Source organism: Pseudomonas sp. 37 R 15, assembly GCF_900004865.1.
Classification (GTDB): domain Bacteria; phylum Pseudomonadota; class Gammaproteobacteria; order Pseudomonadales; family Pseudomonadaceae; genus Aquipseudomonas; species Aquipseudomonas fluorescens_AM.
In genome coordinates this window covers 1-56742 of sequence record NZ_CVTV01000010.1, presented here as the reverse complement: position 1 = coordinate 56742, position 56742 = coordinate 1, and the positions used below count along the sequence as shown (strand labels likewise).

Below are 56742 nucleotides of genomic sequence, written 5' to 3'. Positions count from 1 at the left end.
GTGACGACCGCGGCTTGCTGACGGACTTCTGGGGGCCGGGCATGCCCGAGGAAGGCAACGCCAAGGACATCGTCGCAGGGCTTGAACCCACCGCCGAGCGCGACGAGGTGCTGGTCAAGCATCGCTACAGCGCCTTTGCCAAATCGCCTCTTCTCAAGAGTTTGCAGGAGGGCCGGCGCGACCAACTGATTATCTGTGGTGTGTATGCCCACATCGGTTGCCTGGTCACGGCGACCGAAGCATTCATGTGCGACATCCAGCCCTTCGTGGTGGCGGATGCCATGGGCGACTTCTCTCTGGACTTGCATGAAATGGCGATACGCCATATGGCCAGTTGCTCCAGCAAAATCATGTCCTGCGACGACATGCTGGCAGAACTGGGGAAGGCACGATGACCCAGGGCAAGCTGATCTACGACAAAGCGGATTTTTATGCCGAGATTGCCGCGATACTGCGCATCCCCACGGAGGAGCTTGCCGAACTCGAGTCGCCTCAAGAGGCTGGAGTCGACTCGGTTCGCCTGCTGACGCTCAGTGAGAAATGGCGCAAGCGCGGCATTGACGTGAGCTTCATGGAGCTTGCCGAACGGCCCGGGTTTACCGCCTGGTGGGAACTGCTCAGCGCGCGGATGCCTGTGACGGAGTGCGAGCAGCCATGAACCGTTTCGAACATCAGTCGATTGTCGTTACCGGCGCGGCCCAGGGTATCGGTGCCGCCATCACCCGCCTGCTGCTCCAGGAAGGCGCCGATGTGTTTGCCCTGGACAACAACGCCCAGGCATTGGCAGCGCTGGCAGACGAACAACGCTCACCCAGGCTGCATCCGAAGGTGGTCGATATCACCCGGCCCCACGAAGTGGAAGTGGCCATTGCCGCCATTGACAACCAGTACCCGCTGACCGGGCTGGTCAACAATGCCGGTGTGCTGGTCGCCAAGAGCATTGCCACTACGTCAGCCGAAGAATGGCAAACGACCTTTGAGGTGAATGTCCACGGTACCTTCTTCGTCTCCAGGGCCGTGGCCAGTCGTATGGCCGAACGGGGTCAAGGCGCAATCGTTACGGTTGCCTCCAATGCCGGCAGCACGCCGCGCATCAACATGGGCGCTTACTGTTCGTCCAAGGCCGCGGCAGCCATGCTCACCCGGTGCATAGGCCTGGAGTTCGCCGCTCAGGGAATTCGTTGCAATGTCGTATCGCCCGGCTCGACCCGCACCTCCATGCTGGCAACCATTGCCGGTGAAGGACCGCAGACCGAGCAGCGCATCATAGCGGGCGATCCCGGGCAATATCGACTCGGGATTCCGCTGCAAAAAATCGCCGAGCCGCAGGATATTGCTGCGGTAGTGGCCTTTCTGCTGTCTGGCGATGCGAACCACATAACCCTGCAAAACCTGGTCGTTGACGGTGGGGCCACCTTTGAGTGAGTCGCCTATCGCCATTGATGTCGAGTACTGCCTGGAGGCTTGAAGTGTTGAATCTCGATTCGGTATACGCGTCGCAATCCTGGCGACCGGGAAGCTGGCGCGATAAAGAGCGCCGGCACATGCCTAACTATCAAGGCAAGCAGCTGCCCGCCGTGCTCAAGCAACTGTCACGGCTGCCCGGGCTGGTCAGTGAAGACGACATTGTCCGGCTGCGACGGGCACTCGTGCACGCAGCGCAAGGGCACACGTTCGTGCAGCTGATGGGCCAACGTGAACAAAGCCTGAACGATGTTACTCACGCCACGTTCGATCAACGCTTCAAGACGGTTGAATCGTTGAGCCGCTACCTCGCATTGATGCTGGGCCTGCCAGTACTGGCAATCGGCTCGGTCGCCGGCAGTTATGCGCACACCCAACCTGACGCCACAGAACTCGTCGACGGCATCACGCTGGATCGCTACTTTGGCGACATGGTCAACTGCCAGGCGCCAACGCCGTGGGCCAGGCGCCCGGACGCCAACCGCCTGCTGTGGGCTTACGAGGCCACTGAAGCGGCAATGCAGCGGTTGCGCGCCAAGGCATCGGCGATCCATACCAGCCATGAGTGCGCGCATCTGGACTATGAAGAAGCCCTGGTACGTCGCACCCGTCACTCGGGTTTCTATGCCTCCAGTGCATCGTTACTGTGGATCGAGGCGTGCAACCTGTTCAGCGACAGTTGCTACGTGGAATTTGCCCGTGGCCTGGACAACCCTATCGCCCTTCGCCTCGGGGGGCCATTGGATACGCACACGCTGGTCAACATCGTGGAGCGCCTCAACCCTGAGCGTCAAACGGGCAAAATCCTCCTGATTGCCAATACCGCAGATGGCACCCAAGCAGTGGGCGAAGCGATCCGCGCCCTGCAGACACAACGATCACCCGTAATCTGGTTATGTGACCCACTCAATAGGCACACCGCGCACCCAGCGACCTGCAGCCTGACCCAAAGCGTCGCCCAGCAATGGGATCAGACCCTGAATCTGCACAGGACCCTCGACAGCCGGTTGAGTGGCATCGCCCTGGAAGTTCGCAGCCACGCCTCGAGTCTTGCGGCCCCTGAGCGCCATGAAGACGCAGTGCCCTTCTTCGATTTTCAAAAAACCTTGCAGCTATGCAGTCATCTGGCCCATGCCTATCGGGAGTCTCGATGAATACCCCTAAACAGTCGAGCTACGCCAACCCTTATCCAAACCTGAACGCACACGAACTGGGCGCCGCGTTGTTACCGGTATTGGAGCGGCTTTTTCCGAAGCTGGCCGGTGAGTTCATGGGCTTGTTCAGCCAGCATACCGACGGCGTGCGAACGTCGATGGTCGGCCTGGGCAGTGAGTTTCGCGTAGTGGTCACCCATGATGGGGCGCACCTGAACCTGCAGTTGCAGCACGAGGAGGCGGTGTGTCTGGCGCAGACGCTGGCACTGGACGCTTCGCGATTGTTCCATGAACAGTTGTTTGATGCGGTGGCCCGCTTTGTGGAGCAGCTATGCCCATGGTTGATGCAAAAGCATGGCTTGCCCGCTTCTGCGACTTTCCTCGGAGGCTGGCGTTGCGCAACCCATCCCGAACACTTGAGTGAACCACTGGTCTTCACCCTGCCCCGGCTATTCTGCCGGATCAGCGACGAGCAGCTGACGTTCAGCTGTCTGCACGACGATATCTGGTACGCCATCGACGAGCGCCTCATCGCCTCTGCGGCAGACTTCACGCCAACGGCCAACCCGCGCATCACCCAACGCGAAGACATTCCTGCGTGTGCCGACTACGTCAACGATCTGGTCGGTTTGTTGAACGAGCTTGCCTGCACCGATGCAGACAAAGTGGTCATTGGCCGTGAAGTCAAACTGACCCTCGAACGGCCAATTTCACCCGCACTGCTGCTGCGCCTGGTGGCACCGCGCCCCAACCCGCATTACGAATTCGTCTTCCGATGGGCCGACCAGGTGGCCTGGGTCGGTATTTCACCCGAGACGCTGCTGCGCAAGGACAACGACCTGCTGGTTGTCGAGCCTTTGGCGGGAACCCGCAAAGGCTCGAGCGAGGGTGAAAAAAACGCCCGCTATCGGCACGAACTCACCAGCGACCTGAAGGAACTCGAGGAGCATGAAACCGCAGCCGGGCTCTTTCTTGAACAGCTGGCCACGGTCTGCGAGAACGGCTCATTGGACTTGCGCGAGTCGCGCAGCGTAATCGACCTGGGTTATGTGCAACACCTCAAGAGCTTGATCAGTGGCACGGTAAAAGCAGGGCTGAACGTATTCGATGCCTTGGCGGCGGTCTATCCACCCGCCACGATCTGGGGGAAACCCTTGGCCGTCTGCGGCGAACGTATTCGTCGCTATGAACAAATCGACCGCGGCTTTTTTACCGGTGGGCTTGGTTACTTCACCCTGGGAGATGATGCCAACTTCGCGCTGGCCATTCGCACGGTCAAGCTCACCGAATCGCACATTCATGTCTACGCCGGCAGCGGCATCGTCAAAGCCAGTGACCCCTACCGGGAATGGTTGGAAACCACTAACAAAATGAAACCCTATCTCGCCAATGAATATGTATGGAACATATCGTGATATGGTTGCACACCGCAGTTCCAGACGCTCAGGCAGCATACACAGGATGTGTTGCTTATAAGCTCATGTGCCTATACACGATGCATTCACCCGTTAGAAACTATTAATATTCGAGCACCCTTACATATGGTCACTATCGCTCTACCGGACGGCAGTCGCAGAGATTTTCCAGAAGCTTTGACTGTGCAACAGCTGGCTCAATCCATTGGCGCAGGCCTCGCTGCCGCGACGATTGGCGGCAAGGTCGACGGCACGCTGGTCGATGCCAGCTACCTCCTGGAAACAGACGCTACCGTAGAGATTGTCACGACCAAAAGCCCGCAAGCGCTGGAGCTGATACGCCATTCGACGGCCCACTTGATGGCACAGGCGGTTCAGCGCCTGTACCCCGGCACGCAAGTAACGATAGGCCCCGTTATTGATAATGGCTTCTATTACGACTTCGTGGCACCTCGTCCTTTCACAATGGACGATCTTCCGCTCATCGAAGCCGAAATGACCAGGATCGTCAAAGAACAACTACCGGTTACCCGTACGCAATTACCACGGGATGAAGCACTGGCGTTTTTTGAACAACTGGGCGAAAGCTACAAGACGCAAATCATCGACGCCATACCCGCCGGGGAAACGCTCTCACTTTATACCCAGGGCGAGTTCACCGACCTGTGCCGTGGGCCGCATGTGCCCAACACAGCGAAGCTTGGCGCCTTCAAACTGATGAAAGTGGCTGGCGCCTACTGGCGCGGCGACTCCAACAACATCATGCTCAGCCGTATCTACGGCACTGCCTGGGGCAACGAAAAAGAGCTCAAGGCCTACTTGAATCAACTTCAAGAAGCTGAAAAGCGTGATCACCGCAAACTGGCAAAACAGTTCGACTTGTTTCACCAACAAGAAGAAGCGCCAGGCATGGTCTTTTGGCACCCCAAGGGCTGGTCGTTGTGGCAGACGGTCGAACAGTACATGCGCCGGGTTTACCGCGATGGCGGCTACCGTGAAGTCAAGTCGCCGCAAGTACTCGACAGCACCCTGTGGAAGAAATCAGGGCACTGGGACAACTACAAAGAAAACATGTTTGTCACTGAGTCCGAAAACCGCCAGTACGCACTCAAACCGATGAACTGCCCCGGCCACATCCAAATCTTCAAGCATGGCCTGCGCAGCCACCGTGAACTGCCGATCCGTTACGGCGAGTTCGGCGGCTGCCACCGCAACGAGCCTTCGGGCGCTTTGCACGGCATTATGCGGGTGCGCGCATTTACCCAGGATGACGGGCACATTTTCTGCACCGAAGAGCAAATCGCGGCCGAGATCAAGGCGTTCCATTACCAGGCAGTCAAGGTTTATGCCGACTTCGGCTTCACTGACATTGCGGTAAAAATCGCACTGCGTCCTGAGCCAGGCAAACGCCTGGGCAGCGACGAAGTGTGGGACAAGGCCGAAAACCTGTTGCGTGAAGCCCTGTCCGAGTGTGATGTGGAGTGGGAAGAACTGCCGGGCGAAGGCGCGTTCTACAGCCCCAAGATCGAGTACCACCTGCGTGACGCCATCGGGCGTGAATGGCAGGTAGGCACGATGCAGGTCGACTATCACATGCCGGATCGCCTGGGCGCCGAATACGTCGATGAGCATTCGCAACGACGCAAGCCGGTCATGCTGCACCGCGCAATCGTGGGCTCTCTGGAGCGGTTCCTTGGCATTCTCATCGAACACCATGCCGGTCAGTTCCCGCTCTGGCTTGCGCCGGTGCAGGCCATCGTCGTGACGGTCACTGATGCACAGAACGATTATGCCGACCAGACACGCAATGACCTGGTCCAGCTTGGGTTCAGGGTGGAAGCTGATCTGCGCAATGAGAAAATCGGCTACAAGATTCGTGAAAGCACTCTTCAACGCGTGCCTTACTTGCTCGTGGTCGGTGAGCGCGAAAAAGAAAACGGTACTGTCACCGTGCGCTCGCGCGCAGGCGAAGACTTGGGGAGCATGACGATGGAAGCGCTGCACGCCTTCCTGTTGAACGAGCAATCAGCAGGCGGCTGATTATCGGTTCGCAACAAAAAAAGGCCATTCTCGCGAATGGCCTTTTGCGTTTTAACCGTTCACCCGACAGTGCCGGCACGGTGGGCGCCCCGGCACCTGTTGCTCATCCGTTGAAGAGCGCCTGCACGTTCTTCATCGCATCGTCGGCAAAACCCTGCAGGAACGCCTCGAATGCCGGCACGTCCTCCTTGCTGCCAGTGTGCGGCTGACCAATGATGGTCCAGGTCGCCTGGCTCTGGTTGTCACCGTCAGGCACAACCTGCATCACCGCCCAGAGGTTGCCGATGTTCAGCGAGGTGTAGAGCAGTGACCAGGTCATGGCCATCGCTTGATCGTCATGGGTATTGAGTTGCTCAATCACCACATTGCCGTCCTTGAACAGTTTCTTGCGCACCGAACGCACGCCCTCGCCCGTCATTTCGATATGCGCCAGCGCAGGGATAAACGTTGCGAAACCGGCGAAATCCCCAACGACATTCCACACGCTGCGCGCATCGCTCTTCACCGTGACACTCGCGACGACAGGATTGCCCACTGGATTGCGGACCAAAGTATCGGGTTCAAACTGTTGCACAAGAAAGTTCCTCTGCTGTTCAGATAAGTCGATTTGCTTAAGATAGACGTACCCCTTTGCAGTGCGCTGTTCCTGACCGGTTAATCGCCACCCATGGTCCGAGACGTGAATCGCGATAAACCGTGCAAGGAAGGCCACCGGCATCCGGTCGAAATCGAGCGCCCGTTCGGGTACCTGCTTAAGTTGCAGCGAATCCTTGAGCATTGACATAAGACGGTTCTGATGCAGCCGGCACACATCGGCACGCGTATTGAGCGCAATGTTCCCCAGCGTTCTGCCGTTCAGGAATGTGTATGGGCTAACCAGCGAGATGAACCGATCACGGCGCAATGCGTGTCGATTTGGCGATGCGGAATGACAGGCAAAAAAAAACCCGGAAATCCTCACTTGCGTGGGCCTTCCGGATTTTCTAAACCGCCAAAAATGGTGGGTCGTGTGGGATTCGAACCTACGACCAATTGGTTAAAAGCCAACTGCTCTACCAACTGAGCTAACGACCCGCTGTGTGGTGGCGCGTATAATACTGATTTCTAAGGATTATTCAACACCTTATTTGAAAAAATCAGAAATAACGCATTGAAGCTAAAAATGGCGCGGTTTGAAGGCCTTCCACAGCCTTCTCATCAGCCGCATCAGCGACCTGGTTCGTCGTTCCACAGGTATTTGTGCAACTGCAATTGCAGACGCACCGGCAGGTTATCCGCCACTACCCAGTCCGCAAGCTCGCGCGCGTTGAGGTCGTGATGACTCGGGGAGAACAGCACCTCCCCTGCTCGACGTTCAAGCCCATACTGGATCAGCTTGGAAGTCGCCCAGTCATAATCATTACGAGAGCAGATGACGAACTTGACCTGATCGTTAGCCGTCAGCAAGTCCATGTTCTCGTAGCGATTGCGGTGGGCTTCCTTGGAGTCAGGGGTCTTCAGATCGACCACTCGGCTGACACGCGGATCTACCGCAGAGATATCCAAGGCGCCGCTGGTTTCCAGCGACACCTCGTAGCCTGCGTCACACAGCTGTTTAAGCAAGGGGATGGCATTGGGTTGCGCCAATGGCTCGCCGCCCGTCACACAGACGTAGCGCGGCCGGTAACCGGCAACCTGCTCTAGGATGTCATCCAGGGTGCGTAGGGTGCCGCCGCTGAAGGCATAGGCGCTGTCACAGTATTGACAACGCAAGGGGCAGCCAGTGAGTCGTACGAATACGGTAGGCAGGCCGGCAGTGCGCGTTTCACCCTGCAACGAGTAAAAAACTTCGGTAATACGTAATGTGTCTTGCATAGTCGCCACGGGCGTAACAGCTAAACAGGCTGTCCGCCTCCGTCAGGCACTTCAAGGGATCGCGCCAACGCGTCAACCCCAGGAAGCGTGTGTCATAAAAGGGCGTGGATTCTAACGAAAAAACCCGCGCCAGGCGCGGGTTTCTTCTAAACGGGCTGCATTGCCTACAAGCGTTGCAGATCCCGCTGGGCCAGCTGCGCGGCGGAGGAGCCCGGATACTGGGCAACCACCTGCTGCAGAATGCCTTTGACCTTGTCGGTATGACCCAGGCGGCGTTCTACGTCAGCCAGTTTATACAGCGAGTCCGGCACCTTGGAATGCTTGGGGTACAGCTGGCTGACCTTGGCAAACGCCTGGCCCGCCCCCTGCAAATCACCTTTTGTCAGGTTGACCTCACCCAACCAGTACTGGGCATTGCCCGCGTACTGACTATTGGGGTACTTGCGCAGGAACGCGGTAAAGGCCTGGCTGGCCTTATCGAAGTCCTTGGCCTTGATCAGGTCGAAGGCTGCATCGTAATACAGTTTTTCCTTCGCCGGATCGCCCGGTTCGCTGCTCGCGGCAGGGGCAGCCGCTGCGGCCCCCGCTACTGCGCCACCAGCAGCAGCACCACCGGCAGCGGCACTGGGCGCGCCACCGGCAGAAGAATTATCAGGAGTAGCGGCAGGTGCAACACCGGCTCCAATACGTCGATCAAGATCCTGGTAACGTTCCAGGCCTTCTTGCTTGAGTTGATTCACTTGATTCTGCAGAACTTCAATGGCGCCTTGTTGCTGGGCCAATTGATCCTGCATGCGTTGCAGCTGGTTGAACAGCTCGCCCTGTGCCGAGGGCGCGGCCGTAGCCGCCCCCCCAGCATAGGCGCCGTTCGTGCCATAACCCGCTGGCGGATAACTGCTGCCGCTATTGTTATAGCCAGAGTTGCTATCCGTTACAGGAACCGCAGCCCACACCGCAAGCGGTGCGAGGCTGAGAGCCAATACAGTCAGAGCACGACGGCACGTTCGCATGACGAATTACTTACGCAGTTCGACGCGACGGTTCTGAGCCCACGACTGCTCGTCGTTGCCAGTTGCAACTGGACGCTCTTTACCGTAGGAAACCAGTTCCAGTTGGCCTGGAGCAACACCTTGCAGTACCAGGTAGCGCTGAACGGCTTTCGCACGACGCTCGCCCAGAGCCATGTTGTACTCACGAGTACCACGGGCGTCAGTGTTACCTTCCAGAACAACGCGAGCGCCGTTAGCTTTCAGGTCCTTGGCGTGAACGTCCAGAGCGCGCATGGCTTCTGGCTTCAGGTCCGAACTGTCGTATTCGAAGTAGAAAGTGGTGATCGCGCGCAGAGCAGCTTCTTCGCTCAGGGAGCCGTCGACTGCACCAGTGTTAGCGCCGTAACCAGCGTTTGGATCAACAGCTGCGCCTTCACCGGCATTGTCGCCGCCTTTAGAGGAGCAACCAACGGCTACGGACAGAGCCAGAGCCAGAGCAGCAAACTTACCAAACTTCAGCATTTCCATCGTGAAACTCCTAATGAACCCCAGTGTGTTAAGTACTTCTTTTTGTAGCGCCGCGTCAGTTCAGGTAAGGGGACCAGGATGGTTCTCTGACTTCGCCTTGTGCGGTAGGAAGCGGGAGCCTTACGCGTCCGTTGATGGACACGAGCATCAAGACTCCCCGGCCCTGCTGGCGGGTGGCGTAGATTACCATGGTGCCGTTGGGCGCAACAGTGGCTGACTCATCAAGGTTGGTATCTGTAAGGATTTTCACGGTTCCGCGCTGCAAATCCTGGGCCGCAACCCGGAAATTAGTGAAACCATCCTGACGGTGAATCATTACCAACGTCTTTTCATCGGCCGAAAGCTTGGGATTGGCGTTGTAGTTACCAATAAATGTCACACGTTCCGCGCCGCCACCGTTCACATTTGCCTTGTAGACCTGAGGCTTGCCGCCACGGTCAGAGGTGAAATAGATGGTCGAACCATCTTTACCCCAGAACGGTTCGGTGTTGATACCTGGGCCGCTGGTCACACGCGAGAGCTGACGCGAGGCCATGTTCATCACGTAGATATCCGGGTTGCCGTCCTTGGACAGCACGAATGCCAGGCGCGAACCATCCGGCGACCAGGCCGGTGCACCGTTGAGGCCTTCGAAGTTGGTGATCTGCTCACGACGGCCGGTATCGATGTGCTGGACGAAGATACGTGGACGCTTCTGTTCGAACGATACGTAGGCAATACGCTTGCCGTCCGGCGCGAAGCGCGGCGACAGGATCGGCTCACGCGACTGCAACAAGGTCACTGCACGCGCACCGTCGTAGTCCGAACGCTGCAGGGTGTAGCGAGTGTTGTCTACAGAGAAACGCTCAGCCGTCACATACAACAGGCGCGTCGAGAACGCCCCTTTGATACCGGTGAGTTTTTCAAACGACTGGTCCGAAATGTAGTGGGCCATGTCACGCAGTTGTTCAGCGGTGCCGGAGACGTTGCCGGTCAGGACCTGCTGCTCGGTGGCCACGTTGAACAAGGTGTAGGTGATTTGCAGGCGACCGCCGGCCGGCGTGATGTTGCCGACCATCAGGTACTGCGCGCCCACCGCTTTCCAGTCACGGAACACGACTTCGCTGGCCTGGTTGGGCTGGCTGATCATGTTGCCCTTTGGAATCGGTGCGTAGTAGCCGGAATTGCGCAGGTCGTCGCTGACGATCTGGGCCATGTCATCCGGCAGCACGCTGCCGCCCTGCCAGCCGAACGGTACTACCGCGATCGGGGTGGCCCGATCGCTGCCGCTGGTAACCAGGATGTTCTTTTCATCCGCCGCCGCTATCCCTGCCATACAGCAAATAACGACAAGCATTCCTCGAAGAAGGTTTCTCACAAGGCTAGATCCTCAGGTGTGAATGTCATCTTGAATGAACGATAGGGAGCGAAGTCGCTTGGTTTCATTCCCTGCATCTCGGTCAACCGGCCAATATTCTTGACTGCGGCAACCGCCGAACTGTCGAACGAACCGTCACCACTGGACTTGGCCACGCTGACCGAAGTCACCGTACCGTCCGGCAACATGCCGATCTGCAGCACTACTGTCATGCCTTTACGTGCCGAAGGTGGACGTGTCCAGCCTTCCGCTGCCCGCGCCCGGATCAGGTCGTCAAAACTGCCCGCGACTTCATCGCCACGTTCATCGGCCAAGGCTTGCTGACGCTGCGGCGTGTCGGAAAGCAAATCTGCCAGGGCCTGGGCCTTTTTCTCTTCGGCGGATTTACGGGCTGCTTCCTGGGCCTTTTTCTTGGAGGCGTCGGCGGCAGCTTTCTTCTTCGCGTCGTCGGCGACTTTCTTCTTCGCCTCGTCTGCTTCAGCTTTTTTCTTGGCGTCTTCGGCGGCTTTCTTCTTCGCGTCTTCGACGATCTTTTTCTTGGCTTCCTCAGCGGCCTTTTTCTTGGCCTCTTCTTCGGCAGCTTTCTTGGCTTCTTCTTCGGACTTCTTCTTGGCTATATCAGCCAATTGTTTCTCTTCGGCCTTTTTGGCTTCGGCGGCTTTCTCGGCTTTCTTGGCTTCATCAGCCTTTTTCGCTTCGTCGGCTTTCTTGGCTTCGTCAGCCTTTTTCGATTCCTCGGCCTTTTGAGCCGCCTCTTCTTTCTTTTGTTCCGCAGCAGCCTTCACCGCTTCCTGCTCGACCTTCTTCTGTTCCATCTGCTCGACTTCGGTCTGGCGCGCAGCCGACTTCTGGGCCTCACCCGCAATCTTCTGATTGGTCTGGGTGGTGGCCTGACTTTTCGATTTCAGCTGATACAGGGTCGCCTGCACGATCGGCTTGGCTGGCGGCAGGTCCGGGGTCATGGCAAAGCTGACGAACAGCATGCCGAACACCAGCACGTGCAGGGCAATTGCCCACACGCCAGGCCAGAAGTAGCTTTCCGAGGCGGACGGCTCTCGCTGTTGCTGCATCAGGGTGCCTCGGTAATCAAGCCAACGTTACCCACGCCGGCCTTCTGCAGCCCGCCCATGGCGCCCATGACGGAACCGTAGTCGACCGACTTGTCACCGCGGATGAACACCTGGGTGTGCTTGCCGCCTTCGTTGCCGGAGCGAATGATCTTGGTCACGGCATCCGTCATCGCCGGCAAGGTCAAGGCCTTGTCCTGCTGCTTCTGCGTGTCGACTTCGCTGCCAAGGTTCCAGTAGTAGGTCTTGTCAGCCTTGATCGAAATGGTCAGGACCTGAGTGTTGTTGTCCTGCGGCAAGGCTTCACTGGAAACCTTGGGCAGATCAACCTTCACGCCCTGGTTGAGCATCGGCGCGGTCACCATGAAGATGACCAGCAGCACCAGCATCACGTCGATGTAGGGCACTACGTTCATCTCGGCGACCGGCTTGCGCTTTTTGCGAGCTCGAGCGATTAAAGCCATTGGGAATTACCTGCTTATTCTTCGCTGGTGTGCACTTTACGGTGCAGGATCGCCTGGAATTCATCGGCGAAGGTGTAGTAACGGCCGATCAAGGTTTCGCTGGTGGCGGCAAAACGGTTGTAGGCGATTACTGCGGGGATAGCGGCGAACAGGCCGATCGCGGTAGCGATCAGGGCTTCGGCAATGCCCGGGGCCACGGTGGCCAGGGTCGCCTGCTGGGCCTGGGCCAGACCGCGGAAGGAGTTCATGATGCCCCATACGGTACCGAACAGGCCGATGTACGGACTGACGGAGCCGACGGTCGCCAGGAACGGCAGGCTTTGCTCCAGCTTCTCTTCTTCGCGGGAGATGGCCACGCGCATGGCGCGGGCCACGCCTTCCATCACGGCTTCCGGATCAACGCCCGGCTGCTGGCGCAGGCGCGAGAACTCCTTGAAGCCGGCGCGGAAGATTTGCTCGACGCCCGAATCCGGGTCCGGATTGCTGCCGGCCTGGCGATACAGCTTGGACAGGTCGATACCCGACCAGAAGCGCTCCTCGAAGCTCTCCAGGGCGCGTCGACCGGCACGCAGCAAGTTGCTGCGCTGAAAAATCATGACCCAAGAGGTAACCGATGCGGCCACCAGGGTCAGCATGACCAGTTGCACCACGACACTGGCATTACTGACCAGGCTCCACATCGAGGAATGGTCGACGACGGTAGGTTCCACGCTAAATCTCCTGCTTTGATTGTTTACCCGCGCCGCTCACGGCAGCAAAGGCCGCACGTAGAGTTTCGGGAATGGCCCGAGGCTTCAAACTGTTGGTGCGTACACACGCCACCAGGAACTGCCCCTCACAGAGCAGCGTTGCATCCGTAGCCCGCCTGACCTGCTGCTTGAATCGCAGGCTGGCACGGTTCAATTCGACGACTTCAGCGCTGACCAGCAACTCATCGTCCAGTCGCGCCGGTGCGTGGTAACGCGCCTCGCTGGAATGCACGACGAATAACAGGTCCTCCCCTGCCAGCGTGGATTGGGCAAAGCCCAGCTCCCTGAGCCGCTCGGTTCGAGCCCGTTCCATGAATTTCAGGTAATTGACGTAATAAACGATGCCGCCGGCATCAGTGTCCTCGTAATAAACGCGACAGCGATGTGCGAACGACTGATCCCCGTTTTGCGCGCGCATACTCTAGTGCTTACTCCTCAGGTTGCCAATCCGGCTGGACAACTGTTTTTTCATTCCTGAAACTTTCTTCAGTGACTCAAATGACGACACCAGACACTGGGACAGCACAAAGCTCGGATAAATCACCCCACATGGCAAATACCCTGTAGGAGCGAGCTTGCTCGCGAAGGACCTGAGGCCGCCGCGTATAACCAGACACACTGCGTTATCGTTGGCGTTTTTCGCGAGCAAGCTCGCTCCTACAAATTTTTTAATCGTCCACTGCATCGAGAAATTCGTCTACCACAGGCATGTCTCCCAATCGTGACGGGATGTTTAGCCCAAAGTGCAGATAGGCATGCCGCGTCACCACCCTGCCCCGCGGCGTGCGCATGATGTAGCCCTGCTGGATCAGGTAGGGCTCCAGCACATCCTCGATGGTGTGACGCTCTTCACTGATGGCGGCAGCGAGGCTGTCCACGCCCACCGGGCCGCCGTCGAACTTCTCGATCATGGTCAGGAGCAGACGCCGGTCCTGATGATCGAAGCCATGTTCGTCCACATCCAGCAGATTCAAGGCCAGGTCCGCGACCGCCTTGGTGATATGCCCCTTGGCGCGCACCTCGGCAAAATCGCGCACACGGCGCAGCAAGCGGTTGGCGATCCGTGGTGTACCGCGGGCGCGCCGGGCGATTTCGAACGCGCCTTCCGGGTCCAGCGGCAGGCCAAGGATGCTCGCCGAACGGCTGACGATGGTCGCAAGGTCTGCCGTGCTATAGAACTCAAGACGTTGAACGATGCCGAAACGGTCTCGCAGCGGGTTGGTCAACATGCCCGCGCGGGTCGTGGCACCCACCAATGTGAACGGCGGCAGGTCGAGCTTGATTGAACGGGCCGCCGGGCCTTCACCGATCATGATGTCGAGCTGGAAGTCCTCCATCGCCGGGTACAGCACTTCCTCGACGATCGGCGACAGCCGGTGGATCTCATCGATGAACAGGACGTCGTGAGGCTCCAGATTGGTCAGCAACGCGGCCAGGTCGCCAGGGCGCTCCAGCACCGGGCCGGACGTGGACTTGATCGACACGCCCATTTCCTGGGCGATGATGTTGGCCAGGGTGGTCTTACCCAGGCCCGGCGGGCCGAAGATCAGCGTGTGATCCAGCGACTCACTGCGCCCGCGTGCGGCCTGGATGAACAGCTCCATCTGCTCGCGCACGGTGGGCTGGCCGATGTAGTCGGCCAGGCTCAGGGGGCGGATGGCGCGGTCCTGGACTTCTTCACGGTCGCGCGGACCGGTGGCCGCGATCAGACGATCAGCTTCTATCACTTAAATCATTCCCTTCAGGGCTCGGCGGATCATGTCTTCACTGCTCAGGTTCTTGTCCTTGATGGCCGATACCGCCTTGCTGGCCTCCTGCGGCTTGTAGCCCAGGGAAATCAACGCACTGACCGCATCGCTTTCGGCACTGGCGACCTGGCCTGCCGGCATATCCGGCTGGTTCGGTACCAGGGCGAACATGCTCGGCACCACTTCCCAGGCCTTGAAACGGTCCTTCAGTTCCACCAGCAGGCGCTCGGCGGTTTTCTTGCCCACACCCGGCACCTTGGTCAGGGCCGAGGTGTCCTGGGCTGAAACGGCACGTACCAGTTCATCCACTTCCAGGCTCGACATCAATGCCAGGGCCAATTTCGGCCCGACGCCGTTAAGCCGAATCAGCTCGCGGAAGAAGTCGCGGTCGCGCTTGCCGATGAAACCATAGAGCAGTTGCGCGTCTTCGCGCACGACTAAATGCGTGTGCAAGGTTATCGGCTCGCCGACCGAAGGCAAGCGGTACAAGGTGGTCATGGGCACTTCAAGCTCATAACCCAATCCATTCACATCCAGAATCAGGTGCGGCGGCTGTTTCTCAGCCAGGGTGCCGCGCAAGCGTCCAATCACGGTTCAGATCCTTAAAGCTTGGGGTCAGAGCAGGCCTGACCGGAAATAACGATTGCGATGATGCTATCAGAGACGCAGGCGTCCGCCACGACTGCGTGCCGCGCCCAAACCATGGGGCAGCAGGCTGGAGCGGGTGTGGGCGTGGCAAATGGCGATGGCCAGGGCGTCGGAGGCGTCGATCTGGGGTTTCGAGGTGAGTTTGAGCATGTGCATGACCATCATCTGCACCTGCTCTTTATTCGCCCCACCCGTACCCACGACGGCCTGCTTGACCTGGGTCGCGGTGTATTCGGCGATTTCCATGCCCTCCTCGGCCCCCGCCACGATGGCCGCACCACGCGCCTGGCCGAGCTTCAACGCCGAATCGGCATTCTTGGCCATAAAGACTTTTTCGATGCCCATGGTCACCGGACCGTAGGTCTGGATGACTTCCCGCACCCCGCGATAGACGATCTGCAGGCGTTCGGCCAATTCCCCCGCGCCGGTGCGGATGCAGCCCGAGGCGACATACACGCAGCCGCGCGGAGTCTGTTGCACCACGCCAAAACCGGTGATGCGCGAACCGGGGTCGATACCTAGGATTAAAGTCATAACGCCTGCGGATTAAATAAACATATTTTTTGATACACCGAGAACCCAATGTGGGAGGGGGCTTGCCCCCGATGGCGGTGGGTCAGTCACAAATGTGCCTACTGACACTCCCTCATCGGGGGCAAGCCCCCTCCCACATTTTGAACGACATTTTTCTCAGCCTAGCTGTTCAGCCACGGATTCCGGGATGTCGGCATTCGAATACACATTCTGCACATCATCCAGGTCTTCGAGCATATCCAGCAGCTTCAACACCTTCTGCGCACCGTCCAGGTCAAGTTCGGCGCTGGTGGTCGGCAGCATCACGATTTCCGCATCGGTGCCCTTGAAGCCTGCGGCTTCCAGGGTATTGCGCACTGAGTAGAAGCTGGCGAACGAGGTGAATACGTCAATAGAGCCATCTTCGTGGGTGACGACGTCGTCGGCGTCCGCCTCCATCGCCGCTTCCATCAGCGCGTCTTCATCCGTGCCCGGTGCAAAGGTAATCTGCCCCTTGCGCTCGAACAGGTAGGCCACCGAACCGTCGGTCCCCAGGTTGCCGCCGCACTTGCTGAAGGCATGGCGCACCGCTGCAGCGGTACGGTTGCGGTTGTCGGTCATGCATTCGACCATCACCGCCACGCCGCCCGGGCCGTAGCCTTCATAGGTCAATTCGACCATGTCGTCGGTATCGGCCGCACCAGCACCACGGGCCACGGCGCGGTCGATGATGTCGCGACTCATGTTGGCGCCCAGCGCCTTGTCCAGCGCCAGGCGCAGGCGCGGGTTGGAACCCGGGTCACCCCCACCCTGGCGGGCGGCGACGGTCAGTTCGCGAATCCACTTGGTGAAGATCTTGCCTTTCTTGGCATCCTGACGCTCTTTGCGGTGCTTGATGTTCGCCCACTTGGAATGGCCAGCCATAACACAACTCCGAAATTCTCTAGAAACCTATCAATCCCGCCGCCGGCGAGATTTCCCTCTTTCAAACGCAAAGGCGCATCCGAAGATGCGCCTTTTTGACTGCTTACAACCTTATCGCGCTTTCACGCAGCAGCCTTACTCAGCCTTCGGCGTCTCGCGCAGACGGATGTGCAGTTCGCGCAGTGCCTTGGCATCCACCACACCCGGGGCCTGGGTCATGACGTCCGCGGCGCTCTGGGTTTTCGGGAACGCAATCACTTCACGGATCGACTGGGCGCCGGTCATCAGCATCACCAGGCGGTCCAGGCCGAACGCCAGGCCACCGTGGGGCGGCGCACCGTATTTGAGCGCGTCGAGCAGGAAGCCGAACTTCTCTTCCTGTTCCGCTTCGTTGATGCCCAGCAGACGGAACACCGCTTGCTGCATCTCTTTGCGGTGGATACGGATCGAACCGCCACCCAACTCGGTGCCGTTGAGCACCATGTCGTAGGCACGGGACAGCGCGCCGGCCGGGTTGGCTTCCACCTCGGCCGGGGAGCACTTCGGCGCGGTGAACGGATGGTGCAAGGCGCTGAAGCTGCCGTCGTCGTTTTCTTCGAACATCGGGAAGTCGACAACCCACATCGGCGCCCATTCGCAGGTCAGCAGGCTCAGGTCGTGACCGAGCTTGATGCGCAGCGCGCCCAGGGCCTCGCTGACGATCTTGGCTTTGTCGGCACCGAAGAACACGATGTCGCCATCGACTGCACCGACGCGATCGAGGATCGCGTTGAGGTTGTCCAGCGGAATGTTTTTAACGATCGGCGATTGCAGGCCGTCAACGCCGTTGGCGCGCTCGTTGACCTTGATGTACGCCAGGCCCTTGGCACCGTAGATGCCGACGAACTTGGTGTAGTCGTCAATCTGCTTGCGCGGCATGCTCGCGCCGCCCGGCACGCGCAGGGCGGCGATGCGGCATTTCGGGTCATTGGCCGGGCCGCTGAACACCTTGAAGTCGACTTCTTTCAGCTGGTCGGCCACGTCCACCAGTTCCAGCGGGTTGCGCAGGTCCGGCTTGTCGGAACCGTAGCGGCGCATGGCTTCTTCGAAGGTCATGTGCGGGAAGTCACCGAATTCCAGGTCCAGCACTTCCTTGAACAGGTTGCGGATCATCTGTTCGGTGAGGCCCATGATCTCTTTTTCATTGAGGAAGCTGGTCTCAATGTCGATCTGGGTAAATTCAGGCTGGCGGTCGGCGCGCAGGTCTTCGTCACGGAAGCATTTGGCGATCTGGTAGTAACGGTCGAAGCCGGCCACCATCAGCAGTTGCTTGAACAATTGCGGCGATTGCGGCAGGGCGAAGAAACTGCCTGGGTGGGTACGGCTAGGCACCAGGTAGTCACGCGCACCTTCCGGGGTGGCGCGGGTCAGGATCGGGGTTTCGACGTCGAGGAAGCCGTTCTCGTCGAGGAAGCGGCGGATGCTGGTGGTCATGCGCGAGCGCAGACGCAGCTTCTCGGCCATTTCCGGGCGACGCAGGTCCAGGAAGCGATAGCGCAGGCGAGTTTCCTCGCCAACGTCGGAATATTCGTTGAGTGGGAACGGCGGGGTTTCCGACTCGTTCAGCACTTCCAGCTCATAGCCCAGCACTTCAATGCCGCCGGACGCCATGTTCTTGTTCACCGCACCGGCCGGGCGCAGGCGCACCTTGCCGGTAATCTTCACGACGTATTCGCTACGCACGCGGTCGGCGGCAGCGAAGCTCTCGGCGCGGTCGGGATCGAACACCACCTGGGCCAGACCATCACGATCACGGATATCGAGGAAGATCACCCCGCCGTGGTCGCGGCGACGGTGAACCCATCCGCAAAGGGTGATTTCCTGACCTTCCAGGGTCTCGTTCAATTGGCCGCAATAGTGGCTGCGCATCATGGTAGTGGTTTCACTTCTCGTAATTCGAAATTCGGTGGCAGGCCTGCCGCGCCACCGTACATTAAAGCAGGGGACGGATAATGCAGGAGCCTGCGCGTAGAGTTCAACTCAGTCTGCTTTGTCGCCGCCCGCCAGGTTCTTCTTGGCGCCGGTCTTGAAATCGGTCTCGTACCAGCCGCTGCCGCTCAGGCGGAAGCCCGGCATGGACAACATTTTTTTCAACTCAGGTGCCTGGCAGGCTGGGCAATCGACCAACGGCGCGGCGCTGATCTTCTGAATGACTTCCAACTGATGACCACAGGAAGCACATTGATAGTCGTACATGGGCATGGAGATGTCTCGGCGATCAGATCGTGACTGCGCCACGCCCTGCCGTTGTGCATATAGCCCGGCATGCGCAGCAAAGCGCGGGATTATATCTGGTAAATCGAGGCAGCGCAGCCGGCTTTCTGCCCGAGGCCCGGCCCGCCAGAAGGACGGGCCGGGCCCTGGAGCCATCCAGTCACACTGCCCCGGAGGCGCCAAGGCGATCTTTCAACAGGTGAACGACGCACACCACCCGCACCAGCCCGCTGAAGTTCTTCACACCGCCATAACGCAGATGCACTTCGCGGTCGACGTAGGACAACAACGCGCTGACCGAGCAGGTATTGATCCTGGCTATTTCCGTCAGGATATTCCAATAGATCTGTTCAAGCCGCAGGCACGTGGAAAACCCATTGAGGCGCACCGACCGCGATAAGGGTTTGGCGAGCCCCATGTCGAACCCTTTAGCGAAGGGATCGACCTTTATCTTGTGAAAACCACCGGTTTCCACGCCCTTACCCACTCCACATGACATACACCTGACACTCCCTTGCCAAACAGCAGTCCATGGGTTTGTCCCATTGGACGGTAGGCCTATAAAACCGCAGGAACACAAGAGCGGCCAGAAGACGCGGGAGCTGGGAGTCGTAGGACAACGCCAGGAAGTGCAGGGAAACCAGTGAGTGGCGCCCTGCAGACGCCACGCGGTTCGACGATTACTGGTTTTCGAGCAGCGAGCGCAGCATCCAGGCAGTTTTTTCGTGCACTTGCATACGCTGGGTCAACAGGTCCGCCGTCGGTTCATCGCTGACTTTGTCGAGCAACGGGAAAATGCCACGTGCGGTGCGAGTGACGGCCTCTTGGCCGGCCACCAGCTGCTTGATCATCTCTTCGGCGCTCGGCACACCCTCTTCTTCCTTGATCGAAGACAGGCGGGCATAGATCGAGTAGGCACCCGGCGCCGGGAAGCCCAGGGCACGGATCCGCTCGGCAATGGAATCCACCGCCAGCGCCAGTTCGTTGTACTGCTCCTCGAACATCAGGTGCAGCGTACGAAACATGGGACCCGTGACGTTCCAGTGGAAGTTGTGGGTCTTCAGATACAGTACATAGGTATCGGACAGCAACCGCGAAAGTCCGTCGACGATGGATTTACGGTCTTCTTCACTGATACCAATATCGATTGCCATGTTTTTCCCCTTCAATTGATGAGCATTCATTGATCAGGTGCAGGACCACTCTAGCAAGAGTGCGGGCCTCGTGCAGCCCGGCACGTCCAGGCGATGTGCGGCAAATCGCCCCGCATCGCTTGCGAGGCAGCGGCCGGCGAGCCTGTTGTCCTGTAGGAAAACGCTCGAAAGGCCGCTCAAATTACCTGCACCCGTCTAGGACAAGCCTTCGGCGCAAAAATGCCGCCGCGATTGCAACACCCCGAAATGCTTGATTTGAGTAGGCACAGCCTTTGCTGTTAAATAGGCGCCGTGTGGCTGCCGTTCATTTCTGCGGCACGCCTCATAGGCTGATACCCGCGCACGTGCTCAACGCCTCCCATTGTTCAGAAGCGAACCGTGCCAGTCAGCTCTTCCTTGTGATCCGTCTTAACGTGAGTTAATCAAAATGTTGAAAATCGTCCACCTGCTAACGGGCGTTGCAGCTTTGCTGCTGTCCTTTATCCCGAGCCTGCAGCCTGAAAGCCTGCCCTACCTGCAACAACACGACGCTCTATACCTGGCCTTGTTCGGCCTTCTCAACCTGACACTGGCACCGGTAATTCCTTACTGGAACAAAGGCACGCGTCATCAACTGCAAAACCTGGTCAGCGCGCTGCTGGTACTGACCGTTGTCGTTCAAACCCTCACCCTGCTGGCACCCATGCCTGAAGTGGGCGGCCACCCGGCCATCCTGCTCAGCCTGGTGATTGCGGTGGTCGCCATCGTTCTTCACCTGGCCATCAGCTTCTACCGTTCGTCCCCAGCGGCCGCGTCGCAAAATTACGACATGACCAACCGGGATACCGGGACCGTCAAGTGGTTCAATACCTCCAAAGGCTTCGGCTTCATTTCGCGCGACTCGGGCGACGATATCTTCGTCCACTTCCGGGCTATCCGCGGTGAAGGCCACCGCGTCCTGGTCGAAGGCCAGCGCGTGGAGTTCTCGGTGATGAACCGCGACAAAGGCCTGCAAGCTGAAGATGTAATCGCTGCCCTGCCGCGTCGCTGATTCCAGCCTGCGCTGCAAAAAAAACCGCGATCCGGCGTTGGCTGGATCGCGGTTTTTTATTGCGCGCTCATTCAATAGTGCGGCGGCGGTGCTTCTTCTTCCGAGGTTTCAAACTGGCCGCCCATCTCTTCCTGGCGCTTGAGCAACGCGATCATCTGCAATTGCAGGCGCTCCACGGCTTGCTGTTGGGCGACCAGAATGTCATTGAGGGTTTCGATGGTGTCGTCCTGGAAGGCCAGGCGGCTTTCCAGATCGGTGACGCGTTCTTGCAGGTCCATGGTTCAGTCCTGGGTAAAAATGAAGTCGGCGGGCAGTAATTCACGCAATCGACTGCGGATCGCCACCACTTGCTCCGCGCTGTAGGGACGGGCCGGATGCTTGCCCCACACCGGCGCCGGCCAGGCTGCGTCATCGCGCTTGCGCACGATCACATGCACATGCAACTGGCTGACGACGTTGCCCAGCGCGCCGATGTTCATCTTGTCGGCGGCCAGGCCTTCGTTCAGCAGCTGTGCGAGGCTCGTCGTTTCCTGCCACATCGTCTGTTGATCGGCGACATCCAGCTGAAACACTTCGCTGATACCGTTGACACGCGGTACCAGGATGAACCAGGGGTAATTCGCATCATTGGAGAGCAGCAGGCGGCAAAGCGGAAAGTCCCCGATGGCCAATGTGTCTTGTTGCAGGCGTTGATCTAAAGCGAACACGTAGGCACTCCGTTCGGCAGGTCAATTCAGGCGCCCAGCATAACGCCGAATGCTCACGGCTTCACGGTGAATGCGCAGGAAGCCTTGAGGCAAATGGATCGCCTGCACGCACCCTTTCGAGGCAGCGGGACACTTGAACCACCCTAACTCGGGCTTCGAAGGGATGCACCAAAATGACCCAGCCGTGCCTCAAAGAGGTCCAGCACCTACCCACTTGGAGGGTCAATAGGTAACGTTTTGCTCAGGTGCGGGTTTGGTGGCCTACCAAAAGGGGGTAACACCCGCGCGCCAAGCGAGAACCAAACGGTTTAAAAAGCCCGTGCTTATGCGGTTTTTACATTCCCGTAACGTTTTTCACGAAAAAATGACATTCGGTCAGTGCTTTGTGCACGCTTGTTGCATTCACCTCACTATCGTCGGCAACGACACTGGGTGGATGCCAGGGTTTCGCGATAGGAAACAATAGCGTTTCGATGTGTACCAGGGATGAGTTTCAAACTTTTAACCCGTTTGAAGAGAACATTGAAGTTGTCAGCCGGGTGATAGCCGGGCTGTGATTTGCGACACGGAGCTAGCAATTTACGACAGCCTCGTAAAGAAGCTGAAAGGATAGTTGAGTCAGTATCGTCAATAGAGCCGGCGTGAGATAACTTTGCGCCGACACAAATAAAGAAAGAGCCGCCCAGATAAAAATACAGGTGGGACGGCAGTACTCTTCCTAAAACCAAAGGAGCAAATCACGATGCGCGTGATGAAGTGGAGCATGATCGCCCTGGCTGTTTCAGCAGGCACCTCGCAGTTCGCAATGGCGTCCGCCCAGGACGATTCCAAGGGCTTTGTTGAAGACAGCACTTTCAGCATCAATACTCGCGCTCTGTACTTCAGCCGCGACTTCCGTAACAACCCGTCGGGCCCGGGCTCCAAGAGCCGTGCCGAAGAAACCGGCCTGGGCTTCAACGCCTTGTACGAATCGGGCTTCACCCAGGGCACCGTGGGTGTCGGTGTCGACGTGATCGGCCTGATGGGCCTCAAGCTCGACAGCGGCAAGGGCCGCGCCGGCACCGGCCTGTTCCCCACCGGTTCCGACGGTCGCTCGCAAGACGAATATTCCAAAGGCGGCGGCGCGGTCAAGTTCCGTATCTCCAATACCGTGCTGAAAATCGGTGACCAGTACACTACGGCACCGGTCTTCGCCTCCGATGACAGCCGTCTGCTGCCCGAGCTGCCACAGGGCATCTCGATCACCAGCAACGAGATCAAGGGCCTGAAGCTCGAAGGCGGTCACTTCACTTCCAGCGTCGCGCAGAGCCAGACTTACCACGACAGCCTGGGCCTGACGAAGACCGACTTTGTCGGCGGCGTCTATGCCTTCACGCCTGAAGTCACCGGTAGCCTGTACTACGCGAAAACCGAAGATTACTTCCGCAAGTACTACAGCAACCTGAACTGGACCCATGCCCTGAGCGATGACCAGTCGTTCGCGCTGGACTTCAACATCTACGACACCAAGAGCGATGGTGCCGGCCTGCAGCGCGCCGAGAAAGATGGCGTGACCAAGCTCGACAACCGCGCATTCAGCTTGCAGGGCGCGTACACCATCGGCGCTCACACCTTTACCCTGGCTGCGCAGAAGGTTACCGGCGACGGCGACTACGGCTATGGCGTAGATGGCGGCGGCACCGTGTTCCTGGCCAACTCCATCGCCCGTTCCGACTTCAACGCCGAAGGCGAGAAGTCCTACCAGGCGCGTTACGACATCAACATGGCGACCTTCGGCATTCCCGGCCTGAGCTTCATGACCCGTTACGTCACCGGTAGCGGCGCCAACACGGCCACCACCAGCAACGGTAAAGAGTGGGAACGTGACATCGAAGCCAAGTACGTGATCCAGAGCGGCCCGGCTAAAAACCTCAGCCTGCGTCTGCGTCAAGCGACCTATCGTTCCGGTGACGGCGTTTACTACGGTTCGCCTTCGATCGACGAACTGCGTCTGATCGCGAACTACCCGCTGAACATCCTGTAATCGCGCAAGCCGTTGCAACGATGACTTGAGGTTTCGACCTTGAATAAAAAGCCGCTCCCCTATTACAAGGGAGCGGCTTTTTTATGGCAGTTATATTTCAACGGACAAGTAACTAGCAAGCTAAGTAACTATTCAGTCAAGCCATCCAATAACGCTATTCCACTGTTGCATTTAAGCTGACCTATCGGCCAACTTAAATGCGGCACTGCTTATCACTTCGCCGGGGCTTCCTGCATCACGCGAATAACGCGCTGCGGGAACGGAATATCAATGTTCGCCGCTTTCAAACGGTCGCGCGCCAGTTCATTGAGCATGAACACAACATCCCAGTAATCCGCAGTTTTGGTCCAGCAACGCAGCGAAACGGTGATGGAGCTATCGCCCAGGGTCGATACCACTGCAGCGGGGGCCGGGTCGGCCAGTACGCGCGGGTCTTTGGCCAGTTCCAGCAACACTTCACGGGCTTTCTGCAGGTCAGCCTCGTAGTCCACGCCTACATCGAACACCACCTTGCGAGTCGGCTGGCGGTTGGTGTTGGTGATGATGCCGTTGGACAGGATGCCGTTCGGCACGATTACGGTCTTGTTGTCGCCGGTACGCAGCACCGTGTGGAAAATCTGGATACTGTCGACGGTCCCCGAGGTGCCCTGGGCTTCGATCCAGTCACCGATGCGAAACGGGCGGAACAGCAGAATCAGCACGCCGCCGGCGAAGTTGGCCAGGCTGCCTTGCAATGCCAGGCCGATCGCCAGGGTAGCCGCACCGATGGCGGCGACGAACGAGGTGGTTGCCACGCCGATCATCGACGCCACGCTGACGATCAGCATGACTTTCAGCGCAATGTTCGCAAGGCTGGTGATGAAGTGCTGCAGCGCCAGGTCGGCGTTACGCAGCGCCAGCAGGCGCCCTACGCGGTGGGTAAACACGTTGATCAACCACCAACCGATGGCCAGGGTGATAACGGCCAGCAGTACCCGGCTGCCATATTCCATGATCATCGGGATCCAGGACTGCGAGGTCTTGATCAAGTGATCCACTTCTGCGTTTAAATCCATGTAGCTTCTCCTGTCTTAGCGGATATGCGGCTTGATTGACTGCCTGAAAACGCAATTGAGCCCCGTAGGGCTCAATTGTAGGCGCCGATTCTGCGCCGTGGGACGTCAAAAACGCCCACAGGTTCCCCAAACTGCCATCAGTCGCGGAAGTTATTGAACTGCAGCGGCATGTCGAAGGTCTTGGCGCGCAGGGCCGCAATGGCCTCTTGCAGGTCATCACGCTTCTTGCCGGTGACACGTACCTGCTCGCCCTGGATGGCAGCCTGGACCTTCAGCTTGGCATCCTTGATGTGGGCGACGATCTTCTTCGCCAGTTCCTTGTCGATGCCTTCCTTGAGCACGGCTTCCTGCTTCATCAGCTTGCCGGAAGCGTAAGCGTCCTTGACTTCAAGGCACTGCACGTCGATCTTGCGCTTGACCAGGGCCAGCTTGAGGATTTCGATCATCGCTTCCAGCTGGAAATCGGCTTCAGCGGTCAGGTTGACGGTCAGTTCCTTTTCCTTGAATTCGAAGCTGCCCTTGCCTTTCAAGTCATAGCGACGGTCCAGTTCCTTGACGGCGTTTTCGACGGCGTTGGTGACTTCGTGTTTGTCCAGTTCGGATACCACGTCGAACGAAGGCATGTCATTTCTCCAATATAAGGGGCGGGCTCAGTAGAGATGGAGCGCGCCCGAGCTAAAATGCCGGGGCATTATAGCGGTTCTTTCGCCGCGTTCACCGCTGGCGACCCTAAGGAGCACACACTGATGGCGACCACCTGGCATATTCTCGGCGCCGGTAGCCTGGGCACCCTCTGGGCCACGCGGTTGGCGCGGGCGGGTGTGCCGGTGCGGCTTATCCTGCGCGATCAGGCGCGCCTGGCCAGCTATGCGTCGGGGGCGGGCCTGACCCTGGTTGAACAAGGCATTGCGCACACCTACCGGGTCACCGGCGAAACGCCCGACAGTCCCGAACCAATCCATCGCCTGCTGGTGGCGTGCAAAGCCTACGATGCCCAAAGCGCCGTCGCACAGGTGCAACATCGCCTGGTGCCCGACGCGGAACTGATCCTGCTGCAAAACGGCCTCGGCAGCCAGGATGCGGTGGCCGCGCAGTTGCCGCAGGCGCGTTGCATCTTTGCCTCCAGCACCGAAGGCGCGTTCCGCGATGGCGAGTGGCGCGTGGTATTTGCCGGCCACGGCTACACCTGGCTGGGGGACACGGCGCACCCCACCGCGCCGCAGTGGCTGGCGGACTTGCAGGCCGCTGCCATTCCCCATGAATGGAGCGCCGATATCCTTACGCGACTGTGGCGCAAGCTGGCGCTCAATTGCGCGATCAACCCGCTGACCGTGCTTTACCAGTGCCGCAACGGAGGCCTGCAGGCTCATCAATGCGAAGTCGCCACCTTGTGCGCCGAATTGACCGAACTGCTGGAGTGGTGCGGCCAGCCTGCGGCTGCGCAGGATTTGCACAGTGAAGTGCAGCGGGTGATCCAGGCCACTGCGGCCAACTACTCGTCCATGTACCAGGACGTGGCGAACGCGCGGCGTACCGAAATCAGCTACTTACTGGGCTACGCCTGCCAGGCGGCCGCCCGCCATCGACGGGTGCTGCCGCATCTGCAGCAGGTGCAGGCGCGTTTGATCGAGCACTTGGTTGCACGCCGATTGCCCCGCGACTGAGGCACGCGCTACCCTGCCTTATGTCTATTGCCTGCGAAAAACCTGATGCCACTGCGCCAGCGTCTTGAAAACTTACCGGTAGGGCAGAAATTGCTGGCCGCCCTGCTGGTACTGCTGACCACCGTATTACTGGTGGCCAACCTGACCTTTATCAGCGCCGCCTACTGGATCTCCCAGGAAAGCATGGCGCCCCAGGCCTTGCAGGCCATCGGTCGACTGGTGTCCAACCCGGCACTCGCCGCCGAAGCCCTTCAATCCCCGGCCAAGGCCAACGCGCTGCTCAATGAACTGACCAGCTATTCACCGTTGCGCGCCGCCGCTCTGTACGACGGCGAGGGCAATCGTCTGGCGCATATGCAGCACGGCGACCGCCTGCACCTGCCCGACAACTATCGGCATATCGAGGCCTGGCGCATCACCGAGTTTCGCAGCAATCAGGTCATCAGCCTGCCCCGCGCCGGCCAGCCGTCAGGGCATTTACTGCTGGTGGCCAGCAGTGAGCTACCGGTGGCGTTCTATACCGGCACCCTGACCGCGAGCCTGGGCATCCTGATTTTCAGCGTCTTGCTGTGGCTGGTGATTGCCCGGCAGATCAAACGCCTGATCACCCGCCCCATCCATGAGCTCGAAGAACTGTCACGCCAGGTGACGCGCGAAGAGAACTACGCCCTGCGCGCAGGCCCCGGCAACCATGACGAAATCGGCAGCCTGGCGGAAGCGTTCAACACCATGCTGTCGCGCATCGAGGCCCGTGAACAACAGCTCAAACGTGCACGGGATGATTCCCAGGCCGCCTACGACCAGGCCCAGGGCCTGGCTGAAGAGACCCGCCATACCAACCGCAAGCTGGAACTGGAAGTCCAGGTGCGCAGCAAAATCGAGAAAAAGCTCACCGGTTTTCAGAATTACCTGAACAGCATTATCGACTCAATGCCTTCGGCGCTGATTGCCCTGGACGAACAGCTCTACGTCACTCAGTGGAATCAGGAAGCCACTGCGCTTTCCGGCACGCGCCTGGATGAAGCGCTCAATCAACCGATCTTCCTCGCATTCCAACCGCTCAAGCCGTACCTGCCGCAGATCAAGGCCACGGTGGAACAGCACACGGTGGAGCGGATCGAGCGGGTCACCTGGGTCAAGGACGACGAGCCAAAGCATTACGCCCTGACGTTCTACCCGTTGATGGGCGGTGCCGGGCGTGGCGTGGTGATTCGCATCGACGACATCACCCAGCGCCTGTCCCTGGAAGAAATGATGGTGCAATCGGAAAAAATGCTGTCGGTGGGCGGCCTGGCTGCCGGCATGGCCCATGAAATCAACAATCCGTTGGGCGCGATCCTGCACAACGTGCAAAACATCCGGCGCCGCCTGTCACCCGACCTGCCCAGGAACCTGGAACACGCCGAACAGGCAGGTATCGAACTGGAAACGGTCAACCGTTACCTGCAAGCGCGCGAAGTCCCGCAATTACTCGACGGCATTCAACAGGCGGGTGCGCGTGCAGCGAAAATCGTCACGCACATGCTCAGCTTCAGCCGGCGCAGCAATCGGCAAATGGCCCCCTGCGACCTGCCGGCCCTGATCGACCAGGCCGTGGAGATCGCCGGTAACGATTTCGACCTGGCCATCGGTTTTGACTTCAAGGGCCAGGCGATCATCCGCCAATTCGACCCGCAACTGGGCCCGGTGCCCGGCACGGCCAACGAACTGGAGCAAGTGCTGCTCAACCTGCTGAAAAACGCCGCCCAGGCGATTCACTTGCGTGAAGACGACAGCGAACCGGGGCGCATCATCCTGCGCACCCGCCTCAACCCGCCCTGGGCCGAGATCCAGGTGGAAGACAATGGCATCGGCATGAGCGAAAACGTGCGCAAACGCACCTTCGAGCCGTTCTTCACCACCAAGGAAATAGGCCAGGGCACCGGGCTTGGGCTGTCGGTGTCTTACTTCATCATTACCAATAACCACAAGGGCCAGATGGAAGTGCACTCAACCCTCGGCCAAGGCACGTGTTTCACCTTGCGCCTGCCGCTGGCCGGCAGCCAATTATCCCCTGCTGAACTCACCCAACTGGAGCAATGACCATGGGCTTTCGCCTGTCGAAGATTTACACCCGCACCGGCGACCAGGGCGAAACCGGCCTCGGCGACGGCCGCCGCGTGCCCAAGGATCACCCCAGGGTGGAGGCCATTGGCGAGGTGGATACGCTGAACAGTCAGCTGGGGTTGCTCTTGGCCAACCTGGAAGAACAGAGCGGCAAGCACCCCGAATTGAACGATGTCATTGAAGTGCTCACGCCCTGTCAGCATCGATTGTTCGACCTCGGCGGCGAACTGGCGATGCCGGTGTACAAAGCGTTGACTGCAGCGGAAGTGGATCGGCTGGAAGCGGCCATTGATCGGTGGAACGAAGAGGTGGGGCCGCTGGAGAACTTTATCCTGCCCGGCGGTTCAGCACTGATCGCCCAGGCACATGTGTGCCGCAGCCTGGCGCGCAGTGCCGAACGTCGCTGTCAGCATTTGAATGCGGTGGAACCGTTGGAGGGGGTGGGGTTGGCGTATATCAATCGGTTGTCGGACTTGCTGTTCGTGGCGGCCAGGGTGATTGCCAGGCGCCAGGGGGTTGCTGAAGTGTTGTGGCAGGCGGCGGCCAAGCCACACTGATATTTTCCGGTGTCTGGCAGGGCCTCATCGGGGGCAAGCCCCCTCGCACATTTTGAAAGTGTTCACAAATCAAGTGTGGGAGGGGGCTTGCCCCCGATAGCGCCCGTCAAAGCAACATCAATCCCCCGGCCAAAACGCCCGAATCCCCGCCACACCCTGCGCCCCAACCTCCCACGCCTGCTCCCGCTGCGCAGGCCCAACGCCGCCCAATAGAAACACCGGCTTGCTGAACCCACGGATCAGCTCGGCCGCCTGCTCCCAACCCAACGGCAGGGCCTCGGGATGGGTTTGAGTCGGCTGAACCGGTGACAGCGTGACGAAATCCACGTCCATCAATTCCGCCAGCGCCAGCTCCTGCGCATTGTGGCAAGAAGCCGCCAGCCAACGATCCTTAGGCAGCGGACGGCCCTTGCTCGCATATTTGCGTAATTGCGCCGAGGTCATGTGCCAGCCAGCTGCGGGAAAATCCCCCAGCCATTCGAACGGCCCCTTGATCATCAATTGCGCCTTGCCGGCACACAGGCCCACCGCATCCACCGCCAGATCACGGTATTTGGGGTCGTAGCCGTTGGGTGCGCGCAGTTGAATCAGCTTGATGCCACCTGCAACAGCCTTCTGGATGCCACGTAACAGGGTCGGGGTCTCCAGCTCGCCAGGGGTGATCAGGTATTCGGCGGGCAGGCGCGCAGCGGCGACAATCGGCGCATTCGCCGCCGGGAACGCATAGTTGACGAGGTCCCGTGGCGTCACCCATTCCAACGGCTGCCCTTCAGCGCCGTGGGGCTCGCCGGTGAAGGCCGAGACCTCCCAGACATCCAGCAGCACCTGCTTGTCCGGGTAGTCGTGTTGCACCTGGATCAACGGCCGCGCCGTGGTGACCTGGATGCCCAGTTCTTCCTGCAATTCGCGGGACAAGGCCGTGGCGACCGACTCATCAGCCTCCACCTTGCCGCCGGGAAACTCCCAGAGGCCGCCTTGATGCTGAGTATCGGCGCGGCGTGCCAGCAGGATCCTGCCATCGACACCGCGGATCACCGCTGCTGCTACATGCACTCGTTTCACCGCCACTGCTCCCTCTCGTTATAACCCTTGTAGGAGCGAGCTTGCTCGCGAAGAACGTCAACCATAACGCGTACACCCTGGATGAACGCGGTGGCGTTGAGTTTTTCGCGAGCAAGCTCGCTCCTACTTTCAGGTGCGATATTCCGCGTTGATCTTCACGTACTCGTGGGACAGGTCCGTGGTCCAGATGGTTTCGCTGCACTCGCCGCGACCCAGCTCGATGCGGATGGTGATTTCTTCCTGCTGCATCACTGCCGAGCCCTGGGCTTCGGTATAGGTTCCAGCGCGGGCGCCACGGCTGGCAATGCACACGTCGCCGAGGAACACGTCGATTTTGCTCACGTCCAGGTCAGGCACCCCGGCGCGACCAACGGCTGCGAGGATGCGGCCCCAGTTCGGGTCGGACGCGAACAAGGCGGTCTTGATCAGCGGCGAGTGCGCCACGGTGTAACCCACGTCCAGGCATTCCTGGTGATTGCCGCCGCCGTTGACTTCAACGGTCACGAACTTGGTCGCGCCCTCGCCGTCCCGCACGATGGCCTGGGCCACGTCCATGCACACTTCGAATACCGCCTGCTTCAACGCCGCAAACAGCGGGCCTTCGGTGGAGGTGATTTCCGGCAGGTTAGCCTGGCCGGTGGCGATCAGCATGCAGCAGTCGTTGGTGGAGGTGTCACCGTCGATGGTAATGCGGTTGAACGACTTGTTGGCGCCGTCCAGCATCAGGCGCTGCAACACCTCACGGGAAACTTTGGCATCGGTGGCGATATAACCGAGCATGGTGGCCATGTTCGGACGGATCATGCCCGCGCCCTTGCTGATACCGGTCACGGTCACGGTCACGCCGTCGTGCACGAACTGACGGCTCGCGCCTTTGGGCAAGGTGTCGGTGGTCATGATGCCGGTGGCCGCCGCCGCCCAGTTATCCACAGACAGGTCATCCAGCGCGGCTTGCAGGGCGCCTTCGATTTTCTCCACCGGCAGCGGCTCACCGATCACGCCGGTGGAATACGGCAGCACCTGGCTGGCGTCTACACCGGTCAACTGAGCCAGCTTGGCGCAGGTGCGCGCAGCAGCGACCAGGCCAGGCTCGCCGGTACCGGCATTGGCATTACCCGTGTTGGTCAGCAGGTAACGAATCGACCCGGCCACACGTTGCTTGGCCAGGATTACCGGCGCCGCGCAAAAGGCGTTGAGGGTGAACACACCGGCGACGGTCGAGCCTTCGGCACAACGCATCACCACCACATCCTTGCGCCCTGGACGCTTGATACCGGCCGAAGCGATGCCGAGTTCAAAACCGGCGACCGGGTGCAATGTGGGCAAAGGACCAAGACCAACAGCCATGTATGCGCTCCTTGAGAGAGAGGATGTGTGTGCCGTCACTGTCGACGGGGAATTAATGGCAAAACGCCGCGACGGCTGATGCCGGTCGCGGCGCAGGATGTTGCAGCGTCAGGCGAAAATCTTATTCGATCTGGCCGTGGCAGTGTTTGAATTTCTTACCCGAACCGCAGTAGCACAACTCGTTGCGGCCCAGCTTCTGATCATTGCGTACCGGGGTTTGAGCCAGGGCCACATCGACCTCTTCGCCCAACACCTCAGGCGCATCCAGGCCTGGCGCTTCGTCATGCTGGAACTGCATGCGGGCCGCCAGTGCCTCGGCTTCCTGACGCAGACGTGCTTCTTCCTCGATCGGGTCTTCGCGACGCACCTGAACATGGGACAGCACGCGAATCGAATCGCGCTTGATCGAATCCAGCAGCTCGGAGAACAACGTGAACGACTCGCGCTTGTACTCCTGCTTCGGGTTCTTCTGGGCATAGCCACGCAAATGGATACCGTGGCGCAAGTGATCCATGGTCGACAGGTGGTCTTTCCACAGGTCGTCCAGCACGCGCAGAACGATTTGCTTCTCGAAGGTGCGCAGTGCTTCGGCACTCGCCTGCTCTTCTTTCTCGTTGTACGCGGCCAGCAGCTCGGTCATCAGCTTCTCGCGCAGCGTCTCTTCGTACAGGTGATCGTCTTCGTCCAGCCACTGCTGAACCGGCAGGTCGACCCCGAAGTCGCTCTTCAAGGCAGCTTCCAGACCGGCCACATCCCACTGCTCAGGCAGCGACTGCGGCGGGATATGCGCGCTGACGGTAGCGTTGAGCACGTCCTGGCGGAAGTCAGCGATGGTTTCGCCAATGTTGTCGGCGGCCAGCAACGTGTTACGCATGTGATAGATCACTTTACGTTGTTCGTTGTTGACGTCATCGAACTCAAGCAGTTGCTTGCGAATGTCGAAGTTGCGGCCTTCAACCTTGCGCTGGGCCTTCTCGATCGCGTTGGTCACCATGCGGTGTTCGATCGCTTCCCCGGACTGCATGCCCAGGGCCTTCATGAAGTTCTTCACCCGATCCGAGGCGAAGATACGCATCAGGCTGTCTTCCAGGGACAGGTAGAAACGGCTGGAACCGGCATCACCCTGGCGACCGGCACGACCACGCAACTGGTTGTCGATACGGCGCGATTCGTGACGCTCGGACGCGATCACCTGCAAACCGCCGGATTCCAGCACGGCCTGGTGGCGTTTCTGCCAGTCGGCCTTGATCTGGGCGATCTGCTCGGGGGTCGGGTTGTCGAGGGAGGCCACTTCCACTTCCCAGTTACCGCCCAACAGGATGTCGGTACCACGACCGGCCATGTTGGTGGCGATGGTCAGCGCGCCGGGGCGACCGGCCTGGGCGATGATCTCGGCTTCCTTCTCGTGGAATTTGGCGTTGAGGACCTTGTGCTCGATGCCTTCCTTGTTGAGCAGGTTGGACACGTGCTCGGACGTCTCGATGGTCGCGGTACCCACCAGGATCGGGCGGCCCTTGGCCATGCCGTCCTTGATGTCGTTGATGATCGCCGCGTATTTCTCTTCGGCGGTCAGGAACACCAGGTCGTTATAGTCTTTACGCGCCAGTGGCTTGTTCGGCGGGATGACCACCACCGACAGACCATAGATCTGGTGGAATTCGAACGCTTCGGTGTCGGCCGTACCGGTCATGCCGGACAGTTTGTTGTACAGACGGAAGTAGTTCTGGAAGGTGGTGGACGCCAACGTCTGGCTTTCGGCCTGGATGTTGAGCACTTCCTTGGCTTCGATGGCCTGGTGCAGGCCTTCGGACAAGCGACGACCGGGCATGGTCCGGCCGGTGTGTTCGTCGACCAGTACCACCTGACCGTCCTGGACGATGTATTCGACGTTGCGATGGAACAGCTTGTGGGCGCGCAGGCCGGCATACACGTGGGTCAGCAGGCCCAGGTTATGCGCCGAATACAGGCTCTCGCCCTCGGCCAGCAGGCCGATCTGGGTCAGCATGTCTTCGACGAACTGGTGACCGGCTTCGTTGAGTTCGACCTGACGGGTCTTCTCGTCAATGGTGAAGTGACCTTCTTTGGTCACCACGCCTTCGACTTCCTCGATGTGCTGCTCCAGACGCGGGATCAACTTGTTGATCTCGGTGTACAGGCGCGAGCTGTCTTCGGCCTGGCCGGAGATGATCAGCGGGGTACGGGCTTCGTCGATCAGGATGGAGTCGACTTCGTCGATCACGGCAAAATTGAGTTCGCGCTGGAATTTTTCTTCCATGCTGAACGCCATGTTGTCGCGCAGGTAGTCAAAACCGAATTCGTTGTTGGTGCCGTAGGTGATGTCGGCGGCGTAGGCGGCGCGCTTCTCTTCCGGCGGCTGGAACGGCGTTACCACGCCGACGGTCAGGCCGAGGAATTCATACAGCGGGCGCATCCAGTTGGCGTCGCGGCGAGCCAGGTAGTCGTTCACCGTCACAACGTGCACGCCCTTGCCGGACAATGCGTTGAGGTAAACACCCAGAGTTGCCACCAGGGTCTTGCCTTCACCGGTACGCATTTCGGCAATCATGCCTTCATGCAAGGTCATGCCGCCGATCAACTGGACGTCGAAGTGGCGCATGCCCATGACGCGCTTACCGGCTTCACGGGCAACCGCAAAGGCTTCGGGAAGCAGCTTGTCGAGGGTTTCACCTTTGGCTATGCGGGCCTTGAACTCTTGGGTCTTGGCGCGCAATTGCTCGTCCGACAGGGCAACCATCTGCTCTTCGAAGGCATTGACCAGCTGCACCGTCTTGAGCATGCGTTTGACTTCGCGCTCATTCTTGCTTCCAAAAAGTTTCTTTAACAAAGGCGCAAACATATCGGCAGGTTCTTCCACACATAGGGATGGAGGGCGCACCGTGAGTGGCCCGAGCAGCCCTCACGGCCGCATGCGAACGCGCATTCTACCCGGAATCGTGGGTGAGGAAAGTGGCGTTGTTCCCGGATGCGGGCACGGCGATGTGAGAGGGCTTGTTTAAAATAAGGACTTTTGCTGGACTTTCAACCCATCAAGCGCTGAAGTTACTTATTGATTTCACGGGAAAAGCCCTGCCGATGCATGGGTTCGGGGCCCACAGGCGCTTTCTGTTAAGATGCTCGCTCTGTTACCTAAGGTGTCTAAACATGGCATTTCGCCCTCTTCCAGCCCGCGCTCCCGGCGTGTTGCTTCGCGAAGCCAAGCCGTTGAGAGCCATCTTTGGCCACGCGCAGCGCCTGGGGCATTTGCAACGCCTGCTCGAAAGCCAGCTGCAGCCGGCCGCGCGCGAACACTGTCATGTGGCGTCCTGGCGTGAAGGCAATCTGCTGTTAATTGTCACTGACGGCCACTGGGCGACCCGTTTGCGTTATCAGCAAAAACGCCTGCTGCGCCAATTGATGGTGTTCGATGAGTTTGCCGGCCTGGTGCGTATCCAGTTCAAGGTCCAGCCGCCCACCGTGCTGCGCAGCACGGCGGGACATACAATGGACCTGTCGGACAATGCAGCCGAAACCCTCCAGGCCACGGCCGAAGGGATCAACGATCCGGGGCTGCGCGCGGCCCTGCAACGGCTGGCCGCCCATGCCAGGCCCAAACCCTGAGCCTCACTTGCGCTTGCTGCCGCCCAGCAACGAGCCCAGCAAGCCGCGCACCAACTGCCGCCCCATCTGATTGGCGGCCTGCTGCATGGCCGATTTCAGCGCCTTGCCTGCCGCGGTTCCCAGGAACGCGCCGGCCTTGTCGGTGAAGCTGGGCGCTTGAGCCGCAGGTTTGGCCTCCTCGCTCGGCCCCAAGTCCTTACGCGCCATCAGCACCTCGTAGGCTGATTCGCGGTCAATCGGCTTGTCATAACGGCCCTGCAGCGGCGAACTGGCGATCAACGCCGCACGTTCAGCCTCGGTCAGCGGCCCGATCCGCGACTGTGGCGGCGCAACCAGCACCCGCTGGACCATTTCCGGCGTGCCCTTTTCCTGCAAGGTGCCCACCAGCGCCTCCCCGGTGCCCAACTCGGTCAGCACCGCCAGGGCATCGAAGGCCGGGTTGGGCCGGAAACCGTCCGCCACCGCCCGCAGGGATTTTTGCTCTTTGGTGGTGAATGCCCGCAGGCCATGCTGAATACGCAAGCCCAGTTGCGCCAGCACTGTGTCTGGCAAGTCGCCCGGCGATTGCGTGACGAAGTACACGCCCACGCCTTTGGAGCGAATCAACCGCACCACCTGCTCCAAACGGTCCTGCAACGCCTTGGGCGTGTCGGCGAACAACAGGTGCGCCTCATCGAAAAACAGCGCCAACAGCGGTTTTTCCGCATCACCGCGCTCGGGCAACTGCTCGAACAGTTCCGCCAGCAGCCACAACAGGAAGGTCGCATAGACCTTCGGCGCGTCATGCACCAGGCGGCTGGCGTCCAGCAGATGGATACGGCCGCGCCCGTCGCCGGCGGGCTGCAAAATATCCTCGAGCTGCAGGGCCGGCTCGCCGAACAGGGCTTCGGCGCCCTGCTGCTCCAGCACCGCGAGACGCCGCAACAACGCCTGGCTGGAACCGGTGGTCATCAGCGCCGCATCGTCGCCTAACAGTTCAGGGTGATAACGCAAGTGGTTGAGCAATGCCTTGAGGTCTTTCAGGTCCAGCAGCAACAGGCCTTCCCGGTCGGCCACCTTGAATGTCGCGTACAGCGCCGACTGCTGGCTGTCGGTGAGTTCCAGCAGGCTGCCGAGCAACAACGGGCCCATTTCACTGATGGTGGTGCGCAACGGATGACCGGACTGCCCGTGGATATCCCACAGCGTGACCGGATAAGCCTTCGGCGCGTAATTAAGGAAGGGCATCCCGGCGATGCGTTCGGCGACTTTGCCCTGGGGATTGGCCGCCGCGCCCAGGCCGCAAAGGTCGCCCTTGATGTCGGCGGCGAATACCGCCACGCCCGCATCACTGAAGGCTTCCGCCAGGCGCTGCAAGGTGACGGTCTTGCCAGTCCCCGTGGCACCGGCGATCAGCCCGTGACGGTTGGCCAGGCGCATGGGCTGGGCGATGGGCTGGCCATCTGGGCCGGCGCCGATAAGCAGTTGTGTGGAGTCAGGCATTTCGTCACCTATGGTTAATCTTTAATGCCGCGAGGTCGATATAGACGTATGTAAGCCCGACAAAGACTAAAAAACGGCCAGATAATTCCGACATGGACCAACGGAGCTATCACCAGAAATATCACACCTTTTTTAACGCTGCCATTTTGCGCCTCTTGTACAGGGCGCGCCCTGGATATCAAGACCTTAGCGGACCCTACAAGCCATGAATAAAAACCTGCGCTTCAGCCATAAAATTTTGCTTGCAGCCTCCCTTATCGTCATCGCCGCCTTTGCGTTGTTTACCCTCTATAACGACTACCTTCAGCGCAATGCGATTCGTGACGATCTCAATAGCTACCTGCATGAAATGGGCGACGTCACCGCCGGCAGTATTCAGACCTGGCTCACCGGGCGTATCGCGCTGGTCGAAAACGCCGCGCAGAATATCGCCCTCAACCCCGAACCGTCCGTGGTTGCCAGCCTGCTGGAACAGAAAGCCCTGACATCATCGTTCATGGCAACCTACGTCGGCGACAGCCAGGGCACGTTCACCATCCGCCCTGACACCAAGATGCCCGACGGTTTCGACCCGCGTGTGCGCCCTTGGTACAAGGGCGCCCAGGCCAGCAACGGCGCGACCCTGACCGAGCCTTATATCGACGCGGCCACGGGGCAGCTGATTATTTCCATCGCCACACCGAGTACCAAGGCCGGCCAGAGCATCGGCGTGGTGGGCGGCGATCTGAGCCTGCAAACCCTGGTGGACAACGTTGGCGCGCTGGACTTGGGCGGCATGGGTTACGCGTTCCTGGTCAGTGCAGATGGCAAAGTGCTAGTGCACCCGGACAAGGCCCTGGTCATGAAGACCCTGGCTGACGTGTACCCCAAGGACACGCCGAAGATCAGCGCTGATTTCAGCGAAGTGCAGGCCAATGGCAAGACCAATATCGTCACGTTTACCCCGATCAAGGGCCTGCCATCGGTAAACTGGTACCTGGGCATTTCGGTGGATAAAGCCAAATCGTTCGCCATGCTCACCGAGTTCCGCACGTCGGCGGTCATCGCCACCCTCATCGCCGTGGTGATCATCATCGCGTTGCTGGGCATGCTGATCCGCGTGTTGCTGCAACCGCTGCACGTGATGACCCGCGCCATGCAGGATATTGCCGACGGCGAAGGCGACCTGACCCGGCGCCTGACCATCCAGAACCACGACGAGTTCGGCACCCTGGGCACCGCGTTCAACCGTTTCGTCGAACGCATTCACACCTCGATCCGCGAAGTGTCGTCGGCCACCGAGCAGGTCAATGAAGTGGCATTGCGGGTGGTCAGCGCGTCCAACTCGTCGATGGTCAACTCAGACGAACAGGCCAACCGCACCAACAGCGTCGCTGCTGCGATCAATCAACTGGGCGCTGCCGCCCAGGAAATCGCGCGTAACGCGGCGCAGGCCTCCAGTCAGGCCAGTGATGCGCGGCATTTGGCCGAAGACGGCCAGCAGGTGGTAGACCGCAATATCAAGGCCATGACCCAGCTGTCGAGCATGATCAGCGCCTCCAGCAGCAATATCGAAGCACTGAACAGCAAGACGGTGAACATCGGCCAGATCCTTGAAGTGATCACCAGTATTTCCCAGCAAACCAACTTGCTCGCACTCAACGCCGCCATCGAGGCCGCGCGTGCCGGTGAAGCCGGTCGCGGCTTCGCGGTGGTGGCCGATGAAGTGCGCAACCTGGCGCATCGCACCCAGGAATCGGCGCAACAAGTGCAGAAGATGATCGAGGAACTGCAAGTCGGCGCCCGCGACTCGGTGAGCACCATGAGTGAAAGTCAGCGCCACAGCCAGGACAGCGTGGAAATCGCCAACCTGGCCGGCGAGCGCTTGAACAGCGTGACCCAGCGTATTGGCGAGATCGACGGAATGAACCAGTCCGTGGCCACCGCCACCGAGGAGCAGACCTCCGTCGTGGAGTCGATCAATATGGACATTACTGAAATCAACACCCTCAACCAGGAAGGCGTGGAAAACCTGCAATCGACGCTGCGCGCCTGCACCGACCTTGAACGGCAAGCCGCCCGCCTGAAGCAATTGGTGGGCAGCTTCCGCATCTGATACACAGAGGAGCTTGGCGGTACTCGGTAAAAATGTGGGAGGGGGCTTGCCCCCGATGGCGGCCTCTGGGCCGGCCAGGATATTGGATCAGACCGAGTACATATCCGTTTCTGCGGTAACGGCTGCTAACGGTTCCGCTTTTACAGCGGCTCACTTCGCATCGTGGTTACGGTCAGGTGCTACGGAGGTGTGTAGATACCTATGCCCCGATGAGGGAGATGACACACCGCCATCGGGAACAAGCCCTGATACCAGTCAGCTAAGGCTTTTTGTAGGAGCGAGCTTGCTCGCTCCTACAGAGGGCGGTGTTCGCTTAACTGACTGGTATCAGGGCAAGCCCCTCCCCCATCATTTCAAGCTCGAACACGCAGCACGACACCAATCCCGATCGAACATCTATCCTTACCTCAGGTCCACGTTAAGGAGAGCAATGGATCGGAGGGATGTTCATCGTGCATATCGCTGACATAACCATGTTCTACGCCCCGGCCAGCGGTGGCGTGCGCACTTATCTGGACGCCAAGCACCGGCGCCTGGCGCTCAAGCCCGGCATTCGCCACAGCCTATTGGTGCCGGGAGCCCATTTGAGTGAGCGCGATGGTATTTTCGAGGTGCCGGCGCCGCCGCTGCCCTTCGGCAAAGGCTACCGCTTTCCGCTGCGCCTGGCGCCTTGGCGAAATGTCCTGCACGATTTGCAGCCTGATCTGATCGAGGTCGGCGATCCCTACCTGACCGCCTGGGCGGCCCTGGACGCCCGGCGCCAGCTGGATGTGCCCGTCATCGGCTTTTATCACTCCGATCTTCCCCTGCTGGTGCGTAACCGCATGGGCGCCTGGTTTACCCCCAACGTCGAAGCTTATGTCAGCAAACTCTATGGGAATTTTGACCGGGTACTGGCTCCCAGCCAGGTGATGGCCGACAAACTCATCGGGCTTGGGGTGAAAAATGTCTTCGTGCAACCCCTGGGCGTCGACCTGCAAACCTTTACCCCCGCCGTGCGCGACCCCGGCCTGCGCGCCGAACTGGGGATCGATGAAGACACCCGGCTGCTGATTTTCGCCGGGCGTGGCTCCAAGGAGAAAAACCTGCCGGTGCTGCTCAACTGCATGAAGCGCCTGGGCGAGGGCTATCACTTATTGTTGGTGGGTTCCGGCATGCCGGCCAATGTGCCGGACAATGTCACCGTAGTCGATGGCTTCCGCCCGGCCGATCATGTTGCCCGCCTGATGGCCAGTGCCGATGCGTTGCTGCATGGCGGTGACCAGGAAACCTTCGGCCTGGTCATTCTGGAAGCCATGGCCTGCGGCATTCCGGTGGTCGCCGTGGCGGCCGGGGCCTTCACTGAGATTGTCGACGAGCGCTGCGGCCTGCTCTGCGCGCCCAACAACCCCAAGGCGATGGCCGATGCGGTATGCGAACTGTTTGGCGCCGACAGCCGCCGTCTGGGAGAACAGGCCCGGCGCCATGTCGAACAGCATTACGCGTGGGATGCGGTGGTGGACAGCCTGCTGGGGCATTACCACGCCGTGCTCGGCACACAAAAGCCGATGCTCGCCCATGGTTGAACGATCGGTCATGCTGGTGCTGCACGACGTGGCGCCGAGCACGTGGGCCGATTACCGGCCCTTTGTCGAGGCTGTCGATGCCCTCGGCAATGTCCCTATCACCTGGCTGGTCGTTCCGGACTTTCATCATCACAACGCTCTGGCCGCCCATGCAGACTTCCGCCGCCTGCTCGACAACCGTGTAGCCAAAGGCGATGAACTCACCTTGCACGGGTATTACCACTGCGACGACCAACCCCGGCCGCGTACGCCACGGCAATGGTTCATGCGGCGCATCTATACCCATGAGGGCGAGTTCTACCAGTTGTCCGAGGCCGAGGCCTTGCGGCGCTTGACCGACGGCATCGAGGTATTCCAGCGCAATGACTGGCCCCTGCAAGGGTTTGTCGCTCCCGCCTGGTTGATGAGCCAGGGCACGCGGCTGGCGTTGCGCCAGCTACCGCTGAGTTACACCAGCGACCCGCAGCACCTGTATCGCCTGCCTGACTTCACGCCCATCCACGCCCCGGGCCTGGTGTGGAGCGCGCGCAGTGCGTGGCGCCGAGGCATGTCCAGGGTCTTGAGCGATCGACGCGAACAGCGCTGGCAGTGCGCACCGGTGATCCGATTAGGGTTGCACCCCGTCGATATGCGTCACGCATTTTCCCGTGATTACTGGCTGCAAACCCTGGAGCGCCTGCTTGACGATGGACGCACGCCACAGACCAAATCCGCGTGGCTGTCGACGCTGCCATGCGCCGGCTGATCTGGCTGGTGCTGGCGCTGATGGTCGCACTGGTGATCCCGGTGTGGCTGGGTGGCGGCGAAACCGTTGCGCGCCTGCGCCAGTTCCCCCTGCCCCAGTTACTGGGGATGTTTGTCATGATCATCGGCTGCTGGTTGATCAACAGCCTGCGCCTGCGCTTGTTGCTTGGCCAGCAGCGCAGTCGGTTGGGATGGCGCAAAAGCCTGGGCGTGGTGATATCGACCGAATTCGCCACGTGCGCGACCCCAGGCGGCAGCGGCGGACCACTGACGCTGATGGGACTGCTGGCACGCAACGGCATACGGCCCGCCCATGGCAGCGCGGTGTTTGCCATGGACCAGTTGAGTGACTTGCTGTTCTTTTTCTGCGCACTGGTGGGCATCGTGCTGTATGCGCTGTTCCATACGCTCAGCCCACGCCTGGAAGGGCTGCTGGGGCTCAGTGCCGTGTCGATGGTCGGTGGAATCGTCGGCTGCGTGTTGGTGGTGCGCTTTCATCGCCGCCTGATTCGCCTGGCCGGACGGGCACTCAAGGCCATGAAGGTGCGCGTCGGCACCCGCCGGCGCTGGGCCCGCCGGTTGCTGCGCTTTCTTGCGGCATTCACCCAAACGCTGAAATTGCCCTGGAGCACTCTGCTCGGGGTGTTCGCGCTGACCAGCCTGCATTGGTTATTACGCTACAGCGTGTTGTACCTGGCGCTGCGTGGCCTGGGTGGGCAGGTGCAGTGGGCCTGGAGCTTCCTGATCCAGATGCTGTCATTGACCGCCGGGCAATTCAGCCTGCTGCCAGGCGGGGCCGGGGCGGCGGAGTTGACGTCGGCGGCATTGCTCGCGCCGATGGTGGGCAACGCCACGGCGGCGGCGGCCATCCTGATCTGGCGGGCAGTGACCTACTACTTCTATCTGCTGGCCGGTGCGCCAGTGTTTCTGTTGATGGTGGGCAAGCCGCTGCTCAAGTGTCTTTTTCGGGAGCAGCGGGCGGCTTCTCATCCTGCAACTGTTCCCACAACTGGGCAGCACCGGGAAAGTCAGTACCATCCTGCGCATCCAGCGCGTCCGGGTCGTAGCGACTCAGACAGCCCTCGCCCACGGTAGCGGGTGGCCTGGAAGTCGCCTTGTCGAGTGGGTCGGTCATGGCCGCCTCCTGAAAATGAAAAGGGCCCGGAGAGTTTTACTCCCGGGCCCCTGCTTGTTCAATCAAAACGCGTCGGTCAGAACACCACGGTCTTGTTGCCGTGCACCAATACGCGATCTTCCAAGTGATAACGCAAGCCACGGGCCAACACCATCTTCTCGACGTCGCGGCCGAAACGCACCATGTCTTCGATGCTGTCGCTATGGCTGACGCGCACCACGTCCTGCTCGATGATCGGACCGGCGTCCAGCTCTTCGGTGACGTAGTGACAGGTCGCGCCGATCAGCTTCACACCGCGCAGGGACGCCTGGTGATAAGGCTTGGCCCCCACGAACGACGGCAGGAAGCTGTGGTGAATGTTGATCACCTTGCCGGCGTATTCGCGGCACAGTTCCGGCGGCAGGATCTGCATGTAGCGCGCCAGCACCACCACGTCGGCATCGTGCTGCTTGACCAGGCGCGATACCTCGGCGAATGCGGGCTCCTTGTCCTGCGGGTTGACCGGCACATGGTAATAGGGGATGCCATGCCACTCGACCATGCTGCGCAGGTCGTCATGGTTGGAGATTACACAGGCGATCTCGCAATCGAGTTCATCGCTGTGCCAGCGGTGCAGCAGGTCCGCCAGGCAGTGGGATTCACGGCTGGCCATCAGCACGACACGTTTCTTCTGTTCTGTGTCGGTGATGTGCCAGGTCATCGAAAACTCTTCGGCGATCGGCGCAAACGCCTCACGAAAAGCTTCCAGACCAAAAGGCAAGGTATCGGCACGAATTTCGTGACGCATGAAAAACCAACCGCTGAGATCATCCGAGTGATGGCTCGCCTCGGTGATCCAACCGTTATGAGAAGCCAGAAAGTTACTGACCTTGGCAACGATGCCAACCCGGTCCGGGCAAGCAATCACCAGCCGAAAAGTGCGCATTAGGGGGAAACTCCAGAACTTCGCAAAGGCCGCCATTCTAGCGATTGCGCAGAAAAACTGCAGTACTCCTTGTGCCTTATTCTGATCCCCGGCGCTGGCAACACCCCTTAATAGCGTAAGGTTTTACCACCGTTATATGGCCTTACACACGCACGCTCGGCACTTAGCAGAATTAAGCTGATTGTTTTTAGCCGCGCGCCCCACTAATTAACTCGACTGCACAGCGCTGCGAAAAACTTCACTCTAATTCACCCGAATAGCTGCTTAAATGTTTACTTGATGAAATTGCCTGACTATTATTAGGCCACTCACCCTGTCAATCAGCGTTCTACATAAGGTAGTCCACATGTCTCTGATCAACGAATACCGCGCCACCGAAGAAGCTATCAAAGAGCTGCAAGCCCGTTTGAAGAACCTGTCGCAAGACGACAAGCTGAAAACCGAGCTGGAATTTGAAGGCAAACTGCGCACCCTGATGGGCGAATACTCCAAATCCCTGCGTGACATCATCGCGCTGCTGGATCCGGAATCCAAAGTTAAAGCACCGCGCGGCGCTGTGAAAACTACCGGCACCAAACGTGCTCGCAAGGTCAAGCAGTACAAAAACCCGCACAACGGTGAAGTGATTGAAACCAAAGGTGGCAATCACAAGACGCTGAAAGAGTGGAAAGCCAAGTGGGGCGGTGACGTGGTAGAAGGTTGGGCTACCCTGCTGGGCTAAGCCTGGTCGGAACCCCATCCGATACGCGACACATTAAAAACGCCAGCTTGCTGGCGTTTTTTATTGTCTGGATGTTTGCAGTTGCTCGGCTACAGATTCAGGCGGGCCGCTAAAGAGTCGGCATAGTCTTGCCATTCACCCAGTACCTGGCACTGAAACGCTGTCGCACTGTTTTTCAACTCCTTATGGGCCAGCTTAAATGCCGCCAGGGTATTGGGTGCGCCCCATACCGGGTCTGACAACCGTTGCTGACAGAAAAGTCTCCAGCGCTCTTGCTCCTCATTGTTCAAGGTTTCAGGAAAGTTACGCGCGCGATAGCGGAATAATAATTCAGGCAATCGATGATCATCGAACGGCCATTGCTGGCGTCCCAGTTGTACCGGCTCTGCCAGGCGAACTTGTTCACATAAGCGCCGATCACGGTCGCCGATAAAACCCTCATAGAGCTGCTGCTCCGGATCGGCATTCGGCGCATATTCCTCCTCGGCGTAAACGCTCGCCAACTTGTCACGCCAAACTTCCTGTGCGTCAGTTAGTCGCAGCGCCCGCGCCTGGTAAACCTCCCTATCCAATTGCAGCCGCTCGTGATCTTGCGCGCGCAGCACTTTCAAGGGCGCGACGACCGGGCAGCGGTTGATGTGCAGCAACTTGAGCGGCACCGGCAGTTCACCCTCCGCCAGCTCATCGCGCCGCGTATAGAGGCGCTCGCGCAACGTCTCGGCATCCAGTTCGAGCAGGGCCTGCGGATCGAGCCCCAGGTCACACACAATCAGTGCATTGCGATTGCGCGGATGCCAAGCCAACGGCAAGACCACCCCCAGATAATGCCGCTCGGCGCTGAAGCGTCCAGAAATGTGCACCAGCGGCTGCAGCAAGCGCACCTGGTCCATCACCCGTTGCTTGCTACGCAACTGGAACAGCCACTCATACAGCTTGGGTTGTTTTTCCCGCACCAATCGCGCCAGGGCGATGGTCGCGCGCACGTCAGACAACGCATCGTGGGCCTGGCCATGATCGATGCCGTTGGCTTGCGTCAGGCGTTCAAGCTTGAGCGTCACGCGCCCGTCCTGCTCGGGCCACACAATCCCGTCCGGGCGCAGGGCATACGCGGTACGCATCACATCGATCAAGTCCCAGCGGCTGTTACCGCCCTGCCACTCGCGCGCATAAGGGTCGAAAAAGTTGCGGTACAGGCTGTAGCGCGTCATTTCATCGTCAAAGCGCAGGGTGTTATAACCCGCGCCGCAGGTACCGGGGGCCGCGAGTTCGGCATGCACCCGCGTCATGAAATCCGCCTCGGCAAGGCCTTTCTGCGCCAGGACCTGCGGCGTTATACCGGTGATCGCACACGCTGCCGGATGGGGCAGGATATCGTCGCTGGGCTGGCAATACAGATTGATCGGCGGGCCGACCTCGTTGAGCTCGAGGTCGGTACGAATGCCGGCTACCTGCAGCGGGCGATCGCTGCGCGGGTTGATCCCGGTGGTTTCATAGTCGTACCAGAAAATGGAGGTCACGGGCTGTTCCTGTGCTGAAGACCGGCAAAGTCTAGGCGCTGCAAGGTGTCAGGGGCCAGCGATACCTTTACTGGACAAATATCCAGTAAAATCTTGAAGGGTTGCTTCCCGCCTCGACACTGCTAGCATCCGTGTCTCTCAGTTGCTTCGCGCTGCCAAGGATCGCAATGCCAACAGCTCCTCTGGATACCTGCTACCAGATCGAGACCCCCGAGGGTATCGACCTGCCCTTGCGCCCTGCCGGCCTCGCGCCAAGGGCATTGGCCTACGCCTTCGATCTGCTCGCGCGTGGTGTGATCATGGGCATCCTGCTTGTGCCCCTGGCGCTGCTTGGCAACCTCGGGCTTGGCCTGGGCGCGCTGCTGCTGTTCCTGGTCAGCTGGTGGTACATGGTGCTGTTCGAAGTGCTCAACCAGGGCTGTTCGCCTGGCAAGCAGGTCATGGGCCTGCGGGTGGTACAGGACGACGGCACCGCCATCGGCTGGTCGGCGTCACTGATCCGCAACCTCCTGCGTTTTGTCGACATGTTGCCCTTCGGCTACTTCTTCGGCGCCATCAGTTGCCTGCAACACCCGCACTTCAAGCGGCTCGGCGATCTGGCAGCGGGTACGCTGGTGGTCTATCGCGAACAGTCGCTGGCGCGCCCGCCCATACCTCAAGCAGCCCCCCTGCGCCTGCCCTTCGCGCTGGAACTGAGCGAACAGCGGGCCATCCTCGGTTTCGCCGAACGCCAGGCGGACCTGTCTGCCGAGCGGGTGCATGAACTGGCTGCAATCCTCGCGGCGCCCTTGCAGGTGTCTCCAGCCCGCGCCGTGGAGCAACTCAACGGTGTGGCCCATGGTTTGTTGGGGCCTACATGAAGCAGAGCCTTTTTGAAAGTCGGCACCAGCAGCAGTGGCAGACGTTCGCCGAACAGCTGAACCAGCTGGAGCGAGGCAAAGCCACCGAGGTGGCCGACTTCCCTCATCAATATCGACGCCTGTGCCAACACCTGGCCCTGGCCCAGGAACGCGGCTACAGCAGCTACCTGGTGGACCGCCTGCAACAACTGGCGCTGCGCGGGCACCAACAACTGTATCGCCATCGCAGCCAAACGACAGCGAACGTGCTGGCTTTCATCCTCGCCGACTTCCCGCGCCTGGTGCGTGAGCAATGGCGCTTCGTACTGATCGCCAGCCTGCTGTTCTTCGGCAGCCTGCTGAGCGTAGCTTTATTGGTCTACCTGTTTCCCGACCTGATCTACAGCATCGTCAGCCCGCAACAGGTGGCCGAGATGCAAAGCATGTACGACCCCGCCGCCAGCCGCCTGGGCCGTGCGGCCGAACGTGCCGCCAGTGAAGACTGGATGATGTTTGGCTACTACGTGATGCACAACATCGGCATCGCTTTCCAGACCTTTGCCGCCGGCTTGCTGTTCGGCCTGGGCAGCGTGTTCTTCCTGATATTCAACGGCTTGATCATCGGGGCCGTCTCCGGACACCTGAGTGAAATCGGCTACGGCCAGACCTTCTGGTCATTCGTGATCGGCCATGGCGCCTTCGAACTCAGCGCCATCGCACTGGCCGGTGCGGCAGGCCTGCAACTGGGCTGGTCACTGATCGCGCCAGGGCCCCTGGCACGTAGCGAATCCCTGCGCCTGACGGCCCGTAAAAGCGTGCAGATGCTCTGCGGGGTCATGGTGTTCCTGCTGATCGCAGCGTTCATCGAAGCCTACTGGTCATCCACCACGAGCATTGCGCCCTGGATCAAATACCTGGTGGGCAGCGCACTGTGGCTGCTGGTGGCCGCCTACCTGATCTTCGCCGGCCGGACTCGCCATGCGCCTGACTGACGCCAGCGTGGTGATCCGCCCGCGTACCTCCTGGGAAGCCATGGACCTCGGCGTACTGATGGCCCGGGAACATCGTGCAGTGCTGATGAGCAGTTGGGCCCTGGTCAGCCTGCCTGTGTTTATTCTGCTCACCGCATTGCTGTGGCAGTACCCGTCTTACGCCCTATTCCTGTTCTGGTGGCTGAAGCCCGCCTTCGAGCGCTTGCCCTTATACGTTCTTTCCAAGGCCTTGTTCGGTGAAACGCCGAGCCTGAAACAGGCCGTTCGCCAGTGGCCACGCCTGCTCAAGGGGCAACTGTTTGCCAGCCTGACCTGGCGCCGGCTGAGCCTGAGCCGCAGCTTCATGCTGCCGGTGAGCCAGCTCGAAGGCCTGGATGGGCCAGTGCGTCAACAGCGCCTGGGCGTACTGCAACAGCGCAATGCAGGTGCCGCGCGCTGGTTGACGATCATCGGGGTGCATTTGGAGATCGGCCTGTGGTTCGGGTGCATGGCGCTGTTTTATCTATTCATCCCGGAACAGGTCGAACTGGAGTGGGACTGGCAGCGGCTGGTACTGGCGACAGGCCCGCAGGGGCTATGGCTGGAACACCTGAGCAACGCTTTCTATGCGCTGGTGCTGGTGTTCTGGGAACCCATCTACGTCGCCTGCGGTTTCAGCCTGTATCTCAACCGTCGCACCGCCCTGGAGGCCTGGGACCTGGAACTGGTATTTCGCCGGTTGCGCCAACGCCTGAGCAGCGTCGTACCGCTGTTGCTGCTGGTCGTCGGTCTCACACTGGTGCAACTGAGCCCATCGGCGCTGGCCGATCAAACCGCTGATCCGAAGCCACTCAGTACCCAGGCGGCCAAGCAGTCGATCAAAGCATCACTGGAAAGCCCGCCGTTCAAGAATCAGGAAACCGTCACCCGTTATCGTTTTGGCGAGGAAAAACCCGCCACGGCCCGCAAAACCCACGGCGACGGTAAATTACCTGGCTGGCTCCAGCAATTGCTCGACAACTTCAACAGCGATGCCTTCAAGCACTTGGCCCAAGGCTTGGAGATACTGCTATGGAGCGTGGTGATTGGCGGGCTGGCCCTGGTGATGTGGCGCTACCGTGAATGGCTGCGCACGTTTGTCAGCCGCAGGCGGCGACCTAAACCCAAAACCGCAAAACCTGCGCCTGCCCAGTTGTTCGGCCTGGAAGTGGGGATCGAGACGTTGCCCGATGATATCGCCAGCGCCGCCGAACAGCTGTGGCCCACCCAACCGCGCGAAGCCCTTGGCTTGCTGTATCGCGGCCTGCTCAGCCGACTGCTGCACGAATTCAACCTGCCACTCAAAGGTGCCGACACCGAGGGCCAGGTGCTGGAGCGCATTGATCATTTGCAGCAACCGCAGTTGCTGGCATTCAGTCGCGAATTGACTGATCACTGGCAAAACCTCGCCTACGGCCATCGACTGCCTCCCGATACCGCCCGGCAAAAGCTGTGCAGCGATTGGCGCGCACTCTTCAGTAGCAGGGCCAGCCAATGAACCGGCCATTACTGTGGATAGTCGCGCTGCTGGCTTGCCTGTTGGGAGCGGGCGGCCTGTATGCCTGGCACAAGGCAATTCCTTATGAGGAGGTGGTGGACCGCGGCCCGTCGCCGGAGGCAGTGGCCAATCCCTATTTGGCGGCCGAGCATTTCCTGCGCCAGCAAGGCTTGACGGTGGCGCATGCCAACGGGCTTGAGCGGCTTGCGGACCTGCCCGCCCCGGGCCATAGCCTGCTGTTGCTGGGGGAGCGTGGCAACATGAGCCCACGCCAGGTCGAACAACTGCTGGCGTGGGCAAAAGCCGGGGGGCACCTGCTGCTGGTGGCCGAGGCGATATGGGATGAAGAGACCGGCAAAAGCGGCGACCTGCTGCTCGATCGTCTCAATCTTCACCAGACCTTCAGCGATGACTTCGACGAGCCGGCGCCACCGCGCAAAAAAATCGCGCCGGACCTCACCAAACTGTATGTCGACAATGAAACCGCGCCGGCGTATTTCAGTTTCGACACCGCCTTCAACCTGACGGACCCCAGGCACCTGGCGCAGTTTTCAGCCAACAGCGCCCAGTCCAGCCATCTGATGCAACTTGACCTCGGGTCAGGCCGCGTCACGGTGCTCACCGACAGCGACCTGTGGAAAACTCCAGATATCGGCAAACACGACAACGCCTGGTTGCTGTGGTACCTGAACCAGGGCACCGACGTCACCCTGCTGTTCAACAGCGACGCGGACAACCTGCTTACCCTGCTGGTCCGTTACTTCCCCCAGGCCCTCGTCGCGCTGGTCGCACTGATTGCCCTGGCACTCTGGCACGCCGGCATGCGCCAGGGCCCGATCCTGGCGCCCGCGCCCAAGGCGCGTCGACAGCTACAGGAGCATTTGCGCGCCAGCGCCGACTTCCTGCTACGCCGCAGCGGCCAGGGCGCCTTGCTGCAAGCCTTGCAGCAGGACCTGCTGCGCACCGCACGGCGCCGTCACCCCGGCTTTGAACACCTCGACACGGCAGACCAATGCCAGGTGCTGGAACACCTGACGCGACAACCCTCCCTTATCATCCGCCAGGCACTCGGCGCACCTGCGCTGAAACGGCTCTCCAGCGCCGATTTCAGCCGCCAGGTGGCGTGCCTGCAAAAACTCAGGAATGCCCTATGAGCGACTCTCCAACGGCCACAACCCTGACCGCAGAAAATACTATCCAAAACGCCAGCCAACAGGCCCAGGCCCTGCGCATTGAATTACGCAAGGCAGTCATTGGCCAGGACGCGGTGATCGATGACGTGCTCACTGCGTTGATTGCAGGCGGGCATGTGCTGCTAGAAGGTGTACCCGGCCTAGGCAAAACGTTGCTGGTGCGTGCGTTGGCCCGTTGCTTCGGCGGCGATTTCGCACGCATCCAGTTCACGCCGGACCTGATGCCCAGCGATGTCACCGGCCACGCGGTGTACGACCTGCAGACCGAACAGTTCAAGCTGCGCAAGGGGCCGTTGTTCACCCACTTGCTGCTGGCCGACGAGATCAACCGCGCCCCGGCCAAGACCCAGGCCGCACTGCTCGAAGCCATGCAGGAGCGCCAGGTCACCCTGGAGGGCGAGGCCTTACCCATCGGCGCGCCGTTCATGGTGCTTGCCACCCAGAACCCGATCGAGCAGGAAGGCACCTACCCGCTGCCCGAAGCTGAGCTGGACCGCTTCATGCTCAAGGTGCGCATGGACTATCCCGACGCCCAACAGGAAGTGGACATGGTGCGCGAAGTGACCCGCTCGTCCAGGGCCGACATGCTCGATGTGCAACCTTTGCGTACCGTTCTGCAGGCCGTAGACGTGGTACAGATGCAGCAGATCGCCAGCGGCATGCCTCTGGATGAACAGGTGCTCGACTATGCCGTACGCCTGGCGCGGGCCACGCGCAGTTGGCCAGGCTTGACTATCGGCGCCGGCCCACGGGCCTCTATCGCCCTGATTCGCGGCGCCCGTGCCCGTGCGCTGTTGCGCGGCGGCGACTTCGTGACCCCGGATGACGTCAAGGGATGCGCCCTGGCAGTGCTGCGTCACCGCATACGCCTCGCGCCCGAACTGGACATCGATGGCCTGGAGGTGGACCAGGTGATCAAGCAGTTGCTCGACCAGATTGCGGCCCCCAGGCAGTAGCGCCGGCATGAAACCGACCCGTCTGTTCCTGACCTGGCTGGGTGTCCTGTTGGCCCTCAGTATCCTGCTGGGCGCGTCGATGGCCTTGCAGTTCAAGGTGCCCGATACCTTGCACGCAATCGCCTGGGGCCTGCTATTGGCCCTGCTGTTGCTGGCGATGCTCGATGCCATACGGTTACGCCGCCGCCCTTCGGCACGCGTGCACAGGACGCTGCCCGGTAGCCTCGCGTTGGGGCGCTGGGGAGAAGTGCGCCTGTCACTGGAACACGACTATCCACAGCCGCTGACCGTGCAGGTGTTCGATCACGTGCCCGACGGGCTGGTTGTGGATAACCTGCCGCAATCCATTTCGCTGCGCCCAGGCGAGCGTGGTGAGTTGGGCTATCGCGTGCGCCCCGTGCGACGTGGGCATTTCAGCTTCAGCCGCTGCGAAATCCATTTGCCCAGCCCCTTGGGGTTGTGGTCGGCGCGGCGCTGGCTAGAAGTCCCGGACGCCACTCGCGTGTACCCGGACTTCGCGCGGTTATCCGGCGCGCACTTGCAGGGGGTGGATAACTGGCTGAGCCAACTGGGTGTACGCCAGCATCAGCGACGTGGACCGGGCCTGGAGTTTCATCAATTACGCGAGTTCCGCGACGGTGACAGCCTGCGTCAGATTGACTGGAAAGCCACGGCACGACAACGCACGCCGATTGCCCGTGAATATGAGGATGAGCGTGATCAGCAGATTGTGTTCATGCTCGATTGCGGCCGGCGCATGCGCAGCCAGGACGACGAGTTGTCCCACTTCGACCACGCGCTGGATGCCTGTCTGTTACTGAGTTACGTCGCCCTGCGCCAAGGCGATGCCGTAGGGTTGTGTACCTTTGCCAGCGAACAGCCGCGTTACCTGGCGCCGGCCAAGGGCAGCGGTCAGTTGAACGTTTTGCTCAATGCGGTCTACGACTTGCAAAGCACACGCAGGACAGCTGACTACGAGGCCGCCGCCAGCCAATTGCTGGCTCGGCAAAAACGCCGCGCATTGGTAATCGTGGTCACCAACCTGCGCGATGAAGACGATGAAGCACTGGTGAGTGCGATCAAGCGCATCGGCCGGCACCATCGGGTGCTGATCGCGAGCTTGCGAGAGGACGTACTCGATCAACTGCGCCAGGCCCCGGTCCAAACCCTGCCCGAAGCATTGGCCTACAGCGGCGCAATTGACTACCTCAACACGCGCAACCAACTGCATGACCGCCTGGGTGCCCATGGGCTGCCAGTGTTGGATAGCCTGCCGTCGGCGTTGGGCGCCGCGCTGGTGACGCGTTACCTGCGCTGGAAAAAAGCCGGCGTGTTCTGAACGCAAGCGCACGGCCACGGTGGACACAGCCGCCATAGCCGACAGCACCTGCTGTTCAGACGGATGCCTGTAGCGGGTCGAAGCTGAAGTAATGCAACAAGGCGCTGATCAGCTGTGCGTATTCTTCGCATGCATTAAGCACGCGGAACCCTGAGTCGTAATGCTGCGGGTTGACGTCTTCACGGCTCCACAGACAGGTCGCGGTAAGATCGACGGTCTGTAACTCGCCGTGCGGCCCGGGAATCTTCAAGCGCAGCTCGAAGTCGGCGCCGATCATCATCGGTAACTGGCTGATCAGCATCAGCCCGGCTTCGGAAACGTCGCCCAGAAAACCGATTGGCTTGTCCGTAAGCCGATTGAACACCTGCAAGAAATAAGGCAACTGATGCCGTTCGATCCGTCGTTCGATAAACATGGTGAGGTCGCCATCCCATAAAGCCAGTGATTCGAAACGAGCCGTTGTCACCAGACCGCTGCCGAATCCGGACGTTGCATTCTTTTGAATAGAAAGTTGTACAAACAGACATTCAAAGAGTAGCCCAAGACTGGCACCAGGCCAGTTATCAAACGCCAAATATCACTACAGCGACGACGGCTGTGGTTGCGCCACACTTGCGCCGGAGTAATGCCCCAACTGGCGCAGGGTATCGAGCCGTGCACGGGCGCGGTAAGCGTACTCGCTGGACGGGTATTGGCTGATGATGAATTGATAGGTTTGCGCGGCATCGACGAACAGCTTCTGCCGTTCCAGGCACTGCCCGCGCAGCATCGACACCTCGGGTTGCACATAACGGCGGGTGCGGCTCTCGCGGTCGACCTGGGACAACTCCAGCGTGACCCGCGCACAATCACCCACCCCATAGGCGCGGTAAGCGTTGTTCAAATGGTGGTCCATTGACCAGCGGGTGCAGCCGACAACACTGACGGCCAGGGCAGCAACGAGCAAAATTCGCATGGGGTTCTCCTGTCTTGTGCAGTGTATCGACCCCGCGTCGAAAATCTTCAAGGGCGTTCGTCTTTTCAACCGCAGCAAAAACAAGCCGATCGTCAATAAGTAGTGCAAACGAACAATGACTACAACGAAAGAGCATAGTAGCCTTCCCCAGCGCTTGAACTCAGGAGTCTGTGCATGTCCGTCCGTCGTACCAAAATCGTCGCCACCCTTGGCCCGGCCAGCAACTCGCCGGAAGTCCTCGAACAGCTGATTCTGGCTGGTTTGGACGTTGCCCGTCTGAACTTCTCCCACGGCACCCCGGACGAGCACAAGGCTCGCGCCAAGCTGGTGCGTGACCTGGCCGCCAAACACGGCCGCTTCGTGGCGCTGCTGGGTGACCTGCAAGGCCCGAAGATCCGTATCGCCAAATTCGCCAACAAGCGGATCGAGCTGAAGATTGGTGACAAATTCACCTTCTCCACCAGCCATCCGCTGACGGAAGGCACCCAGGACATCGTCGGCATCGACTACCCGGACCTGGTCAAGGACTGCGGCGTCGGCGACGAACTGCTGCTCGATGACGGCCGCGTGGTCATGCGCGTCGACACCGCGACCCCGACCGAACTGCATTGCACCGTGATCATCGGCGGCCCGCTGTCCGACCACAAAGGCATCAACCGTCGCGGCGGTGGCTTGACCGCACCGGCCCTGACTGAAAAAGACAAGGCCGACATCAAGCTCGCCGCCGAGATGGAAGTGGACTACCTCGCCGTGTCCTTCCCGCGCGACGCCGCCGACATGGAATACGCCCGTAAACTACGCGACGAAGCCGGTGGTACCGCCTGGCTGGTGGCGAAGATCGAACGCGCCGAAGCCGTGGCCGATGACGAAACCCTCGATGGCCTGATCAAGGCGTCGGACGCCGTGATGGTCGCCCGTGGCGACCTGGGCGTGGAAATCGGCGACGCCGAGCTGATCGGTATCCAGAAGAAAATCATCCTGCACGCACGCCGCCACAACAAAGCGGTGATCGTTGCGACCCAGATGATGGAGTCGATGATCCAGAACCCGATGCCGACCCGCGCCGAAGTGTCCGACGTGGCCAACGCCGTGCTCGACTACACCGACGCCGTGATGCTCTCGGCTGAAAGCGCCGCCGGCCCGTACCCACTGGAGGCCGTGCAGGCCATGGCGCGCATCTGCGTCGGCGCTGAAAAGCACCCCACCAGCAAGACCTCCAGCCACCGCATCGGCAAGGTTTTCGAAAGCTGCGACCAGAGCATCGCCCTGGCGGCCATGTACACCGCCAACCACTTCCCGGGCGTCAAGGCAATCATCGCCTTGACCGAAAGTGGCTATACGCCGTTGATCATGTCGCGCATCCGTTCCTCGGTGCCGATCTACGCGTTCACCCCACACCGCGAAGCCCAGGCCCGCGCGGCGATGTTCCGCGGCGTGTACACCATTCCTTTCGATCCAGCATCGCTGGCACCGAACGAAGTCAGCCAGAACGCCATCGACGAGCTGGTCAAACGCGGCGTCGTAGAGAAAGGCGACTGGGTCATCCTGACCAAGGGCGACAGCTACCACACCACCGGTGGCACCAATGGCATGAAGATCCTGCATGTGGGCGACCCGCAGTACTGAGTGACACGCTGAAAAAACAAAAGCCCCGCCATGAGAATGGCGGGGCTTTTTGCATTTTAAGGCGTCATCGCTGCGCGGTATCTACACAACTGTCGTTCGCAGCCCCTACGGTAACCACGATGCGAAGCGAGCCGCTCTTGATCTTGATCTTGATCTTGATCTGCTTTTGATCTTAGGCGCCCCGTCAAACCACGCTGGCCGTAATCCGCCATGGATTTGGGGGGTAAACCGGCAGGGATGCCGGTTTAGCCGCCCCGCGCCATGGATGGCGCGTGGCGGCGGCCCCCCAAATCCATGGCGGATTGCGGGCACACCGAGCCTAAGCGAGGTGCCGAGTGGTGGGGCAAGATGTACGGGTCAACCACATGGGTTACAAAAAAGTGCACTCACATAGGTGACACTTTGATTGAGACATAACCGTTCTTTGCATCTCTCGCATTCACATGGCCCAAGATCACAGGACCGAAGATTACATTCCATACCCCATCACCGATCATCTCCATTCCGATGGTCTGGTGACAAAGTAGATTGCCAACATAAACCCGCATGCCTCCTCGATTGATGATTCCGCTACTGTCGGCCAGGTAACTCTCAATATGACTCGCATAGATCATTTCCGGTAGCGTCTCTGGGTACATTCGAGTTGAAGGCGTATAGCAAGCAGCAGGCGTTTTCTGGCCAAGCGCCTCATGTCCACGCTCGTAATTGTAGTGCTGCAGGAAGCGATCAAAGTGTCGCTGCTGGGCTTCCCACGCAATTGCCGACGGGTGAGGTAATGTACTTTTCAGCGTCCGGTGCATGCGCTCATGCCGCCCATTCTGATCTGGGCGACCTGGCTCGATCCTCTCAGGAATGATCCCAAGTCTCATCCACCAAATCGACAGCTGTGACAGCCCTGCACGACTGGTGCTGGCAAACGGTATCCCATTGTCAGTACGAATACGCTCTGGCAGGCCGTATTCGCGAAAAACCCTTTCGAAGGTTTGCTGGGTTTCCTTCAGATTGGTGCTGCTCATGCTCTGGCACGCCAGCAAAAACCGGCTGGCATGATCCATGATCGTCAGCGGATAACACCAAATCCCTGCTCCGGTCAGGTATTGGCCCTTGTAATCAGCGCTGAACAACTGGTTGGGATTTTCTGCCTTGCGTAAAGGCTTGGGATACACAGCCACCCGTCGGCGCAATGGCTTGGGGGTAATCAAATCAGCTGCCTTGAGAATGTTGTAAATGGTCGTCTTCGAGGGCGGATCCTGATCTGGGAAACGCTGCATGAGGCTATTCTGAATCTTTTTCGGGCCGGGGATCGTCTCGCCACTTAAGCGAAATTCAACGATTGCCTGTTTCACAGCCAAGGGCACCACGTAGGTTTGGTTGTGGCGGCAGCGGCTACGTTCATCAAGCCCACTCGGGCCCTCTGCCTCGTAACGCCTGATCCACTTATACCCAGTCTTGCGGCTGACCTCATAGTCCCGGCACAGCTGGCTAAGGCTGTGCTTCTGGGACAGGTAATCGGCAATGAACATTACTTTAAGGTCCATAGGTTTCAGCTCTTTCCAGGGCATGGTCAGATCCTCGCGAAATCGACCCTGCCAGTTAAAAACTGTTACCTATGTGCGTGAACTGATTTGTAACCCATGTGGGTGAGTCATACC

54 protein-coding genes, 1 tRNA gene and 1 pseudogene (1 of these 56 only partly in view) are annotated in these 56742 nt (G+C 59.8%); 25 read left to right on the top strand and 31 right to left on the bottom strand.

The window, feature by feature from the left end:
• From BFQ04_RS01990 to thrS, 6 genes are all read left to right on the top strand, one after another.
• Positions 1–395: the 3' portion of an isochorismatase family protein gene (locus BFQ04_RS01990; protein ID WP_065949342.1), read on the top strand. The gene continues 250 nt to the left of window position 1, outside the view; only the last 395 of its 645 coding nucleotides appear in the window; its start codon lies beyond the left edge, outside the window; the stop codon is at positions 393–395.
• Positions 392–658, top strand: coding sequence for a phosphopantetheine-binding protein (locus BFQ04_RS29810; protein ID WP_065949341.1), 267 nt, complete (start codon positions 392–394; stop codon positions 656–658). Before BFQ04_RS01990 ends, BFQ04_RS29810 begins: the two co-directional genes overlap by 4 nt.
• A complete protein-coding gene (locus BFQ04_RS01980) occupies positions 655–1425 on the top strand; it encodes a 2,3-dihydro-2,3-dihydroxybenzoate dehydrogenase (protein WP_065949340.1) in 771 nt (256 codons plus the stop codon). The genes BFQ04_RS29810 and BFQ04_RS01980 overlap by 4 nt, the downstream gene beginning before the upstream one ends.
• 17 nt (positions 1426–1442) lie before the next feature.
• Complete coding sequence (locus BFQ04_RS01975) at positions 1443–2618, top strand: 3-deoxy-7-phosphoheptulonate synthase (RefSeq protein ID WP_083217903.1); 1176 nt, start codon at positions 1443–1445, stop codon at positions 2616–2618.
• Positions 2615–4033, top strand: coding sequence for a chorismate-binding protein (locus BFQ04_RS01970; RefSeq protein WP_065949338.1), 1419 nt, complete (start codon positions 2615–2617; stop codon positions 4031–4033). The genes BFQ04_RS01975 and BFQ04_RS01970 overlap by 4 nt, the downstream gene beginning before the upstream one ends.
• A gap of 126 nt (positions 4034–4159) precedes the next feature.
• A complete protein-coding gene (gene thrS, locus BFQ04_RS01965) occupies positions 4160–6073 on the top strand; it encodes a threonine--tRNA ligase (RefSeq protein ID WP_065949337.1) in 1914 nt (637 codons plus the stop codon).
• Between the two features lie 103 nt (positions 6074–6176).
• Here the strand turns inward: thrS and BFQ04_RS01960 are convergent, their stop codons facing one another.
• The 18 genes from BFQ04_RS01960 to BFQ04_RS01875 form a co-directional block, all read right to left on the bottom strand.
• A complete protein-coding gene (locus BFQ04_RS01960) occupies positions 6177–6647 on the bottom strand; it encodes an SRPBCC family protein (RefSeq protein WP_065949336.1) in 471 nt (156 codons plus the stop codon).
• A gap of 424 nt (positions 6648–7071) precedes the next feature.
• Positions 7072–7147, bottom strand: a tRNA-Lys gene (locus tag BFQ04_RS01955).
• A 132-nt stretch (positions 7148–7279) separates the two neighbouring features.
• Positions 7280–7927, bottom strand: coding sequence for a 7-carboxy-7-deazaguanine synthase QueE (gene queE / locus BFQ04_RS01950; protein WP_065949335.1), 648 nt, complete (start codon positions 7925–7927; stop codon positions 7280–7282).
• Positions 7928–8091: 164 nt separating this feature from the next.
• Positions 8092–8937: a tol-pal system protein YbgF gene (ybgF, locus tag BFQ04_RS01945; protein ID WP_065949334.1), complete on the bottom strand. Its 846-nt coding sequence runs from the start codon at positions 8935–8937 to the stop codon at positions 8092–8094.
• A gap of 6 nt (positions 8938–8943) precedes the next feature.
• Positions 8944–9444, bottom strand: coding sequence for a peptidoglycan-associated lipoprotein Pal (pal, locus tag BFQ04_RS01940; protein WP_003193861.1), 501 nt, complete (start codon positions 9442–9444; stop codon positions 8944–8946).
• Positions 9445–9499: 55 nt separating this feature from the next.
• Positions 9500–10780, bottom strand: a complete 1281-nt coding sequence (gene tolB / locus BFQ04_RS01935) for a Tol-Pal system beta propeller repeat protein TolB (protein WP_065887603.1) — start codon at positions 10778–10780, stop codon at positions 9500–9502.
• 17 nt (positions 10781–10797) lie between these two features.
• The gene (gene tolA / locus BFQ04_RS01930; RefSeq protein WP_034115767.1) at positions 10798–11871 is read right to left on the bottom strand and encodes a cell envelope integrity protein TolA; all 1074 of its coding nucleotides are present in this window, start codon (positions 11869–11871) and stop codon (positions 10798–10800) included.
• Positions 11871–12323 (bottom strand): protein TolR, encoded by a 453-nt coding sequence (gene tolR / locus BFQ04_RS01925; protein ID WP_161793227.1) that lies wholly within the window; start codon positions 12321–12323, stop codon positions 11871–11873. The genes tolA and tolR overlap by 1 nt, the downstream gene beginning before the upstream one ends.
• Before the next feature lie 23 nt (positions 12324–12346).
• Entirely contained in the window at positions 12347–13042 is a 696-nt protein-coding gene (gene tolQ / locus BFQ04_RS01920; RefSeq protein ID WP_015885609.1) for a protein TolQ, read from the bottom strand.
• Position 13043: 1 nt separating this feature from the next.
• Positions 13044–13499, bottom strand: a complete 456-nt coding sequence (gene ybgC / locus BFQ04_RS01915) for a tol-pal system-associated acyl-CoA thioesterase (protein WP_065949333.1) — start codon at positions 13497–13499, stop codon at positions 13044–13046.
• A gap of 250 nt (positions 13500–13749) precedes the next feature.
• The gene (ruvB, locus tag BFQ04_RS01910; RefSeq protein ID WP_065949332.1) at positions 13750–14808 is read right to left on the bottom strand and encodes a Holliday junction branch migration DNA helicase RuvB; all 1059 of its coding nucleotides are present in this window, start codon (positions 14806–14808) and stop codon (positions 13750–13752) included.
• Positions 14809–15420 (bottom strand): Holliday junction branch migration protein RuvA, encoded by a 612-nt coding sequence (ruvA, locus tag BFQ04_RS01905; protein ID WP_003175802.1) that lies wholly within the window; start codon positions 15418–15420, stop codon positions 14809–14811.
• Between the two features lie 66 nt (positions 15421–15486).
• Positions 15487–16011: a crossover junction endodeoxyribonuclease RuvC gene (gene ruvC / locus BFQ04_RS01900; protein WP_019821257.1), complete on the bottom strand. Its 525-nt coding sequence runs from the start codon at positions 16009–16011 to the stop codon at positions 15487–15489.
• Positions 16012–16167: 156 nt separating this feature from the next.
• Positions 16168–16914, bottom strand: coding sequence for a YebC/PmpR family DNA-binding transcriptional regulator (locus BFQ04_RS01895; protein ID WP_065949331.1), 747 nt, complete (start codon positions 16912–16914; stop codon positions 16168–16170).
• Between the two features lie 135 nt (positions 16915–17049).
• Complete coding sequence (aspS, locus tag BFQ04_RS01890) at positions 17050–18825, bottom strand: aspartate--tRNA ligase (protein WP_065949330.1); 1776 nt, start codon at positions 18823–18825, stop codon at positions 17050–17052.
• A 108-nt stretch (positions 18826–18933) separates the two neighbouring features.
• Entirely contained in the window at positions 18934–19155 is a 222-nt protein-coding gene (locus tag BFQ04_RS01885; protein WP_065949329.1) for an FmdB family zinc ribbon protein, read from the bottom strand.
• Positions 19156–19327: 172 nt separating this feature from the next.
• Positions 19328–19666, bottom strand: coding sequence for a ribbon-helix-helix domain-containing protein (locus BFQ04_RS01880; protein ID WP_065949328.1), 339 nt, complete (start codon positions 19664–19666; stop codon positions 19328–19330).
• Positions 19667–19847: 181 nt separating this feature from the next.
• Complete coding sequence (locus tag BFQ04_RS01875; protein WP_003193874.1) at positions 19848–20321, bottom strand: Dps family protein; 474 nt, start codon at positions 20319–20321, stop codon at positions 19848–19850.
• 427 nt (positions 20322–20748) lie between these two features.
• Between BFQ04_RS01875 and BFQ04_RS30210 the strand changes: the two genes are divergently transcribed.
• Positions 20749–21351, top strand: a complete 603-nt coding sequence (locus BFQ04_RS30210) for a cold-shock protein (RefSeq protein WP_005790922.1) — start codon at positions 20749–20751, stop codon at positions 21349–21351.
• Positions 21352–21422: 71 nt separating this feature from the next.
• On the opposite strand, the gene BFQ04_RS01865 is transcribed toward BFQ04_RS30210, so the two are convergent.
• Together BFQ04_RS01865 and BFQ04_RS01860 are read right to left on the bottom strand one after the other, a co-directional pair.
• Entirely contained in the window at positions 21423–21629 is a 207-nt protein-coding gene (locus tag BFQ04_RS01865) for a SlyX family protein (protein WP_065949327.1), read from the bottom strand.
• 3 nt (positions 21630–21632) lie between these two features.
• A complete protein-coding gene (locus BFQ04_RS01860) occupies positions 21633–22058 on the bottom strand; it encodes an HIT domain-containing protein (RefSeq protein ID WP_065949326.1) in 426 nt (141 codons plus the stop codon).
• 742 nt (positions 22059–22800) lie between these two features.
• On the opposite strand from BFQ04_RS01860, the gene BFQ04_RS01855 reads away from it, so the two are divergent.
• On the top strand, positions 22801–24081 hold the full coding sequence (locus BFQ04_RS01855; RefSeq protein WP_065949325.1) for an OprD family porin: 1281 nt from the start codon (positions 22801–22803) through the stop codon (positions 24079–24081).
• Between the two features lie 212 nt (positions 24082–24293).
• Here the strand turns inward: BFQ04_RS01855 and BFQ04_RS01850 are convergent, their stop codons facing one another.
• Both BFQ04_RS01850 and BFQ04_RS01845 read right to left on the bottom strand, forming a co-directional pair.
• Positions 24294–25136, bottom strand: coding sequence for a mechanosensitive ion channel family protein (locus tag BFQ04_RS01850; RefSeq protein WP_065949324.1), 843 nt, complete (start codon positions 25134–25136; stop codon positions 24294–24296).
• A gap of 137 nt (positions 25137–25273) precedes the next feature.
• Positions 25274–25759 carry a YajQ family cyclic di-GMP-binding protein gene (locus tag BFQ04_RS01845; protein WP_003193880.1) on the bottom strand — a complete coding sequence of 162 codons (486 nt, stop codon included), beginning with the start codon at positions 25757–25759 and terminating at the stop codon, positions 25274–25276.
• 123 nt (positions 25760–25882) lie between these two features.
• Between BFQ04_RS01845 and BFQ04_RS01840 the strand changes: the two genes are divergently transcribed.
• The 3 genes from BFQ04_RS01840 to BFQ04_RS01830 are packed head-to-tail and all read left to right on the top strand — an operon-like array spanning position 25883 to position 29463.
• Entirely contained in the window at positions 25883–26800 is a 918-nt protein-coding gene (locus BFQ04_RS01840; protein ID WP_065949323.1) for a putative 2-dehydropantoate 2-reductase, read from the top strand.
• Between the two features lie 45 nt (positions 26801–26845).
• Positions 26846–28882 (top strand): sensor histidine kinase, encoded by a 2037-nt coding sequence (locus BFQ04_RS01835; RefSeq protein ID WP_065949450.1) that lies wholly within the window; start codon positions 26846–26848, stop codon positions 28880–28882.
• 2 nt (positions 28883–28884) lie between these two features.
• Entirely contained in the window at positions 28885–29463 is a 579-nt protein-coding gene (locus BFQ04_RS01830; RefSeq protein WP_065887594.1) for a cob(I)yrinic acid a,c-diamide adenosyltransferase, read from the top strand.
• Positions 29464–29580: 117 nt separating this feature from the next.
• Here the strand turns inward: BFQ04_RS01830 and BFQ04_RS01825 are convergent, their stop codons facing one another.
• The 3 genes from BFQ04_RS01825 to secA form a co-directional block, all read right to left on the bottom strand.
• Positions 29581–30525 carry a Nudix family hydrolase gene (locus BFQ04_RS01825; RefSeq protein WP_065949449.1) on the bottom strand — a complete coding sequence of 315 codons (945 nt, stop codon included), beginning with the start codon at positions 30523–30525 and terminating at the stop codon, positions 29581–29583.
• A 129-nt stretch (positions 30526–30654) separates the two neighbouring features.
• Positions 30655–31872 carry a bifunctional glutamate N-acetyltransferase/amino-acid acetyltransferase ArgJ gene (gene argJ, locus BFQ04_RS01820; RefSeq protein ID WP_065949322.1) on the bottom strand — a complete coding sequence of 406 codons (1218 nt, stop codon included), beginning with the start codon at positions 31870–31872 and terminating at the stop codon, positions 30655–30657.
• 121 nt (positions 31873–31993) lie between these two features.
• Complete coding sequence (gene secA, locus BFQ04_RS01815) at positions 31994–34729, bottom strand: preprotein translocase subunit SecA (protein WP_065949321.1); 2736 nt, start codon at positions 34727–34729, stop codon at positions 31994–31996.
• Between the two features lie 305 nt (positions 34730–35034).
• Here secA and BFQ04_RS01810 point away from each other — a divergent pair, with 305 nt between their 5' ends.
• Positions 35035–35490: a DUF721 domain-containing protein gene (locus BFQ04_RS01810; RefSeq protein ID WP_065949320.1), complete on the top strand. Its 456-nt coding sequence runs from the start codon at positions 35035–35037 to the stop codon at positions 35488–35490.
• Positions 35491–35493: 3 nt separating this feature from the next.
• Here the strand turns inward: BFQ04_RS01810 and BFQ04_RS01805 are convergent, their stop codons facing one another.
• The gene (locus BFQ04_RS01805; RefSeq protein WP_065949319.1) at positions 35494–36972 is read right to left on the bottom strand and encodes a helicase HerA-like domain-containing protein; all 1479 of its coding nucleotides are present in this window, start codon (positions 36970–36972) and stop codon (positions 35494–35496) included.
• Positions 36973–37177: 205 nt separating this feature from the next.
• Between BFQ04_RS01805 and BFQ04_RS30265 the strand changes: the two are divergent.
• The 5 genes and pseudogenes from BFQ04_RS30265 to BFQ04_RS01785 form a co-directional block, all read left to right on the top strand.
• A pseudogene (locus BFQ04_RS30265) lies at positions 37178–38209 on the top strand (cache domain-containing protein); the annotation flags it as partial.
• Between the two features lie 93 nt (positions 38210–38302).
• Complete coding sequence (locus BFQ04_RS30260; protein ID WP_371914478.1) at positions 38303–39067, top strand: methyl-accepting chemotaxis protein; 765 nt, start codon at positions 38303–38305, stop codon at positions 39065–39067.
• Positions 39068–39519: 452 nt separating this feature from the next.
• Positions 39520–40632, top strand: coding sequence for a glycosyltransferase family 4 protein (locus BFQ04_RS01795; RefSeq protein ID WP_371914477.1), 1113 nt, complete (start codon positions 39520–39522; stop codon positions 40630–40632).
• The gene (locus BFQ04_RS01790) at positions 40625–41377 is read left to right on the top strand and encodes a DUF2334 domain-containing protein (protein ID WP_065949316.1); all 753 of its coding nucleotides are present in this window, start codon (positions 40625–40627) and stop codon (positions 41375–41377) included. The genes BFQ04_RS01795 and BFQ04_RS01790 overlap by 8 nt, the downstream gene beginning before the upstream one ends.
• A complete protein-coding gene (locus tag BFQ04_RS01785) occupies positions 41365–42471 on the top strand; it encodes a lysylphosphatidylglycerol synthase transmembrane domain-containing protein (protein ID WP_065949448.1) in 1107 nt (368 codons plus the stop codon). The genes BFQ04_RS01790 and BFQ04_RS01785 overlap by 13 nt, the downstream gene beginning before the upstream one ends.
• Positions 42472–42587: 116 nt before the next feature.
• Here BFQ04_RS01785 and purU read toward each other — a convergent pair whose 3' ends face one another.
• The gene (gene purU, locus BFQ04_RS01780; RefSeq protein ID WP_019821236.1) at positions 42588–43436 is read right to left on the bottom strand and encodes a formyltetrahydrofolate deformylase; all 849 of its coding nucleotides are present in this window, start codon (positions 43434–43436) and stop codon (positions 42588–42590) included.
• Between the two features lie 346 nt (positions 43437–43782).
• On the opposite strand from purU, the gene mvaT reads away from it, so the two are divergent.
• A complete protein-coding gene (mvaT, locus tag BFQ04_RS01775) occupies positions 43783–44157 on the top strand; it encodes a histone-like nucleoid-structuring protein MvaT (protein ID WP_003175830.1) in 375 nt (124 codons plus the stop codon).
• 89 nt (positions 44158–44246) lie between these two features.
• Here mvaT and sbcB read toward each other — a convergent pair whose 3' ends face one another.
• Positions 44247–45674: an exodeoxyribonuclease I gene (gene sbcB, locus BFQ04_RS01770; protein ID WP_065949315.1), complete on the bottom strand. Its 1428-nt coding sequence runs from the start codon at positions 45672–45674 to the stop codon at positions 44247–44249.
• 167 nt (positions 45675–45841) lie between these two features.
• Between sbcB and BFQ04_RS01765 the strand changes: the two genes are divergently transcribed.
• The 6 genes from BFQ04_RS01765 to BFQ04_RS01740 are packed head-to-tail and all read left to right on the top strand — an operon-like array spanning position 45842 to position 52509.
• Positions 45842–46534: an RDD family protein gene (locus BFQ04_RS01765; RefSeq protein ID WP_065949314.1), complete on the top strand. Its 693-nt coding sequence runs from the start codon at positions 45842–45844 to the stop codon at positions 46532–46534.
• Complete coding sequence (locus tag BFQ04_RS01760) at positions 46531–47505, top strand: stage II sporulation protein M (protein ID WP_065949313.1); 975 nt, start codon at positions 46531–46533, stop codon at positions 47503–47505. The genes BFQ04_RS01765 and BFQ04_RS01760 overlap by 4 nt, the downstream gene beginning before the upstream one ends.
• Positions 47492–49021 (top strand): DUF4129 domain-containing protein, encoded by a 1530-nt coding sequence (locus BFQ04_RS01755; RefSeq protein ID WP_065949312.1) that lies wholly within the window; start codon positions 47492–47494, stop codon positions 49019–49021. The genes BFQ04_RS01760 and BFQ04_RS01755 overlap by 14 nt, the downstream gene beginning before the upstream one ends.
• On the top strand, positions 49018–50175 hold the full coding sequence (locus BFQ04_RS01750; RefSeq protein WP_065949311.1) for a DUF4350 domain-containing protein: 1158 nt from the start codon (positions 49018–49020) through the stop codon (positions 50173–50175). The genes BFQ04_RS01755 and BFQ04_RS01750 overlap by 4 nt, the downstream gene beginning before the upstream one ends.
• Positions 50172–51170 (top strand): AAA family ATPase, encoded by a 999-nt coding sequence (locus BFQ04_RS01745; protein ID WP_065949310.1) that lies wholly within the window; start codon positions 50172–50174, stop codon positions 51168–51170. The genes BFQ04_RS01750 and BFQ04_RS01745 overlap by 4 nt, the downstream gene beginning before the upstream one ends.
• 7 nt (positions 51171–51177) lie before the next feature.
• Positions 51178–52509 (top strand): DUF58 domain-containing protein, encoded by a 1332-nt coding sequence (locus tag BFQ04_RS01740; RefSeq protein ID WP_065949309.1) that lies wholly within the window; start codon positions 51178–51180, stop codon positions 52507–52509.
• A gap of 55 nt (positions 52510–52564) precedes the next feature.
• On the opposite strand, the gene BFQ04_RS01735 is transcribed toward BFQ04_RS01740, so the two are convergent.
• Entirely contained in the window at positions 52565–52924 is a 360-nt protein-coding gene (locus BFQ04_RS01735) for a PilZ domain-containing protein (RefSeq protein ID WP_065949308.1), read from the bottom strand.
• Between the two features lie 165 nt (positions 52925–53089).
• A complete protein-coding gene (locus tag BFQ04_RS01730) occupies positions 53090–53464 on the bottom strand; it encodes a tetratricopeptide repeat protein (RefSeq protein ID WP_065949307.1) in 375 nt (124 codons plus the stop codon).
• Positions 53465–53638: 174 nt separating this feature from the next.
• Here BFQ04_RS01730 and pyk point away from each other — a divergent pair, with 174 nt between their 5' ends.
• Positions 53639–55090 (top strand): pyruvate kinase, encoded by a 1452-nt coding sequence (pyk, locus tag BFQ04_RS01725; RefSeq protein ID WP_065949306.1) that lies wholly within the window; start codon positions 53639–53641, stop codon positions 55088–55090.
• 386 nt (positions 55091–55476) lie between these two features.
• On the opposite strand, the gene BFQ04_RS01720 is transcribed toward pyk, so the two are convergent.
• A complete protein-coding gene (locus BFQ04_RS01720) occupies positions 55477–56652 on the bottom strand; it encodes an integrase core domain-containing protein (protein ID WP_065949219.1) in 1176 nt (391 codons plus the stop codon).
• Positions 56653–56742: the final 90 nt, after the last annotated feature.

What these genes read in the sequence shown, in the direction of transcription:
- BFQ04_RS29810 (WP_065949341.1), top strand. Translation starts at nt 392, where the DNA reads ATGACCCAGGGCAAGCTGATCTACGACAAAGCGGATTTTTATGCCGAG.
- BFQ04_RS01980 (WP_065949340.1), top strand. Translation starts at nt 655, where the DNA reads ATGAACCGTTTCGAACATCAGTCGATTGTCGTTACCGGCGCGGCCCAG.
- BFQ04_RS01975 (WP_083217903.1), top strand. Translation starts at nt 1,443, where the DNA reads ATGTCGAGTACTGCCTGGAGGCTTGAAGTGTTGAATCTCGATTCGGTA.
- BFQ04_RS01970 (WP_065949338.1), top strand. Translation starts at nt 2,615, where the DNA reads ATGAATACCCCTAAACAGTCGAGCTACGCCAACCCTTATCCAAACCTG.
- thrS (WP_065949337.1), top strand. Translation starts at nt 4,160, where the DNA reads ATGGTCACTATCGCTCTACCGGACGGCAGTCGCAGAGATTTTCCAGAA.
- queE (WP_065949335.1), bottom strand. Translation starts at nt 7,927, where the DNA reads ATGCAAGACACATTACGTATTACCGAAGTTTTTTACTCGTTGCAGGGT.
- ybgF (WP_065949334.1), bottom strand. Translation starts at nt 8,937, where the DNA reads ATGCGAACGTGCCGTCGTGCTCTGACTGTATTGGCTCTCAGCCTCGCA.
- pal (WP_003193861.1), bottom strand. Translation starts at nt 9,444, where the DNA reads ATGGAAATGCTGAAGTTTGGTAAGTTTGCTGCTCTGGCTCTGGCTCTG.
- tolB (WP_065887603.1), bottom strand. Translation starts at nt 10,780, where the DNA reads ATGCTTGTCGTTATTTGCTGTATGGCAGGGATAGCGGCGGCGGATGAA.
- tolA (WP_034115767.1), bottom strand. Translation starts at nt 11,871, where the DNA reads ATGCAGCAACAGCGAGAGCCGTCCGCCTCGGAAAGCTACTTCTGGCCT.
- ybgC (WP_065949333.1), bottom strand. Translation starts at nt 13,499, where the DNA reads ATGCGCGCGCAAAACGGGGATCAGTCGTTCGCACATCGCTGTCGCGTT.
- ruvC (WP_019821257.1), bottom strand. Translation starts at nt 16,011, where the DNA reads ATGACTTTAATCCTAGGTATCGACCCCGGTTCGCGCATCACCGGTTTT.
- BFQ04_RS01895 (WP_065949331.1), bottom strand. Translation starts at nt 16,914, where the DNA reads ATGGCTGGCCATTCCAAGTGGGCGAACATCAAGCACCGCAAAGAGCGT.
- aspS (WP_065949330.1), bottom strand. Translation starts at nt 18,825, where the DNA reads ATGATGCGCAGCCACTATTGCGGCCAATTGAACGAGACCCTGGAAGGT.
- BFQ04_RS01885 (WP_065949329.1), bottom strand. Translation starts at nt 19,155, where the DNA reads ATGCCCATGTACGACTATCAATGTGCTTCCTGTGGTCATCAGTTGGAA.
- BFQ04_RS01880 (WP_065949328.1), bottom strand. Translation starts at nt 19,666, where the DNA reads ATGTCATGTGGAGTGGGTAAGGGCGTGGAAACCGGTGGTTTTCACAAG.
- BFQ04_RS01875 (WP_003193874.1), bottom strand. Translation starts at nt 20,321, where the DNA reads ATGGCAATCGATATTGGTATCAGTGAAGAAGACCGTAAATCCATCGTC.
- BFQ04_RS30210 (WP_005790922.1), top strand. Translation starts at nt 20,749, where the DNA reads ATGTTGAAAATCGTCCACCTGCTAACGGGCGTTGCAGCTTTGCTGCTG.
- BFQ04_RS01865 (WP_065949327.1), bottom strand. Translation starts at nt 21,629, where the DNA reads ATGGACCTGCAAGAACGCGTCACCGATCTGGAAAGCCGCCTGGCCTTC.
- BFQ04_RS01855 (WP_065949325.1), top strand. Translation starts at nt 22,801, where the DNA reads ATGCGCGTGATGAAGTGGAGCATGATCGCCCTGGCTGTTTCAGCAGGC.
- BFQ04_RS01850 (WP_065949324.1), bottom strand. Translation starts at nt 25,136, where the DNA reads ATGGATTTAAACGCAGAAGTGGATCACTTGATCAAGACCTCGCAGTCC.
- BFQ04_RS01845 (WP_003193880.1), bottom strand. Translation starts at nt 25,759, where the DNA reads ATGCCTTCGTTCGACGTGGTATCCGAACTGGACAAACACGAAGTCACC.
- BFQ04_RS01840 (WP_065949323.1), top strand. Translation starts at nt 25,883, where the DNA reads ATGGCGACCACCTGGCATATTCTCGGCGCCGGTAGCCTGGGCACCCTC.
- BFQ04_RS01835 (WP_065949450.1), top strand. Translation starts at nt 26,846, where the DNA reads ATGCCACTGCGCCAGCGTCTTGAAAACTTACCGGTAGGGCAGAAATTG.
- BFQ04_RS01830 (WP_065887594.1), top strand. Translation starts at nt 28,885, where the DNA reads ATGGGCTTTCGCCTGTCGAAGATTTACACCCGCACCGGCGACCAGGGC.
- argJ (WP_065949322.1), bottom strand. Translation starts at nt 31,872, where the DNA reads ATGGCTGTTGGTCTTGGTCCTTTGCCCACATTGCACCCGGTCGCCGGT.
- secA (WP_065949321.1), bottom strand. Translation starts at nt 34,729, where the DNA reads ATGTTTGCGCCTTTGTTAAAGAAACTTTTTGGAAGCAAGAATGAGCGC.
- BFQ04_RS01810 (WP_065949320.1), top strand. Translation starts at nt 35,035, where the DNA reads ATGGCATTTCGCCCTCTTCCAGCCCGCGCTCCCGGCGTGTTGCTTCGC.
- BFQ04_RS01805 (WP_065949319.1), bottom strand. Translation starts at nt 36,972, where the DNA reads ATGCCTGACTCCACACAACTGCTTATCGGCGCCGGCCCAGATGGCCAG.
- BFQ04_RS30260 (WP_371914478.1), top strand. Translation starts at nt 38,303, where the DNA reads ATGGTCAACTCAGACGAACAGGCCAACCGCACCAACAGCGTCGCTGCT.
- BFQ04_RS01790 (WP_065949316.1), top strand. Translation starts at nt 40,625, where the DNA reads ATGGTTGAACGATCGGTCATGCTGGTGCTGCACGACGTGGCGCCGAGC.
- BFQ04_RS01785 (WP_065949448.1), top strand. Translation starts at nt 41,365, where the DNA reads ATGCGCCGGCTGATCTGGCTGGTGCTGGCGCTGATGGTCGCACTGGTG.
- purU (WP_019821236.1), bottom strand. Translation starts at nt 43,436, where the DNA reads ATGCGCACTTTTCGGCTGGTGATTGCTTGCCCGGACCGGGTTGGCATC.
- mvaT (WP_003175830.1), top strand. Translation starts at nt 43,783, where the DNA reads ATGTCTCTGATCAACGAATACCGCGCCACCGAAGAAGCTATCAAAGAG.
- BFQ04_RS01765 (WP_065949314.1), top strand. Translation starts at nt 45,842, where the DNA reads ATGCCAACAGCTCCTCTGGATACCTGCTACCAGATCGAGACCCCCGAG.
- BFQ04_RS01760 (WP_065949313.1), top strand. Translation starts at nt 46,531, where the DNA reads ATGAAGCAGAGCCTTTTTGAAAGTCGGCACCAGCAGCAGTGGCAGACG.
- BFQ04_RS01755 (WP_065949312.1), top strand. Translation starts at nt 47,492, where the DNA reads ATGCGCCTGACTGACGCCAGCGTGGTGATCCGCCCGCGTACCTCCTGG.
- BFQ04_RS01750 (WP_065949311.1), top strand. Translation starts at nt 49,018, where the DNA reads ATGAACCGGCCATTACTGTGGATAGTCGCGCTGCTGGCTTGCCTGTTG.
- BFQ04_RS01745 (WP_065949310.1), top strand. Translation starts at nt 50,172, where the DNA reads ATGAGCGACTCTCCAACGGCCACAACCCTGACCGCAGAAAATACTATC.
- BFQ04_RS01740 (WP_065949309.1), top strand. Translation starts at nt 51,178, where the DNA reads ATGAAACCGACCCGTCTGTTCCTGACCTGGCTGGGTGTCCTGTTGGCC.
- BFQ04_RS01735 (WP_065949308.1), bottom strand. Translation starts at nt 52,924, where the DNA reads ATGTTTATCGAACGACGGATCGAACGGCATCAGTTGCCTTATTTCTTG.
- BFQ04_RS01730 (WP_065949307.1), bottom strand. Translation starts at nt 53,464, where the DNA reads ATGCGAATTTTGCTCGTTGCTGCCCTGGCCGTCAGTGTTGTCGGCTGC.
- pyk (WP_065949306.1), top strand. Translation starts at nt 53,639, where the DNA reads ATGTCCGTCCGTCGTACCAAAATCGTCGCCACCCTTGGCCCGGCCAGC.
- BFQ04_RS01720 (WP_065949219.1), bottom strand. Translation starts at nt 56,652, where the DNA reads ATGCCCTGGAAAGAGCTGAAACCTATGGACCTTAAAGTAATGTTCATT.